The organism is Vibrio sp. TMPB1044 (assembly GCF_030442075.1).
Classification (GTDB): domain Bacteria; phylum Pseudomonadota; class Gammaproteobacteria; order Enterobacterales; family Vibrionaceae; genus Vibrio; species Vibrio satsumensis.
The window spans coordinates 79,957-137,627 of record NZ_JAUJED010000044.1 but is presented as its reverse complement, the minus strand read 5'-3'; the positions used below and the strand labels follow the sequence as shown (position 1 = coordinate 137,627).

The window sequence follows — 57,671 nt, the reverse complement described above, 5'->3', positions numbered from 1 at the left end:
CTTGAGTCAGCTTGCTGCCTGAATCATCACTTGGTAGCGCTTGATCTTCACTTAGGCAGTAGTTCTGCTGGCAGTACTCAATCAACTCTGAAACCAATACCGACGGCACTCGCTCAGTATTATCTTGAATCGAACGGCCGACATAACTGATGTACAAACATTCTTGGGCCGACAACATCGCCTCTAAAAATAGGTATCGGTCATCATCTCGACGAGAACGGTCACCAGGACGGGTGCGTCCATTCATCAAATCAAACCCTTCTGGTGGCATTGAGCGAGGGTAAACACCGTCATTCATGCCTAATAGACAAACGGTTTTGAACGGGATAGAACGCATCGGCATCAGGGTACAGAAGTTAACTTGCCCCGCTAAGAAACGCTGACTGATACGCGCGCCCGACAGTTTATTATTTAAATACTGATAAATGATGCTTGGCGATAACTCTTGTTCGTACAAGGCATCATCAAGCTGTTCATTCAATTGAGAAAGCGCATCGCGAATCGACTTAAGTACCACCTCGCCTTCTAGCTCAACGGCGAAGAAATCGTCAATCATTTGCAGCAAGGTTTCACGCCACATATCGATGGATTGCGTCTCAGTAAGGCGTTGACGGTAATGGGCAATACGGTCAATAAAGTGCGCTAACTTACCTGCAAGTTCAGCGTTAATGCCCTGAACTTCGTTATAAGCTGCAATTGGAGAGTGTTCGGTTTCAAACAGGCCCGCAGAATCCGACATCGCATAACCCAATAACATTCGCTGGATACCAAATAGCCAGGTATTTTGCTCAGTAGCAGGTAAGTCGAACTCGGTTGCAGTAGACGAGTCAACGCCCCAACGGATCCCCGCTTCTTCAACCCACTGCTTAGCTTGCTCAAATTGAAATTCATCAATACCAAAGCGTGCCATCATCGCTGGGATTTCTAGTAGCTCTAGCAGCTCAGACGCTAAACAACGCGTGTTCGGTAGCGCTACCAGCTGCATGAACGCGGTCAGAATTGGGCTCTCTTGGTCTGCCGTTCGATCCGAGATCGAGTAAGGGATATAACGTTCCCCCGGAGCATTACCGAATACCGCCTGAATCGCAGGGCTGTAGGCATTGATGTCTGCCACCATCACGATGATGTCGCGTGGCTTTAATGTCGGGTCAGCGTCAAACATTGCTAACAACTGATCATGAAGAACTTCAACCTCACGCATAGGGCTGTGACAAGCGTGTACCGTCAACGAGCGATCGCCCAGCTCAACCACCTGTTTGTGGTTGCTGGAGTCTAAAATTTCATCATTGCGATGCTCTTCCAACTCAAGGATATCTCTTTGAATTTGATGCAGTAAGCCATTTCGCTCTACATCAATAAAAAATTGATACTCCTCAGTATCTCCCTCAGAAAGCAAAAGTAAGTTGTCGCGACCTAATTTTCCCATCGAAGCTAACAAGTTATTTCCAATGGCATTATCAATATGTAGTTCATCATGCACTTCATATTTTCCCCCTTCCATAAGGGAAGAAGAGCCAGCTGATGAGAGCATATTGTTAGACAAAGCGAGCTTTTTACGTTGCTTAGCCTCAAACCTTGCTAAGTCTTTAAGGCTTTTGATGTCTCCCCAATAAGGCTTACTTGGATTGGTAAACATCAGGTGAACATCAATCTGCTCACCCAGCGCTTTCAAGGCATCCATGTAACGAGGAGGCAGCGACGATATACCAAACACAAACAGACGTTTCGGCAAGCGTTGTAGCTGACCTTGTTGGTTGGCTAGCGCTTCAATGAAGTCGTGGTACAGGTTACCACGGTGATATTTCGATTGGCCTTGAGACAGGGTTTGCTCGTAGAGTGCCTTCCACAAAATTGGCTGCCAAGGGTGTTCTTGCTGCCCTTCACCATCAATCAATTCTGTAACGGGCTCGCCCGCTTCCCACATCGCCATCCACTCAGGACGATATACCAAGTATCCATCGAAGATATCGGCAATCTTCTCAGCCAATTGATACAGCTTCGAATCATCTTCGTCGTTTTCAAGATAGCGTTGTAAGGGTAAGAAATCAGGGTGGTCAAGCTTAGCGGGTAGCAAACTCATCAGCTTCCACGTCATCGCTTCTTTGTTAAAAGCACTGCGCTTAGGCACATCAGGAAGCACTTGGGTAAACATATCCCAAATGAAGGTTGCTGGGAGTGGGAAATCGATATTTGCTGCTACGCCAAATTCTTTGGCGAGTTCCATCTTAAGCCACTGAGACATACCCGGGCTCTGAACCAGAATCTGCTCTTTTTCGAAGGGATTGGCTAAAGGGTCACTTTTGATTAAGTGAACGAGAAGAATTTTTAAAGTATCAACTTTATTGGAATGGTAAACAGTAAACAAAGTGCACTCACGCTAATCTTGCCACAATATAAAGCCAGATTAGCATAAGTGCTAAGTTTGGATGAGCAATATAAGCTTATGAAATACGGAAAACTTAAGCTTCGTTTATCTTTTGAACTATCGCCTCTTACAATCTACCCGCTACCGCGCCTAAAACACGATGAGGTTTGTAGTTCATGTAGTAACGAACAGCGACATAACCCACTACCAATGTAGCCACAATCAATTCAAGATACGCTAGGCCAAACACTTGATTGATGTAATGCGCTTCAATACCTTGTGCTTGCATCCACGCAGCCAGTTTAAACAAGGCTGTTGCACCAATCACGATTGGGAAGGTAAACGCTGCATAACCAGGGCTGAATGGCAGACGAAGTAGTTTGAAAAACGCCATATAGATAATGAACGTCATCAACACTGCAATACCAAATAGCAAACCAATAATCACTGGTGAAGGGCTTGCTGTCACTGTTAGATAACCCGCCAAAGATAGGCTTGCCGGTGCTGCCATAATCGCAATCGTTGGTTTTGCCGCATCTGGCACTTCGTGAGAGAAGATCAAGCGGTAAACCATTATTGGTAGCATTACTGCGTAAACCAATAAGCCGAATACCAAAGTCGCGTTAGCTACTGGCTCTAAAACTGGATTACCAGAGAAAGAAACGTCAGCGACGATAATACCGATCGGTGGCACAAACCAGCTTGGTACCATGTGGTGAATCTCAAAGTTTTTAGCTCTGTGGTACAAAAAGCTCATTAGAAACACAACGTGCAAAGCCACAGAAGCCAACCACATAGCTTCTTGTAAGAATTGAGAGATTGGCGCCAAAGACGCTGACACCACCATGCACCCCATCGCAAATGTTGGTACCACACTGCCGACAACAGGATGAGCAAGATCTTCACGCAATAGGTGGCCATGAATCAAAAATTTCACAGCTAAAACAAGAAGCAATACCGCTGCAATACCTGCACTGATCCACTGGACTAAGCCTGGAGTGTGCAAAATACCTTGTGCGACTAAAACTCCATCCCAGCACCAGCCTAAGCTTGCGATTGCTAGTGCTAACCCTGCCATGGGTGTTGGAGCTCCTGTTAATCTATATTTAATACGTTGAATCATGTCAGCCTCTCTTAAACTTAATTCACTAAACTTGTGAACTCATCAGCTTGTTGAAGCCATAATACGCTTGCGCTTCGTTAAACAATATCCAATTATATATAACAAGTGTTCATCAATACTGAACATAACCCATTTTCACCAGCAGAGTAAAACTAGGGATCTGATGGCTAATATTTCAATTAAACAACTCAAAGTGTTTGTCACCATTACCCAGCATTCGACGCTTACCGCCGCATCAGAAGCGCTGTTTTTGTCTAAAGCTGCGGTCAGCATGGCACTAGGCGAAATGGAGAAACAACTCGGTCACTCTCTATTTGACCGGGTCAACAACCGATTAATTCTCAACCAAGAAGGGCATAAGTTGCTCCCATTGGCCGATGAGATATTACATCGTGCTGCTGGTATTGATGTTTTGTTCCGTGACGACCAGCCCTTAAGTGGCAATCTAAAGGTAGGCGCGAGTGACACAATAGGTAATCAGGTTGCGCCATTTATTCTATCTGGCTTTCGTGAACGAACTCAGCATCAGGATCAAAGCTTGTTCATTTCAAACAGTGCCCTGATCTGCCAAAAGTTGGTGGATTATGAACTTGATATCGCGCTAATTGAAGGAAAAACATTACACCCTGAACTCATTTCGAGTCAGTTTAGCAGCGATGAAATGTGTATTATTGTTAGTAATCAACATCCTCTCGTTTCAAAAGAAAAAGTGACTTTAAGCGATTTGGAAGATAGTCACTGGATTCTACGTGAATCAGGCTCAGGGACCCGCGAGTTTTTCCTTCGTGCCGTTGCGCCTCGCATCGAACATTGGTATGAATCCTTTGAACTCAACACCACTGAAGCGATCATCAATTCAGTTTCAGCCAATCTTGGATTCGCTTGTTTATCACGATTGGCGGCGCAACGAGCGATTGATTCAGGCCGAGTGAAAGCGCTCGATGTGCCACTCGACATGAAACGACGTTTCTGGATGCTGGTACACAAGGACAAATACCAGAGCCCACTACTGAAATCTTTCATGAGTTATTGTGAAGACTGGGCTACACATCAAGATTGAGGCCGCATTGTTAGGGCTCCAACTGGACTTTTAACATCAGAAACTGTATAAAAAGCCAGTAAAATTTATCAAACTTAGAGGATTAACCATGGCTGTTATCGTCAAGTACGTGGTGGAACGCAACGGAGAAGAGAAAATGACTTTTACCTCTAAAGCCGAAGCCGACGCATACGACAAAATGCTGGATATGGCTGATGAGCTTTTTGAACTTTTAGGCAAAAGCGATTTAGTTGAAGATGAAGGCAAGCAAGAAGAACTTGCAATGTACCTAGCAAAGAACAAAGAAGAAGTTCTTTACGCATTAGGTGCTAAGCGTAAGCCAGCTCCGAAAAAAGCTAAGAAGCTTGAAGCTGTTGAAGACGCAGAAGAAGATGCAGCGTAACTAGCTGGAGTTCTCTAAAAAACGTCAATGACACCTCTAATCAGAGTCCGTTATTGGCGTTTTTTTATGCTTATCGAAATATAATGAACTCTGTTTATAGTCGAAATCGCTCTAAACATTCGCTTACACAAAAGTGTGATGAAGATCTAATCTATAGCCATCAGGTGATGGGGTTCCACCTAAGCTTTTGCTTCAACCGCCCGTTCTTTTGAACCGTGCTAATGACTCCTACAGAATCGAAAACAGGTAATACTGTTGGGTGTATCGCTATTCCTCCATTTTGAAATGGACTTAGTCTATTAAGACCGAGCTTCATGAGCCTTTGGATTATCGATACTCAAGATCTGTAGTGAATTAGCCGCACCTCTTCCAACACGTCCTGTTTTCTCAACGCCCTAGGTCATTACGACTTTATTAGTGAGAAAACATTATGCATTACTCTTCAGAAATTCAATCCATGTGCCCTATTCAAAGGGGTGATCTGCACAATTCAGCGCCAATTCCAGTTGAAGGCGCAATGGTTAGCCCAAAAGATGTCATCGCTATTTCTGGCTTAAGCCATGGCGTGGGCACTTGTGCACCACAACAAGGTGCAGCCAAACTGACACTTAACGTAAAAAGCGGCATCATCGAAGAAGCGCTAATCGAAACGATTGGTTGTTCAGGCATGACTCAATCAGCCGCGATGGCAGCCGAAATCCTCACTGGAAAAACCATTCTCGAAGCACTCAATACAGACTTGGTGTGCGATGCGATCAACGTAGCGATGCGCGAAATCTTCCTGCAGTTTGTTTACGGTCGAACTCAGTCTGCATTCTCTGAAGGCGGCCTAGAAATTGGCGCCGCATTAGAAGACCTAGGTCAAACACAGCGCAGCCAAGTAGGTACTAGCTACTCAACCTCAGCGAAAGGCGTTCGTTACCTAGAGCTTGCAGAAGGTTACGTGACCAAGCTTGCACTTGATGATCACAGCGAAGTGATTGGCTACGAGTATCTCAACCTCGGAAAAATGATGAAGGCGATTAATCAAGGTGTACCAGCCAATGAAGCTGCTGACCTTGCGACGGGGACTTACGGTCGCTTCGATGAAGCTGTAACCACCATTAATCCACGCCAACAATAATTTTTGCCAATTTAGAGGAAAGATATGATGAACACTCAATTTAATGAATCAGTAACTCGCGTATTGGCAGAGATGAACTTCGACTCTTTGGAGCAAGCGAACCAATATTGTAAAGCCCACAACGTTGATCCAAAAGCCATGGTGATGGACACCCAACCTATTGCTTTTGAAAGTGCTGCCGATGCTTATATCCTTGGTTCAGCACTAGCTCTATTCCGCAAAGCAAGCAACGCTGAGCAAGCTGCGAATATCATTGGTGAAGGCCTTCAAGCATTCACCAAACCTGGCAGTGTTGCTGAGCAACGCCAAGTTGGTATTGGGCATGGCGCGCTAGCAGCTCGTCTTCTAAATGAAGAAAGTCACTGTTTTGCTTTCCTTGCGGGCCATGAATCTTTTGCTGCTGCAGAAGGTGCGATTAAAATTGCACTCAACGTCAACAAATCACGTCAAAACCCATTGAAAGTGATCTTAAATGGTCTAGGTAAAGATGCGGCTTACTTAATCTCTCGCATCAATGGTTTTACCTATGTTCGCACTCAATACGATTACCAAACAGGCGAGCTTGTTGAAACAGAACGTCGCCGCTTCTCACAAGGCCCTCGCGGAGAGATCTTGTGTTACGGCGCTGATGATGTACGAGAAGGCGTGGCAATTATGCACAGAGAAGAAGTGGATGTAAGTATTACGGGTAACTCAACTAACCCAACTCGCTTCCAACACCCTGTTGCAGGTATCTACAAAGCAGAACGTACTCGCCAAGGTTTACCTTACTTCTCAGTTGCTTCAGGCGGCGGTACCGGCCGTACATTGCACCCAGATAACGTAGCAGCAGGCCCAGCGTCTTACGGCATGACAGATACCATGGGCAGAATGCACGCTGATGCTCAGTTCGCCGGTAGCTCTTCTGTTCCGTCTCACGTGGCAATGATGGGCTTCATCGGTATGGGTAACAACCCAATGGTCGGTGCGACAGTTGCATTAGCTGTGGCAGTAAGCGAATCTCAAAACGCATAACGGCAACATCAAGCACCACGATCTATTCATAGAATAGAATCCGTTAACTGAGAAACAAGCAGTAACAGACGACCAAAACTCTACACCTATCACTAAAACCAAACAGCCAGCCTTATGCTGGCTGTTTTTTATTCACACTTCATCTACTATCTATTTCTAATAATTATTTGTATCTAAGATTAAAGACATTCAGCTGTCGCATTTAACTGCATATTTTCAAAGGATTAATATGAAAGAGCTCATCATTCATACCATTACCGTGTTCATGGGCTTTTTTGCCATAATGAACCCTATCGCCAACACTCCGATCTTTCTTGGATTAACCGGTGACAATGACAGAGAAACGGTCAAATCCATCGCCTTCCGTTCAGTGTTTATCGCATTCATCATCGTCAGTACTTTTGCGCTCTCTGGCAAACTGATCTTTGATCTCTTTGGTATCACACTGTATGCACTGCGCATCACAGGCGGTATTCTGGTCTTTTTGATTGGCTTCCACATGCTGCAAGGTGACTCAACACACGCCAAAGCGAAGGAGAAAGTCAACTCAGACGCCCAACGAGACGCGGCGCTAAGCATCGCAGTATCACCTTTAGCCATGCCAATTCTGGCAGGCCCCGGCACCATTGCCACTGCGATGAACTTTGCCAGCACAGAGGGGATTTACGAGACCATCATTACCATTGTGGCATTTGGCCTCCTCTGCACCCTAACCTATGTCTTATTTGTATTCGGCGAGCGCTTCGTTAAAGCAGTTGGACCAAGCGCATTGAATGTAATTACACGAATGATGGGGTTGATACTCGCCGTTATCGGTATGCAGATGCTGATTGAGGGGATAGAACAGGCTTACAAGGCGCTGTTTGTTTAAGCTCAAACTACGAAAATCTAATACAAAAATAGCCAACTATTTGCTGGCTATTTTCTTTGTCGTTTTTGTTTATGAGTTATAAATTAGTTCGCAGGGCAGCCTTTTACTTCTGAACCATTACTCATGTAGATTAGATCACCATCCACTGGTGCATAATTCGCTGCAGTGACATCGGGGTTCTTAACAAAGAACTCGCGTAGCACTGAGGCATCCGTTAACTGCGTCGATTCAACATCAATTACTGGGTAGTCATCACCACCAGCAGCACTGAAACTTATCACGGAGAACGTGTAGGTGTCCGCTAAGTCAAAGCCTTTGCCGTTGATGTCACGAATGGTCACATCACCCAAATCACAGTCTACAGTTAAACTAATATTATCCAATTGAGCGTAAGCGCCTGAGCCTGCAGTCATAGTCGCAACAACATCTAAGTACGCTTTCACCTCAGCCCCAGTCATCGTTGCTTTAGTCACGAAATTTCCGAAAGGTTGCACAGTCAGCACGTCACGATATGTAACATCTCCCGCCTGAATAGAATCACGAACACCACCAGAATTCATAACACCGAAGTCAGCATTCACTAAGTCGTAAGTACGGTATGCTTCACCTAACAAATGACCAAGATTGGTTTGCTCAGATCGAACAACATTACGATCACCTTCAAGCTTCGCATCGGTGTTTGAAATAATTTCATCAAGCAACTCTTGGCCTTGTTGCTGATACGCGGAAAGGGTAGCAATAACTGTTGCGTTGGGTTCAATTTCAGCTTGGATAAACTGATAATCACCATTTTCGTCTTTCTCTTTCAAGTTCACCGGCACTAAGTCGTACTTCGCTAAATGCAGTTTACCGTCATAAAACTCAAAGTCAGCTCTGCCTACATACTTACCCCATTCATGAGCTTGCATGATGTAAGTACCATTTTGCTGATCTGGCTTACAATCATCTCCCGGATTAAAGTCTGCGTATTCATTGCCTTCCATACAGACAGGGTTTTGGGAGTGCCCGCCAATAATGGCATCCAATTGCCCTTCCTTCAGTGAACGAGCAAGTAACACATCACCAGGAGCTTCACTACCATGTTGACCATCGGCGTAATGCCCCATATGCGTGGTAGCAAAAATCAGGTCAACCGTTTCATTGGCCTCGATTTCTTTTATGGCTTTTTTAATTTCAACTTGTGGGTCGGCAAAGTGAATTGTCGCGACGTTGTCAGGATTAACTAATTTAGCCGTATCTTTAGTTGTCAGGCCAATAACCGCAACCTTTAACCCATTAATAGTGAATACTTTGTATGGAGAGAAAAGGCGTTCATCAGTAACTGTGTCTCCATCTTTGATATAAATATTCGCCGCTAGCATTGGGAAATCAGCCAGTTCAGCCTGCATCTCTAGCACATCTAAGCTATTGTCGAACTCATGATTACCTAATGCCATTGCGTCGTAACCAAGAAGGTTCATACCAACAAAATCTGGTACCGCGTCCTGCATATCAGACTCAGGCACACCGGTATTAATATCACCACCAGACAATAGAATGGTTTCACCACCGTTTTGAGTGACTTCTGCACGAATGCTATCGATCAAAGTCTTGCGAGCAGCCATTCCGTACTCACCCTTACTATTCTCCCAAAAACGACCGTGGTTATCATTGGTATGTAAAACGGTAAACTTGGTACAAGAAGCCGCAGTATCACATGTCACTGCCGTATCATCATTGTCCGAGCCACAGCCAACCATCGCTACGCCGATAGAGAGCACCAGTAAAGACTTAGTAAAATTCATAGAAGATCCTTTATTAATCGTTTTAATGTCGTTATGGCTGGAAATATACTTAATTAATATAGGGTTATAGTGATCTTCATCTTAATTACGCAGCTGAAAATTTGAGTATTTACTCGGACTGTAGGCACAAGCGATTAATCAACAGAAGTCGAATAATTCTGATAATTAACATAAATTTATAAAGAAAGTGTGACTCAGCCTATTGATACTGCTAACAACAAGGTGAGTTGAATATGAGTGACGGATATAGAAATGAAAGCATACTGAGTGGTTGAATAAAACGCCGTAGCATTAAGAACATGGTGCAGTATCCGGATAATGAAAACTATCGCCAGAAAGACAAGCAATATCATTTTACAGACTTTATCCCAATGCGCCCTTTCATAACGAGGGCGCTCTCTTTATGATGAACGCAATTAAATTAACTTTGCTAGCGGCAGCGCTTGTTATTCGAGCCGTTGTTTTGGAATAGCAAAATCAAGACTCAACACATGGAGATTCAACATGGCTTACTTTTCACTAGCCTTCGGTACGGCAACCAAAAATCGCGACAATAAAATCATTGAAGCGTTCTTCCCTAACCCACTTCTAAACCCAAGCGATGCTCTTGTAGCCGCTGTGGCAGAAGTATCAGGTTACTCTGAAGGCAACCAAGCTATCGAAATCTCTGCAGCACAAAGCGCAGAACTCGCGAAAGCATTCGCAGCAAACGATGATGCAGCTAACGCATCTTTCGCAGAAAAAGCAGCAGCATCTGAACAGCCACTTGTTCTTGTTGTTCTTGCGACAGACGAGAAGCCAACATCTATTGCTGAAGGCTTCCTAAAACTGCAACTCATCTCTAACCGCCTAGTTCAACCACACGGTACAGTACTAGACGGCATCTTCGGTCTACTGCACAACATCGCATGGACAAACGAGGGTCCAATCGACCTTCCTGAGCTGGCTGAGCGTCAAATCGAAGCTCGCCTTGCTGGTCGTGCCCTATCTGTAGATTGTGTCGACAAGTTCCCTAAAATGGTTGATTACGTGGTACCTACAGGTATTCGTATTGCTGATACTTCTCGTGTTCGTCTAGGCGCACATGTGGGTGAAGGCACAACAGTAATGCATGAAGGTTTCATCAACTTCAATGCAGGTACAACTGGCGTAAGCATGGTTGAAGGTCGTATCTCTGCAGGTGTTGTTGTAGGTAACGGTTCAGACATCGGCGGCGGCGCTTCTATCATGGGTACTTTGTCTGGTGGCGGTACTATGGTTATCTCTATCGGCGAAAACTGCCTACTAGGCGCAAACGCGGGTCTTGGCTTCCCAATGGGCGACCGCTGTACTGTTGAGTCTGGCCTATATGTGACTGCTGGTACGAAAGTTCGCATGCTAGATAAAGAAGGCAACGAAGTAGAAATCATTAAAGCTCGCGACCTAGCTGGCGTTTCTGACCTTCTGTTCCGTCGCAACTCGATCACTGGTCAAATTGAATGTCTAGCGAACAAGTCTGCTGTTGAACTGAACAGCGAGCTACACAGCAACAACTAATCTAAGCGCTAGATGCTAGATGCTAGATGCTAGAAAATACGAAGCCGCTGGAGTTGAATCCAGCGGCTTTTATTTTATTGGTATATTACTAGAAGGATTACGCTTTCTCTGCGGCTAGCTGTTCAAGCGCTTGAATAGAGGTTTCTGATACTAGCGTACCATCCATGTAGTAGCTGACCTTGTCGCCATCACGAACACCAGTCAGAACGGCTTTCTGACCATCGTTATAAGTGATGTCCATACGAATCGTGTTCTCATCAATTTGCTGCATCTCACCCCATTCGATCTGACGATTATTGAAACCAAGTGGGGCTTCTTTTAGTGAATCATCAAGGCTGTCATTCACATCAATCATGGTATCGACTTTGCTATCAAAGATGTGAGGTGCGCCTGTGAGTGGGTTTTTACCCGCCCAGAATTCGATTGAGTTAAAGACAATGTAATCGGCTGCGGTGGTGAGTGCGTAAACCGGAGCAAGCAAGAAGTTGACACCCGCACGAGCGTAGCGGTTGTCTACAACCTCAACGTTGAACTTCATTAATTTACCAGTAACGGCGTTGCTACCGACACATCCAGCTAACGACATGACAATCGCTGCCACTGCTACTGCTTTTGTGATTGTTGTTTTCATAGTTCCCTCTTATGCCACGATGATTGATTCAATTTTTTGCATAGCCAAACGATACTCTCTGCATAAATGCAGAATTTGATGGCCTAACAAATTGATTCCATAACATTTAGCGTAGTGGAGATTTTTAGAACAGCAAACTGCAACCATTAATTTCTTCGCTCTGGTTCCTAAATTTTGAGAAATAAAAAAGCGCAGACCTTTCGATCTGCGCTTTTCATTTTTGCTTAACCTAGCCTAGATTAATGCGGCCTGTAAGAGAGTGGTTAACCCACATTCTTACGTGCGTTTTGGAACATACGCATCCAAGCGCCATTCTCGCCCCAACCTTCCGGAGACCAAGAGTTTGCAACCGTACGGAATACACGCTCTGGGTGCGGCATCATGATAGTCACACGGCCGTCTGTAGTCGTTAAACCAGTGATAGCGTTTGGCGAACCATTCGGGTTGTTCGGGTATTGCTGCGTTTGGTTACCGTTGTTATCAACGTAACGTAGTGCAACCGTACCTGAGTTCTCAATCGCGTTTAGGTGGTCGTTGTCACGCACTTCTACGCGGCCCTCACCGTGAGAAACTGCGATTGGCATACGAGAACCTTCCATGCCGTTGAAGAATACAGAATCTGACTTCTGAACTTCAACGAGGCTGAAACGTGCTTCAAAACGCTCAGACTCATTGCGAACGAAACGTGGCCAGTATTCAGCTCCAGGGATAAGTTCACGCAGGTTAGACAACATCTGACAACCGTTACATACACCTAGAGAGAAAGTATCTTCACGTTTGAAGAAGTTTTCAAATTGGTCACGAGTAGAATCGTTAAACAGAACTGATTTAGCCCAACCTTCACCAGCGCCCAGTACATCACCGTAAGAGAAACCACCACAAGCCACAAGGCCGTTGTACTCTTCGAGTACCGTTTGACCCGTTAGGATGTCGCTCATGTGAATATCAGTTGCTTCGAAGCCTGCACGGTCGAATGCTGCTGCCATTTCAACGTGAGAGTTAACACCCTGCTCACGTAGAATTGCCATCTTAGGTTTAGCACCTGTGTTGATGAACGGTGCTGCGATATCTTCGTTTACGTCAAAGCTTAGTTTCACGTTCAGACCAGGGTCTGAATTGTCTTTCTTCGCTTCGTGCTCTTGGTCAGCACATATTGGGTTATCACGTAGACCTTGCATCTTGTGCGTGGTTTCAGCCCAGATAGTACGTAGCTCCGTACGGTTACGTTCAACTACTACAGACTCGCCAGACTTAATCACTAGCTCATCAGATGCTTCAACAGAGCCGATTACGTGTGAACACGCTTCTAGACCGTTTGCTGCAAGAGTAGAAAGAACAGCGTCTAGGTCGTCGTTACGAACCTGGATTACCGCACCTAGCTCTTCATTGAATAGTGCTGCTAGTGTGTCTTCACTGTTCTCTGATGCAGATAAAAGCGCTTCGATGTTTACATTAACACCACAGTGACCTGCGAACGCCATCTCAGCCAGTGTTACGAACAGACCACCATCGCCTTTATCGTGGTAAGCCACAACTTGGTCGTTCGCAACTAGAGCTTGAACGCCTTCGTAGAAACCTTTTAGCTGTGCTGCGTTGTCTACGTCAGCTGGCTTATCACCAAGCTGCTTGTAAACCTGTGCTAGTGCCGTTGCACCTAAACGGTTTTTGCCATTACCTAGGTCGATAAGAACTAGTGAAGTATCACCTTTGTCAGTGCGCAGTTGAGGCGTAATCGTCTTACGAACATCTTCAACACGTGCAAACGCAGTGATAACAAGAGATAGCGGAGACGTTACTTCTTTCTGCTCGCCATTCTCTTCCCACTTCGTCTTCATCGACATTGAGTCTTTACCCACAGGGATAGTTAGACCCAGTGCTGGACATAGTTCTTCACCCACTGCTTTCACCGCTTCGTAAAGACCTGCATCTTCACCTGGGTGACCCGCAGGTGACATCCAGTTAGCCGACAGTTTAATGTGTTTGATATCGCCGATGTTAGTCGCTGCAATGTTTGTGATTGCTTCACCAACGGCTAGACGAGCCGATGCGCCGAAGTCTAGTAGAGCTACTGGCGTACGCTCACCAAGAGACATCGCTTCACCGTGGTAAGAGTCGTAACTTGCTGCCGTTACCGCACAGTTAGCAACAGGAACCTGCCATGGGCCAACCATTTGGTCACGAGCAACAAGGCCAGTTACCGAGCGGTCACCGATCGTGATTAGGAATGTTTTCTCTGCGACAGTTGGTAGGCGAAGAACACGGTCAACCGCTTCGTTCATTTCGATACCAGAGCGGTCAATCGCTGGGTTGTTCGCTTTTAGCGTTTTCGCGTCACGGTGCATCTTAGGTGTTTTACCTAATAGGATGTCCATCGGCATATCGATTGGCGTGTTGTCGAAGTGTGAATCTTCTAGTTTAAGTTCACGCTCTTCCGTTGCTTTACCAACCACAGCGTAAGGTGCACGCTCACGCTTACAAATAGCGTCGAACGTTGCCATGTCTTTGTCAGCAACCGCCATTACGTAACGCTCTTGAGATTCGTTACACCAGATCTCAAGTGGGCTCATGCCCGGCTCATCGTTTGGCACGTCACGTAGGTTGAAGATACCGCCACGCTCGCCATCGTCTACTAGCTCAGGAAGTGCATTTGAGATACCGCCCGCGCCCACATCGTGGATGAATGCGATTGGGTTCGCATCACCTAGCTGCCAACAACGGTCGATCACTTCCTGACAACGACGTTCCATCTCTGGGTTTTCACGTTGAACAGAAGCGAAATCAAGATCTTCAGAAGAAGAACCAGAGTCCATTGAAGATGCCGCACCGCCACCAAGGCCGATGTTCATTGCAGGGCCACCCAGAACAATTAGGCTTGCACCTACTGGGATCTCTTTCTTCTGAACGTGCTCATCACGGATGTTACCTAGGCCACCAGCTAGCATGATCGGCTTGTGGTAACCGCGTACTTCTTCACCTGCGTGAGAGTTTACTTTCTCTTCGTAAGTACGGAAGTAACCTAGTAGGTTTGGACGACCAAATTCGTTGTTGAATGCCGCGCCACCAAGAGGACCTTCAAGCATGATATCCAAAGCAGTAACGATACGGCTTGGCTTGCCAAAGTCAGTTTCCCAAGGTTGAACGAAGTTCGGGATCTTAAGGTTAGATACAGAGAACGCCACAAGACCAGCTTTTGGTTTACCACCAATACCTGTTGCGCCTTCATCACGGATTTCACCGCCTGAACCTGTAGATGCGCCCGGCCATGGAGAGATTGCCGTTGGGTGGTTGTGCGTTTCAACTTTCATCAAGATGTGTGTTTTCTCTTGGTGGTAGTTGTACTGACGAGTTTCTGGATCTGGGAAGAAACGACCGACTTCAGAGCCAGTCATAACTGCTGCGTTATCTTTATATGCAGAAAGTACGTTATCAGGAGTAACTTCAAACGTATTTTTGATCATTTTAAACAGTGATTTTTCTTGCTTAACGCCGTCGATAGTCCAGTCAGCGTTAAAGATCTTGTGACGACAGTGCTCTGAGTTCGCTTGTGCAAACATCATTAGCTCGATGTCAGTCGGGTTACGACCTAGCTTCTCAGTGAAGCTTTCAAGAAGGTAATCAATCTCATCTTCTGCAAGAGCAAGACCTAGGGTAACGTTTGCTTTTTCAAGCGCTTTACGTCCGCCAGCTAATAGGTCAACTTCCGCATAAGGAGCAGGCTCAGCAACAGTGAAAAGCGCCGCCGCTGATTCGAAGTCAGTGAAAACGACTTCCATCATACGGTCGTGCAGGATTGCTTTCAGCTCAACAAGTTGAAGCTCAGAAAGTTCAGCAGAGGTTTCAATGTAGAAAGCAGTACCGCGCTCTAGACGTGACACTTTAGCCAGTCCACAGTTATGTGCGATATCTGTTGATTTTGAAGACCAAGGCGAGATAGTGCCCGGGCGTGGCGTTGCAAGCAGCAGTAAACCTTCAGGTTCATGCTCTTCAATCGTTGGACCGTAAGTCAGTAGCTTTTCTAGCTTCTCAACTTCAGACTCATCTAGGTCTGCCGTTAGATCAGCAAAGTGGGCAAACTCAGCGTAAATACCTGTTACAGGTAAGCTTAATTCACGACAAAGCTCTAAAAGCTTGTTAACACGAAACTCAGATAGAGCTGGGGAGCCACGCAAAATTCTCATGTGCTTACGTCTCTTATGCAGTTGATTAAGGTAGTATTGGAATAAATTCAGTGGCTTATAGGAACAACCTAACTGTTTTCTTCGAAGCTATTCCCGAAGGTTGCCAAACCTATGCCGATTCCACCTCTTCAATGCGAGCGCATTATAAAGCATTTCTTTTTGTGACGTAACACCAAAAGCAACCGTTTGCGTGATTTTTTTTATCTTTCTCCGTAAATGGTACTTTTGCTGCATTTATCACCACTTTTACAACTGTTTAATTAAACCTGCTTTGCCAGCCTTGCGGGGTTTGGTATAAAGGGGCTTCCACTTTTCGAGATTTCATTTTGATGCCTAAATTTACGCTCATCTTTTCGTCTAAGTTCCTTCTGCTCACCATCGCCCTATTTGGGTTGGCTGGATGTCAGATTGAATCTGAACCTAAAAGTGTCCTTGAGCAGATACGAGATCGTGGCGTTCTTCGTGTCGGCACCCTAAATAACCAACTCTCTTATTACATCGGTCCTGATGGCCCAGCCGGCTTAGATTACGAATTAGCTCGTGAGTTTGCGCAGGAGCTTGGTGTAAAGCTTGAGGTTAAACCCGCTTACCGTTTGTCTGGCTTGTTCCCTGCACTGCAGAAAGGTGAGATCGATCTTATCGCGACTGGCTTAACGCAAAATAACAACCTGACACGCGCTTATCGCGCCGCACCTGCTTATTACTATGTAAGCCAACAAGTCGTGTACAAGAAAGGTCAATGGCGACCAAGAAACCTCGATCAACTGATCAAGTTTGAGAACGAGCGTCAGGCCGAATTTGTAAAAGAACAATCTGAATCAGAAGAAACGGCATCAAATGAAACACTGACGCCATCTTTAGTTGTGGTGAAAGACTCACACTTTGAACCAACACTAAAACAGCTTCAGAACATACACGATGACTTTATCTACGATGCGGTAGGTAATGCGGACATCAATGACCTGCTAAAAGAAGTATCAACCGGAGAGCGACTGTTTACCGTTGCAGACTCCATTGAGCTCTCGTTGGCGCAGCGTTTATACCCTGATGTAGCTTTGGCTTTTGAACTAACAGAAGACCAACCTATCTCTTGGTACTTAGAGCGTTCAGAAGATGAGAGTCTGTATGCATTGCTGATTGAGTTCTTCGGTAACCTTAAACAGTCTGGTGAACTGGCTTCACTGGAAGAGAAATACATCGGCCACATTGGTACCTTTGACTACGTTGATACTCGTGCCTTTATCCGCGCATTGGATAGCAAGCTACCTAAATGGTCACCACTATTTCAGCAATACTCGCAAGAATTTGATTGGCGCTTGATTGCTGCTTTGGCATACCAAGAGTCACACTGGAACCCAGTCGCGCGTTCTCCTACTGGTGTTCGAGGCATGATGATGTTGACGCTGCCAACCGCGAAGAGCGTAGGTGTTACCAATCGTCTTGACCCGAAACAGTCAGTACAAGGCGGTGTCGAGTACCTGCGCCGTATCGTTAACCGAGTTCCAGACTCTATTACTCAACATGAAAAGATCTGGTTTGCCCTCGCGTCATATAACGTAGGTTACGGTCACATGATGGATGCTCGCCGCTTAACCAAAGCACAAGGCGGCAACCCTGACGCTTGGGGTGATGTAAAAGATCGACTTCCTCTGTTGAGACAGAAGAAGTACTACAGCCAAACTCGATACGGCTATGCGCGTGGTGATGAAGCAAGGAATTACGTTGAGAACATTCGCCGCTATTACCAGAGCATTATTGGCCATGTAAATCAGCGTAATAAAGAACAAGAAGCAAGCCTTGAAGGTTTGGTGGTGATCCCACCTTTAGAAACCTCAGGTGCTGAATCAAGTATCAGCGCAGCTCAATCGACAGTAAGCAGTTCTGAGCCTTCGCAGTAAAACCAAAAGAGCAATGCCATCTAGCATTGCTCTTTTTTATTACTTTTTTCGACTCTTCTTTCGTCGCTACGGGATAAGGGACGCAAGCAGGAAAATAATGGTGAGATCTCGAGTGTCATATTGCAGTAACAATCGAACCTTATAACGGCACACCACAATCAAGATTATGCTCTGCTGCACTGCGATGCTGGCTTACTTAGAACAGCTATTCTAAGTAAGCCAAGTGTGCGACAGGCCAAACAAACGAATAACACTATAATTAAATCGTTAGTCCAAACTAAAAAGTCAGACGACACATAGGAAATCATTGAAATGATGAAGAAACTGAAATCGAAACGCCTTGATAAGACCGTTGCTGCAAACCGTCGTAAGCGTATGCTTTCAAATAATAAGAAGAAGATCATTTGGCGCAATCGCGCTTTCATGCAGATGATTGCTGAGTAAATGTAATTACCAAGTCAGTTTGCTTGGCACTCGTGCGATTGAGAGTGCCGATAGCTCGCTGCTACTTCTTGTTACCAGCCTTCATATCTGCTTCTACACGCTGCTCTTCCAGCAGACGTTCTTGCTTGCGCTTCTCTTTTATCTCTTTTCTACGACGCTTGAAAAACGATTGCAATTGCTCACGGCACTCTTCCTCTAACAAGCCATGTTCAACGTCGGCATAGTGGTATGAGGCCTGACTTTCAAACAAATTCAACACTGTACCTGCAGCGCCCGCTTTTAAGTCTGGAGCGCCAAACACAATGCGCTTTACTCGGCTGTGTAACAAGGCACCAGCACACATTGGGCAAGGCTCGAGCGTGACGTATAAAGTGGTATCAAGCAGCCGATAGTTTTCTAAGGTTTGACCAGCTTTACGCAAAGTTTCAATTTCTGCGTGTGCCGTTGCATCGTGGCTGCCAATCGAACGGTTCCACCCTTCAGAGATAATCTTCCCATCTTTCACTAATATAGCACCCACAGGAACCTCTCCCTCACTCTCTGCTTGCTTAGCTACCTCGATGGCGCGTCGCATGAAGATTTCATCTTGAGGGGTGAATTGATGGTCTGACAAAGGGAACTCCAGAAAACAAAGGATTAAAACGAAATTAGGTATGCGGTGAAGCATACCTAATCTTCGTGATAATGAACAATAAAGAGATAATAGACAACAAGAGACAATGAACGATTGCCGCTTGCTAGTTGGTCGAACTGTTAGCTATTAACGTCTTCTATGCTATCGGCTATTGGCGTCGCTTTGATGCTCACAATGCGATTGTTCTCAACAGAGATAATTTCAAACTGCCACTGTTGGTATTGAACAACCTCGCCTGCATCAGGTAATCGTCCTATTAGCCAAGTCACAAGGCCATTCAACGTTTGGAAGCTCTCGCTTTCACCCTCAGAATCCGACAGCTCTAAACGGTTTTTCAGTTCACTGATCGGAATCAATCCATCCACCAGCAAACCGTCTTCCACTTGCTCAGTCCAAAGATCGTTCGGGTTATTCGATAGTTCGCCAGCAATCGCCTCAAGAATATCGTAATGAGTCACAAGACCTTGAACATCGCCATACTCGTCGACAATGAATGCCATCTCAGTACCCGACTCTTTAAAGTAGCCAAGTAAACGCAGAGCTTTCATCGATTCTGGAACATAGATCGGTGAGCGAGACAGCCCCATGATCACTTGAATGCTTAGATTGCCTGCCTGATTCAGCAAGGCTTTGGCTGACACCGTACCCACCACTTTATTGAGGTGATCTTGGCACAATGGAAACACACTGTGCTTTGATGAACGTAGTTTCTTTAAGATTTGCTCTACTGGTTGGTCGACATCCAAAAAGTCGATGTCTCGACGCGGAGTCATTAAAGAGCTCACAAGGCGATCATCAAGCTGCAAGATATTACGAATCATCTCTTGTTCGCCGCGTTCAATCACACCCGATTCAGAACCCTCTTTCACAAGTGCATGGATATCATCTTCAGTTACGCTATCTTCGTCACCACCTCGCCCCATCAACTTGAGAATGCCTTCCGTAGAAGCCGACAGCGCAAACACAAACGGCGTCGCGATTTTAGATAACCAGAAGATTGGCAGCGCGACTAACACAGCAATGTTTTCAGCTTGAGATTGAGCAAAACGCTTTGGTACCAACTCACCGACAACGATGGCGAAATAAGTAATACCGACCACCACAACCGCAGTAGACAAGATATTCGCTTGTGTTGGATCGAGTCCCCATAGTTCAAGTTGAACGGCCAGGGGAGCCGATAGCGTTGCCTCACCCACAATACCGCTGAGCAGGCCAATTACTGTGATACCGATTTGAATAGTCGAGAGGAAGCGGGTTGGGTTTTCTTTGAGCTCAAGAGCAATCTGAGCGGAACGGTGTTTTTCGGCTAAGCGTTTCAGCCGACTATTTTTTGCTGCTACCAATGCAATCTCTGACATGGCAAACAGACCATTTAAAACAATTAACCCTACTAAAAGCAGAATTTTCATGTGGCTTGGATTTCCTAAATTTACCGGCCAACAATTAGCCGTAATCCGGATTATAAGCTGAGTGCGTTTATTTTGAATATAAAAAGTTTTTGATATAAAAAGTCTTGGATATAAAAAAATAGAAAAAGATAGCGAAAAAAAAGCCCGCACATTTCGGTGCGGGCTTAGCAATGAATAAAGCTTAATATCGCTTAGTTCAATCTTACATAGTGTAAGTATAAGGTGCTTGGATACCTAGTGGGATACCAAGAGCCCAGTAAGCTAGCAAGAACAAAGACCAACCGATTAGCATGGCAATCGAGAATGGCATCATTAGAGAAGCTAGAGTACCGATACCTGTCGACTTAACGTAGCGCTGACAGTAAACAACAACCAGTGGGAAGAACACCATTAGTGGAGAGATGATGTTAGACACTGAGTCACCTACACGGTAAGCCGCTTGAGATAGCTCAGGAGAGATACCCACAACCATTAGCATTGGAACTAGGATTGGACCGATAAGCGCCCACTTAGCCGAAGCCGAACCTACAAGCAGGTTAACTGAAGCCGTTAGTAGAATCATACCAACAACCGTTGCTTCACCAGGAAGGTCCATCGCTTTCAGACCTTCAGCACCGTAAAGCGCAAGCATTGTACCGATGTTTGATTGACCGAATGCAGATAGGAACTGTGCACAGAAGAACGACATTACAATGTATGCGCCCATCGTAGCCATTGTCTCTGACATTGCTTTGATTACGTCATTGCTGTTCTTGAAAGTACCTGCTACACGGCCGTAGACGATACCTGGAATGATGAACAGGATGAAGATCAGAGGAACGATAGACTTCATAACTGGAGCAGAGAACGCTGTTAGCTCACCTTCAGGTGAACGAAGCGCTGAGTTTTCAGGAACTAGAGCCGCGATAAGCAGACCAATACCCGCAACCATTGCCCAACCAGCGTAACGGAATGCTTTAGATTCGATTGCAGTGAACGTACCAAGATCAGGTGCCGCTTCTGCATCTTCATCAACTGGCGTATTAGCAAGACGAGGCTCGATAATTTTCTCAGTTACGTACCAACCGATAGCAACAATAAGAACTGAAGATAGGCCAGTAAAGAAGATGTTCGCTAGAGGGTTAATCACGTATTCAGGGTCAAGAACGTTTGCCGCTGTTTGAGTGAAACCAGCTAGTAACGGGTCAATACCTGAAGGGATGAAGTTCGCAGAGAAACCACCTGATACACCAGCAAACGCTGCTGCAATACCCGCTAGAGGGTGACGACCCGCAGCGTGGAAGATGATACCGCCAAGAGGGATGACTAGAACGTAACCTGCATCTGCTGCTGTGTGAGACACGATAGCAACAAGGATTAGCATTGGCGTTAGTAGCTTAGCTGGCGTGAAGTTAAGCATCTTCTTAAGGCCAGTCGTAATGAAGCCTGAAGAGTCAGCAACGCCTACACCTAGCATAGCAACAAGTACGATACCTAGAGGTGCGAAGCCTGTGAACGTGGTAACCATATTCGCTAGGAAGCTAGCAAGTGCTTCACCAGTTAGTAGGTTGTTTACTTCAAGAGCAGCACCCGTTTGAGGGTTGATTAAGTCGAATGAAAGATTCGATAAAAGTGCAGATGCTACCCATACAATAACTAGAGCCCAGAAGAACAGAATTGCTGGATCTGGAATTTTGTTGCCGGCGCGTTCAATGAAGTTTAGAAAGCGGTCCATACCACTGATCTTCTCAGTCGATGGTGCTTTTTTTACGGCTTGGTTACTCATTGTAACTCCATATGTGATGTTGTTTTGTTTAGGCCTAATATAAGTTTTGACCACGGCCTATTGGTGCAGCACATATTCTATTAAAGTCGTTGTTAAAAAGCACAAGATTCCACCTAATTTTCCATAAATGGAGACATATTTTGCAAAAATACCATACAACCACAACAATATAAAAACACAAAAAACACCATTCCATATACAGAGTTTTAACTAGCACGCAAACAATGTCCGAGGAGTGAAAATTATCAGTAAAAGAAGTGGCATTAGCCTTGGCATGCAGTAAACGTTTGCTTGAAGGTCAATCAAACTCACTGTATTTGGAGAGCATAGTTTCGAGGTAAATACTTTGCGCATGGTTCATACGATCTCGCCATGCAATTGTGACAGTAATATTTTTTAACGCATCGGACAAAGCACCGCCTGCATTAGTCACTTCACAGGTCATGGCATAGGCAGAACCCGACAAACCGGATAAAGGATCTGAACTGCCTCTATTGAGACAGTGACTCGCCTGATTTAGTTCCGAAAAAGGAATTAAACCTACCGCCCCACTTGCATTAGATACCCGAGTTCGATAATACTCCATCTGCCTTTCAGCAAAATGCAGCGCCTCTACGCTGTGGAGCGCAAAATCCGATTTTTGTTCAGCGTAGACCTGCAATTTAACCAGACCTAACGAGGCAACGCCAATCAACAGAAAAGAGATAAGAACCTCTATCAAGCTAAAACCTGAGTTCTTAGAAATCATTCCATGATCCTCGCTTCCACTGATAAGTTGAAGGCAGATCAATCGGATTAGAATCCGCACGAAAATCTAAGTCCATGTCACCAACAATGGTCGTCACACCTGCAGGTGAATCAAAAATAAGGCCACCAGAAGGCAAACCAGATGCAAACTGAATCCCGACACTTTTTTTGACGACACTGGCGTTATCTATGTCTTTAATAAAAGGCGCAAATACGTTATTCGGCAAAAGGTTCTTCCAAAAGTCATCGACACGCGTTTTTACATGGCTCTTTTGATAATCGACCAAATGATAAATCACTCCGTTGTAAGCCATGGCTCCATTTAGTGCCAACACACCATCTTGCACAACCAACAGCTGTGATGGATTGATTGTGGCCGCAACCGCAGCATTAATATGGCAGTTGCCTTCAACCCACAGCCCCTTGGTTTGCCCTACCGTAAAGTGCTCCATAATCTCAGTGCCGCACTCAGTCGCATTCAATAGCTGAACATGCTTAAACAAATCCGTATCTTGTGACAGGTCGACAATATTTTGCTCGGTTTTAGCAACACCAAAAAAGGTGTAAAAGGGATTCATATTCGGATCCGGATTAAAGTCCTTCTTAAAAGGCGCTGGATTGGTTCCTTGATAATAATCAGGGGCATAGATCGAATAAGAGCTACCAGAAACGCCTTTAGGGATCGCTGTTTTATAGTCGCTATGGCAAATGCCATCGAAGCCAGAAAATGGACCATCAGCAATAGGATCGAGTACCTCTAACCCTAATGCCTGTCCTGAATTACTATGGGTTTCGTTATATTGATAGGTGAACAGATCAGCAAAAGAGACACTGACACACTCATATTCATTGCCACTTAAAGGGTCTTCTTTGGCTGTCGGCTTCAGGCTCAAAGTTCCAATAAGTTCGATAGGACCAGTAGACTGAATCGCCCCACTACCGAGCTGAGATCTTTCTCTTATTGTCTTAAAAAGTGACTGTACGTTTGAGGATGACGCTACGATGTAAGCGCTAGAAATTGCACTATCCGAGATTTCGATCTGCGGTTTATTTTCGTAAGGAGAACACCAATCAGAAAAATCTGCAGGACGAGTACTCGCGTCTTTGATATCAGCAATTGTCTTGTCTAATTCAAGTAAGTAGGAGTAGGTACACTCTAAGCCTCCTTCCGATCGCCAGTGTTCTTGTCTGCCCTGCACTTCATTCTGTGCGACTTTAATTTGATGGAATACACTGCGATACGTGCCTAATGTCACCACTAAAGCACCAATTAAAAGCACTGACGTAATCAATAACGTCACCACACCACGCTGCTTTCTAAATATCATCATTGCCAGTTCCTCTGCTTAACGGAAACCGAAACAGATTTGGAAACACCTGCGGTTGGGATTGACGCTGTAATACTGATATCAGTGAGCGTGCTCTTGATAGAATTCTGCTCCAATACTTGGGAATTAATGCTGAACTCATCAACATCAATGAGGTTGTCATCGAACAGTGAGTAACATCCAGTAACCTCATGAAATGTAGGAATTGCCTCCGATACAGTGGTGCCCTTCTCACATATTTGCAGTTTGGTTCCATTTTTTCTGTAAACGATATTTCGATGTTCTTTACTTGCGCTTGAGCCCTCTCGGAAGTAAACAAAACCAACCGCAATAGCGCCACTCACTTGGATAGCATTACTCGCACCGGATAGCTTTATGGAATCGCCGTTTGAACCATCGTAGCCTGCTCGTTGGATATCCTCTTTCATCACCTGCATGGTGCTGGTTAGATTTTGTAGCAGTAATAGCTCGATGCCTTTATCTTTGGCGATTCTCTGCCCCGTAATAAACACACTGCCAATAATAGAAATCGCGAACACACCAATCACAGAGGCCACCATCAATTCAATCAGTGATGTTCCTCGTTGCTTGTTAGGCGCTGCCACTATCGGCTTAACACGCATAATAGCCATACTGAGCGCTCGACTCGCCGCATACTTTAATTCGTCCTGGCGGGCTAGATAGCTTGATCAAAAGTCGATCAGTGGAAGTACCATTAGGGAATAGATAAATTGTCCCCCTGGAAGGCCTTCCTCTAACACTCTCAAAGCTGATTCTTGCGCCGGTGTAGTTATGGGAAAACGATAAATCTCGAAATGGTTTACCCGACAACATCAGTAACGTTTCACCAGAAAGGTCTTCAGTAGGCTTTAACCTTACAGTCCACTCTCCGGTTGATTGCACCTCATTTTTATCCATAGAGAAATGTACCCACAGATCTTGATTCCTTTTGACCGATTCAGACTTGGCCTGAATGAGAAAACCATTCAACTCTCCGGCGAGTCGCTGCATCTTGACGGTTTCAGTAACCGAACTAAAACTCGGGGCAGCCGTCGCTATCAGTATCGACAGTACCGATACCGTTATTAACAGCTCTAACAAAGTAAACCCGCGAGTCATTTCCCAAATTCCTATGTAACTCAATGCGTAACCGCATTTAATCTTGCAGCGATGCTACCACCGGAGAAGAATGGGCTGAGCTATGAAAGGAAACTACTCGCGATGATTCGAAAAAATATATGCAACAGCAACAACTTAAGCATGAGAGGGATGACATTGATCGAGTTATTGCTCGCTGTCGCTATCGTGGGGATACTCGGTGCAATTGCTTACCCAAGTTATACAAACCATGTCATCAAAGCGCATCGAGTCACAGCAATGGCCGATATGACCAAGATGCAACTGGAGATGGAGACCTTGTACACGGGGAACTATGCATCGGCAGCAGAGAGTATAATTTCAGGAGGGACATGCTTGTTTTGTGATACCGATACTAGCCGGTACACGCTAGCGATATCTGCGAGTAGCTCCACCTATTCAATTCAAGCTGAACCACTCTCACCACAAACAAACGATGATTGCTTAGATTCGACGACCGATATTTTGGAGCTACACCATTCTGGCGTTTCAGAGCCAGAAGCGTGTTGGAAGTAACAAGAGCAACCACCAAAGGGCTCTAGAATTTATCTGTGCAACCTCAATTCTTTCCTCTATGAGCTTCTTTTCTCTAACCTACAGACACAAAAAAGCCTGCTACATGAGCAGGCTTTTCTAATATTATCAACAACCTAAAGTATCAATAACCTAATACATCAATGAATTGATTACTTAGTTAGGTCATCGAAGAAGTTTTTAACGCCGCTAAAGAAACCTTCAGATTTTGGCTTATGCTTACTTGCCGCTTCGCCACAACATGTTTCTTCGAATTCACGCAGTAGTTCTTTTTGGCGAGAGCTTAGCTTAACTGGAGTCTCAACCACTAGCTTAACGATTAGGTCACCCACACCGCCGCCACGAACGCCTTTCACGCCTTTGCCACGCATACGGAACATACGGCCCGTTTGTGTTTCTTCTGGCACTTTAAGGTTTACACGACCATCCAGTGTTGGAACTTCAACTTCACCGCCTAAAGCAGCCATTGAGAAGCTTACTGGAACCTCACAGTAAAGGTTGTTGCCGTCACGCTCAAAGATGTTGTGTTCTTTTACGTGTACTTGTACGTACAGGTCGCCAGCTGGAGCGCCTTGCTCTCCCGCTTCGCCTTCGCCAGATAGACGAATACGATCGCCAGTATCAACACCAGCAGGGATCTTAACGTTAAGTGTTTTCGTCTTCTGTTTGCGACCTTGACCATGACATGAGTTACATGGGTCTTTGATGATCTTGCCTTTACCATTACAAGTAGGACAAGTCTGTTGAACCGCAAAGAAACCTTGGCGCATTTGTACTTGGCCGTGGCCATGACAAGTGCCACATGTTTGTGCAGAAGAGCCCGCTTTCGCGCCGCTACCGTCACAAGTATCACACTCGACAAGAGTTGGTACTTCGATTTCTTTAGAAACACCACGAACCGCTTCTTCTAGAGAAAGCTCCATGTTGTAACGTAGATCTGAACCGCGTTGTGCGCGCTGTTGACCGCCACCACGACGACCGCCGCCGAAGATATCGCCAAATACGTCACCGAAGATATCGCCGAAGTCACCTTGGCCACCGCCGCCGAAACCACCACCGCCGCCCATGCCACCTTGTTCAAAGGCTGCGTGACCGTATTGGTCGTAAGCTGCTTTCTTTTGAGAGTCAGTTAGGATCTCGTACGCTACTTTTACTTCTTTAAACTTATCTGCTGCGGTCTCGTCACCCTGGTTACGGTCCGGGTGGAATTTCATCGCTAAGCGTTTGTACGCTTTTTTAATATCGCGCTCTGATGCATCGCGGCTTACGCCTAATACTTCGTAAAAATCACGTTTTGACATGTTCTAGGTCACCAAAATAATTGCTACTACCGAATGATCACTTCAGTAGTCTGTGTATCAATCTAGATAAAAGTTCTGCCGGCTGAAATGCCGAATAAAGCTATTATCTAGATCGACAAGTCTAAATACAAATTTACGGGCGTGAGAGTTACCTCTGACGCCCGTATTAATAAGTCTTCGAGACAAATTTCTAAGCAGATAGCTTGAGTTCTAGGAGGAAGCGCGGAGCCTACGCTAGTAGGTGAGCACTTCCGACAACGAAATCAGGCTACTCTGCGACGAAATTATTTTTTGTCGTCTTTAACTTCTTCAAACTCTGCGTCTACCACATCGTCGTCTTGCTTAGGTTGTTCACCAGCGTCAGCACCAGCTTGTTCAGCTTGAGCTTTCTGTTGAGCAATTTCCATTAGCTTCTGAGCTGCTTGCATAAGTTCTTGAACTTTAGCGTCGATAGCTTCTTTGTCGTTACCAGACTTAACTTCTTCTAGTGCCGTGATAGCTGCTTCGATTTTAGCTTTCTCGTCTGCAGGTAGAGCTTCACCAGCTTCTTCTACTTGCTTCTTAGTGCCGTGAATCATTTGGTCAGCTTGGTTACGTGCAGTTACTAGCTCTTCGAACTTTTTGTCCGCTTCTTTGTTAGCTTCTGCTTCTTGTACCATTGCTTCGATCTCTTCCTCAGACAGGCCGCCTGATGCTTGGATAGTGATCTTCTGCTCTTTACCTGTTGCTTTATCTTTAGCAGATACGTTCAGGATACCATCAGCATCTAGGTCGAATGTTACTTCGATTTGTGGCATGCCACGTGGTGCTGGTTGGATACCTTCTAGGTTGAACTGACCAAGAGACTTGTTGTAAGTCGCTTGCTTACGCTCACCTTGAAGAACGTGGATAGTTACTGCGTTTTGGTTGTCTTCAGCTGTAGAGAACACTTGATCCGCTTTAGTAGGGATAGTTGTGTTTTTCTCGATAAGCTTAGTCATCACGCCGCCCATCGTTTCGATACCGAAAGATAGAGGAGTAACGTCTAGTAGTAGAACGTCTTTAACGTCACCAGCTAGTACACCACCTTGAACAGCAGCACCCATTGCAACAGCTTCGTCAGGGTTCACGTCTTTACGTGGCTCTTTACCGAAGAATTCAGTTACTTTAGCTTGAACCATAGGCATACGAGTTTGACCACCAACTAGGATAACGTCAGTGATTTCGCCTACAGATAGGTCAGCATCTGCTAGAGCTACTTTTAGTGGCTCAAGAGAACGTTGAACTAGGTCTTCAACTAGAGACTCAAGCTTCGCACGAGTCACTTTGATGTTCATGTGCTTAGGACCAGTCGCATCAGCAGTAACGTAAGGTAGGTTTACGTCAGTTTGAGTAGTAGAAGAAAGCTCGATTTTCGCTTTTTCTGCTGCTTCTTTAACACGCTGCATTGCTAGTGGATCAGCTTTAAGGTCGATACCTTGCTCTTTCTTGAACTCATCTACTAGGTAGTTGATCATGCGGTTATCGAAATCTTCACCACCAAGGTGAGTGTCACCGTTAGTTGAAAGAACTTCGAAAGTTTTCTCGCCTTCTACTTCATCGATTTCGATGATAGAGATATCGAATGTACCACCACCAAGATCGTATACAGCGATAGTGCGATCACCACCTTGCTTGTCTAGGCCGTAAGCTAGAGCAGCAGCAGTTGGTTCGTTGATGATACGTTTAACATCTAGACCAGCGATACGGCCAGCATCTTTAGTTGCTTGACGTTGAGCATCGTTGAAGTAAGCAGGAACAGTAACAACTGCGCCAGTTACTTCTTCGCCTAGGAAGTCTTCAGCTGTTTTCTTCATTTTCTTAAGAACTTCAGCAGATACTTGAGGAGCAGCCATTTTTTGGCCTTGCGCTTCAACCCATGCATCACCGTTATCAGCTTTAACAATGTTAAAAGGCATGATTTCGATATCGCGTTGAACTTCTTCATCTTCAAAACGACGACCGATTAGACGCTTAATTGCGTATAGCGTGTTTTGAGGGTTAGTAACTGCTTGACGTTTCGCAGGTTGACCAACTAGCGTCTCGCCGTCAGTGTATGCGATTACCGATGCTGTTGTGCGTTCGCCTTCAGCATTTTCTAGTACGCGTGGTTTGTCGCCGTCTAAAACAGCAACACAAGAGTTAGTAGTACCTAAATCAATACCAATGATTCGACCCATCAGGCTATCTCCGAAATATAATCTATATTAGTTTTTTGCTATACCCACATATGTGGGGGGCGGTAATCAGGGATTCAACCCTAATACACAAAATTTAAGTGCAAATGTAATTTGCTTTCGTATGCACCATAGATAAGGGCTCACGAAGCCTTTTCAAGGGTGAAAATGGATTTTTTTACATTTATTTTAATAAAAGGAATGATTAGGCACGAATACATATCATTACCGCCTATATAAGTCCCATAACTGGGTTTATTCACCCTCGACTATCCTTTCTTGTAGCAAAGTCTTGTTTCTGTAAACGGGCTCTCAAAGAGGCTCCCACACACAACAATTAAGGCCGCACTATCGTTTGTTGAGTAAAAGTAGATAAAGTGACCTTCTCACCCAATAAAAAACGGAGCCACTTGGGCTCCGTTTATCTACTCAGGGTTTCAGCTCAGATTAAATCTATAGCGGAAAGAGTCTCTGAATTAAGCTTCTGCTTTCTGTAGCTCAGCTTCTTCATTAGCTTCAACGCCAATTTCGTTTTCAGATTTAGCAACGATAGTGTTCACCGCTGTATCACCTACTACGTTTGAAGAAGTACAGAACATGTCACAGATACGGTCAACAGCAGCAACAATCGCTAGACCTTCTGGTGGTAGACCTAGTTGGTGCAATAGAACACCTACCATTACTACACCGCCACCTGGAACACCACCAGCACCGATAGAAAGAAGCAGGATAGTTAGACCTAGAGTGAAGATATCAGCAGTGTTGATTGGCTGACCAAATGCGTTTGCTACGAACATAGTTGCCAGTGCGATGTAGATAGATACACCAGACATGTTCATTGTTGCACCTAGTGGTACACCGAAACCTGCTACTGACTTAGATACGTTTAGTTTGTCAGTAAGAGTACGCATAGTTACTGGGATTGTTGCATTCGAACTTGCTGTAGATAGTGAGAATAGAACTTGCTCACGCGTTGCACGTAGGAACTGCTTTGGAGAAATACCAGTGAATGAACCAACCATCATTGGGTAGAAGAAGAAAATCCAGAACACTAGCATTGCAACCACAAGCGCCACATAGCCAGCAACTGACATTAGCGTGTCTGCATCCAGTGTTGCGCCCAGTTGAATCATCAGAGCAAATACACCGTAAGGCGCCAAGCTCATTACTAGGCCGATAAGCTTCATCATGATTTCGTTAGCCATCTTGAATGTCTTGATAGCTGGGCCACCACGAGAATCAAGCGCTTGAATAGCAAGACCTGTCAAAATTGCCATGAAGATGATTTGCAGCATGTCGCCGCTTGCGAACGCTTCTACAGGGTTACTAGGAACGATGTTAACAACAAGAGAGAAGATGTCTGGTGTTTCAGTTGTTGTAAGCGCAATTGTCTCAGAAACCGTACCCGCTAGATTCGCACCGGCACCTGGTTGGAAAATAAGACCAATCGTTAGCGCTGCTGAGATCGCGATGATGGTGTTAATAATGTAAAGACCAAAGGTTTTACCACCAAGACGACCAAATGAACGAATATCTTTTAGCTCAACAATACCGCAAACAATAGATACGTATACAAGAGGAACTACAAGTAACTTGATAAGTGATACGAACATACCACCAGCACCTTCTGCAGCACCAAGTAGATACGTATCAAAAATAGCAATACCGCTGAATAGGTACTGAATAGCAGTACCAATAAGTAGACCAGCAAACAAGCCTACAAAAATTTTACTTGAGAGCGATTTATCCATCGTTCTTCTCCAGTTTGTTGTGTTTGAAATTTGTACTTTTATAGTTATATATGCGATCAAAATCGCTATATGGCAGTGGATTTTACATACAAAGATAACAATTAAAAGTGTTTATTTACAAAAACATCACAAATGTGACATCAAAACATTTACTCATTCACAACAAGTTTCATAACACAAAACTCTAAATCGCTGATCTAAATGAAATAAAAAGAACGACATTCTCAATACGGTTTTGATGCTTATTTACGTGGACTCTCAAGCTATAGACATAAAAAAAGAGAGGCATATGCCTCTCTTTTCATTTCACGTAAACCAGTGATTTATTTTGCCGCCACGACTTACTCAGTCAATGCGCTAATCAATCAGCTGGCAACGTAATAAGTAATTACTTAGCAACCATAACCATCGCTGGGCGAACCACACGGCCGTTTAGTTCATAGCCTTTTTGCATTACAAACATAACCGTGTTTGATTCGTGATCTGGGCTTTCTTGGATAGACATTGCTTGGTGGAATTCAGGGTTGAACGCTTCACCTTCAGGGTTGATCTCTTTAAGACCAAACTTAGCAACTGTGTCTACGAACGTCTTGTGCGTTAGTTCAACACCTTCAAACAGTGGCTTAACCACTTCGTTTTCAGCGTCTGCCGCTTGCATTGCACGCTCTAGGTTGTCGATTACAGGAAGCAGACCTTCAGCAAACTTGTTCAAAGCGAATTTACGCGCTTTATCAATTTCTTGTTCGCTACGGCGACGCATGTTTTCAACTTCAGCTTTAGCGCGAAGAACAGAATCTTGCTGCTCTTTCACTTTAGATTCGCTAGAAAGCAGTGCAGCTTCCAGTTGAGCGATTTTTGCTTCCTGCTCATCAGCAGCGTCTTCATTCAGCTCAGCTTCTTCAACTTTCTCAGCTTCAGCGATGATCTGATCTAGCTCTTCTTCGGTTACTTTGTTTTCTTCGTTGCTCATGATATCTCCAGAATTCGTTTTCAATGCAAGTGACAGGCGTGTTTGCGCCCCAAATTGATATAAAACACTCGCATAGACGTTCAACTTGCCTTTATTATGGGGATGAAGAATTTTGATTCAAGCCTAATTCGTTTGGAAACGTTATGAAAAAGCCATTTGAAGTCATCGCCATTATCGGTAAACCTCGAGATCAGCAAGCAATTCAGACTCATAGAGAGCTCTATCAGTGGTTAAGTGCTGAGGGTTATCAAGTGTTTGTTGATGACAGACTCGCCACTATTTTAGACGACATCCCAAAAGAACATTTTTCTAGCCTGATTGAATTAGGTAAGCGCGCCGATCTCGCCATTGTGGTCGGTGGCGACGGAAATATGCTCGGTGCCGCTAGAATATTGTCACGTTTCGACATTTCAGTGATTGGGGTTAACCGAGGTAATCTTGGTTTCCTTACCGACCTCAACCCTGAAAATTTCCAGAGTGCGCTTACTGATGTTCTCAAAGGCGAGTTCATGGAAGAAGAACGCTTCCTGCTTGAAACAGAAATTCACCGTCACGGCCAAATAAAAAGCCATAATGCGGCACTCAACGAAGCGGTACTTCACCCCGGCCAAGTTGCTCACATGATCGAGTTCGAAGTATATATCGATGACAGCTTCGCCTTCTCACAGCGTTCTGATGGCTTGATCGTCTCAACACCGACAGGTTCTACCGCCTACTCGCTTTCTGGCGGCGGCCCTATCCTGTCATCAAGCCTAAATGCTATCTCACTAGTACCAATGTTCCCGCACACCCTTTCAAGTCGCCCACTTGTGGTGGATGGCAAGCGTCGTATCAAGCTTATCGTATCGCCTGATAACCGCGGAACTCAGGAAGTGAGCTGTGATGGTCAAATCTCGCTGCCTGTTTCTCCTGGCGATGAGATTCACATTTACCAAAGCCCAAATGTGCTCAAGCTGATCCACCCTAAAGACTACAATTACTACCATGTCCTACGTAACAAGCTAGGCTGGTCGAGTAAGCTGTTTTAAGTAAATAGTGAATAATTTTGAAAGGCTGACGACATTCGTCAGCCTTTTTTATTACCGATTAAAAGCCACCATCTATATCTTCACGCCAACCCATCACACAGTCATTCCCAAGAGGGAGGAACGAGTGAGTTGGGAATCTATATTGCTTTCAGTGATCTACAGACAAGTTCAATTCTGAGAGCTATCGCAAAAAATTTTCACCTGTCGACTTTACTGTATAAAGAAACAGTATATACTGAGCTTATATACAGTATTGTTCAGTTATACAGGTAAATAAAAATGCTGGCTCATTTAAGTGTTAATAATTTCGCTATTGTTAAGTCTTTACAGCTAGAACTCTCTAAAGGCATGACAACAATCACCGGGGAAACTGGTGCAGGTAAATCTATCGCTATCGACGCTTTAGGCTTATGTCTTGGAGGACGATCAGATGCAGGAATGGTTAGACAGGGTGAAGAAAAAACCGAAGTCAGTGCCGCTTTTTTACTTGAGAACAATCTGCACGCTACCCGCTGGTTAGAAGACAACGAACTACTTGATGGCAGTGAGTGCATCTTACGCAGAACTATCTCTAAAGAAGGTCGCTCTCGCGCATTCATCAACGGCAGCCCGGTTCCTCTTTCGCAATTGAAATCACTTGGCCAACTGCTGATCAACATTCATGGTCAACATGCTCATCATCAGTTAATGAAGAGCGACTACCAAATGGCCATGCTTGATCAATACGCAGGCCACTTGAACCTATTGAAGTCGACACGTAACGCTTACCAAGCATGGCGACAAGCGGATAATCACTTAAAAGAGTTACGTGAAAATAGCCAGCAAAACCAAGCTCAAAAACAACTTCTTGAATACCAAATCAAAGAGTTAAATGAGCTGTCTATTGGGGAGGAAGAATATGAAGACCTCGAACAAGAGCATAAGCGCCTCTCCAATAGCGGAGAACTGGCCACAACCTGTCAGCAAGCTATCGAGCTTATTTATGAAGGCGAAGAAGTTAATGCGCTTGGTATTCTGCAATCGGCCAATAACTCCTTAATTCAGTTAGCTGAGCTCGATGAAAGGTTGGCTGAATTACCGAATTTACTCTCTGAAGCGATTATTCAGATTGAAGAAACCAACAACGAGTTAAGAACATACCTAGACAGCATTGATGTCGATCCCGGTCGTATGGCTTATGTTGAAGAACGTTTCTCAAAAGTGATGTCGATGTCTCGTAAACACCACGTGTTGCCTGAAGAGCTTTATAAGCATCATCAAGACTTACTACAACAAGTTGAAGCGCTTGATTGCTCTGATGAAAAGTTGGAAGAATTGGCAAACGAGGTAGAAAACCAATACCAATCATTCGTTGCTAAATCAGAGAAGCTTCATAAATCTCGAACTCGTTACGCAAAAGAACTAAACAAACTGATCACGCAAAGCATGCACGAACTGAGCATGGAAAAAGCACAGTTTGCCATTGAAGTGAACAACACCAACACCCACCCTTCTCCATTGGGTATGGATAACGTGACCTTCATTGTTTCGACCAACCCAGGCCAGCCAATGCAGCCCATTGCTAAAGTAGCTTCTGGTGGCGAGTTATCACGAATCTCATTGGCGATTCAGGTAATCACAGCGCAAAAAGTAGATACACCAAGCCTGATTTTCGATGAAGTCGATGTGGGTATCAGTGGTCCAACAGCGGCTGTTGTCGGAAAAATGCTACGTAAGCTGGGCGAATCTACGCAGGTGATGTGTGTGACGCACTTACCTCAAGTGGCAGGTTGCGGGCACCAACAACTGTTCGTAGCTAAGAACACTAAATCAGGTAAAACTGAGACTCAAATGCACACCTTGGATCAACAACAGCGCATTTCAGAGCTTGCTCGACTGCTTGGTGGCAGCCAAATTACCGAATCGACGCTTGCCAACGCAAAAGAGTTATTAATCGCAGCTTAGGTTACATATTCAGCAACTTTCTGATAATTTACCGAAAAATCTTGGCAATTTTGCAACTTAATTCAAAATTGCCAGTCATAACAAGCTCAAAGCGCAAGGAGCTTTTTACTTCTTGCTGGAGCTTGTTTATTATCAGGCAGTATTTTAGCGAAGAAAGATCTCAAACTATGCGAATTAAAAAGTGGTTAGTTGCAGTTCCACTTGCACTAACAATGTTGACCGGTTGCTCTCTATTAGAGAAGTTGGTTTATCGAATTGACATCAATCAGGGTAACTATGTTGAACAAGAAGCTGTCGACCAGCTCAAGTTTGGCATGACAAAAACACAAGTTCGTTACGTTATGGGCTCACCTATGCTTATCGAAAATGGCTACCCAGATACGTGGTATTACATTTACCACCATCAAAAAGGGCACAACGACCCTATTCAGAAAAACCTTGTCGTGAACTTTGATGCCACAGGCACTCTAGTAACGATCAATGGTGATTTTGAAGCCAGTGATGAGTTCTTCGAAAGCCTTCGCTAGCTTTCAGCCAACAAAGCTCTTAGCTGATAAAGCTACCCGTAGACAACGCGATCAGTCAACAAAGCAAGAATCGCAAAAGCCTGCTCATGAGCAGGTTTTTTAATATCTGCTACAAATTAGCTGCTGTGTCTAACTAACAGCCACAAAAAAGCTCGCCAATATAGCGAGCTCTCTTCTTAGTTAAATTTGTTTTGCGTTACGATTTAGCTGCGGCCACTTTCGCTTGTTCAGCACGCTTACGACGAATCTCTTTTGGATCGGCCAACAATGCACGGTAGATTTCGATACGGTCTTTATCACGAACCGTCGCATCTAGCTTAACGTTGCGGCTGAATACACCAACCTTATTTTTCGCTAAGTCGATCTCTGGGTACAATTCCAAAACGCCAGACTGCGCAATGATCTCTTCAACGGTCGCGTGCTTGTTCACTACCAAAGTAAACACACGCTGTTCTTGAGGAAGTGCAAAGACAACCTCTACGTGGATCATATCCGATTCAATAGTCATGGCTTAGTAGACCTGTTTCGCGCGTTGAGTAAAAGCACTGACCATATTGCTCGTCAGCTCATTGAAAATCTTACCAAATGCCATTTCAATCATTCGGCTAGAGAACTCAAACTCTAGCTTAAGTTCAACCTTACAAGCTTGCTCGTCGAGCGGAGTAAAGTACCAACCACCCTGCAGCTTTTTGAACGGGCCGTCCACCAGCTCCATCAAAATCTCAGCACCATCCGCTAAGCGATTCGATGTGGTAAATGTTTTGCTGATACCCGCTTTAGAGACATCAACCGAAGCTACCATAGTTGAATCTGAAGATTCGATCACACGTGAACCAGAACACCCTGGCAAAAACTCGTGATAACGAGCAACATCATTGACCAAGCTGAACATCTGGTCGGCACTAAACGACACTAATGCTGAACGAGTAACCTTTGGCATATAGACTCCTGTTAAAGACAGCGTTACATTAACACAAACTGCAATTTTAATTGTATTGGGCCAGAGCGCAAATAAAAAGGATTCCCCAACTAGGGTGCAATCCGTATAATGAGGCCATTATGGCAAAGAATAAATCAAAATCAAAAGCCGGTAGCAATACCATTGCGCTTAATAAGAAAGCTCGCCACGAATATTTCATCGATGATGAGATAGAAGCGGGGCTTGAGCTACAAGGCTGGGAAGTAAAATCCCTACGTGAAGGCAAAACCAATATCGCAGAAAGCTACGTTTACATCCGAGATGGCGAAGCATTCATCAGTGGTATGACGATTACTCCGCTTACTCAAGCGAGTACTCATATCGTGGCGAACCCAACACGTATCCGTAAACTCCTGATGTCGAGAAAAGAACTCGACAACCTTATCGGTCGTATTAACCGTGAAGGCATGACACTTGTCGCAACCGCACTTTACTGGTCTCGCTCTTGGGCGAAGATTAAAGTTGGCGTAGCGAAAGGTAAAAAGCTGCACGATAAACGTACTGATATGAAAGAAAAAGATTGGGCGAGAGATAAAGCACGAATTATGAAGAGTAATTTGCGTTAATTTTAAGCACTTAAACGCACAGTGCTAGACAGGGTAAGCTTTTCTGGTACTATGCAAATAACACTTGGGGCTGATTTAGGATTCGACAGGAATTTTGAAGTCTGAGGTGCATGCCGTGGGGCGGTTGGCCACGTTAAAAGCCGCAAAAAAATAGTCGCAAACGACGAAAACTACGCACTAGCAGCTTAATAACCTGCTCAGAGCTCTCTTACCCTAGCTTCCGCTCGTAAGACGGGGACCAATAAGAGATCAAACCCAAACTAGCTAGCGTGGCTTCTCCCACCTGAGAGGAAAAGCGCGAATTATAATTCAGGTTAGCCTTTAACTAGCGTGTCGGTTCGCAGGTTGCTGGTGAAATTAAAGATCGACTAAGCATGTAGTACCAATGATGAATGATTTTTGGACGCGGGTTCAACTCCCGCCAGCTCCACCAAACGTTTGGAAAGGGCCAACTCGAAAGAGTTGGCCCTTTTTGTTTGTCTAAGGGTTGTGCCTTAGTAGATAAACCAATAAATAACAAACACTTAAAACCCTAACCGTCAACGTCAAAAACAATCACCCAATAAAAAGCCACACATCCCATTGCTGAAATGTGTGGCCGTTTAGAACTGTTCTATATCGCTCTTAGTAAGTTGAGGCGTTACTCCATCTCGCCTAGCACATAATCTTCATCACTACTGACTACTGCGCCGTGCTTCAGGAAGTTCTTACCTAGAATCATGCTGTATTCGAAGCGTGAACGATCTTGAAGGTTCACTCTCACCTTCTTCTCTAAGTCGCCTAGTTTAACGTTCATCTCTACTACAGGGCGAATGTTCACCTTCTCGCCTTTTTTAGCTTTAATGCGCATCACATCAATCACTGGCTTAGTGAACTCTTGCTTATCGCCTTGGTTGTTTTGATAAGTAAAGGTAACCATGTCTTGGCCATCTTTCTTGAATCGCTTGATGTTGACTGCGTTCATAGAGCTCACATCAGCACCAGTGTCTAGCTTGGCAGGGAATGTCATGCCGTTCACTTCAACCACTTCAATGTGTCCTACTTTAAACAGAGGCTCGGCTTTCAATAGATAGTCAGAACGCGTGTTTACGTAAACGCCTTCTTTTGCCATCTTCTTACCTAAAATAAAGTACGCTTCTTTCTCATTTGTGTTGAGCACGTCGATGGCAAACTCTTGCGTACGAACGTTTCCAGAGACCGCAAACTCACCACTTACCACCGGACGAGTATCATCACCGACTTTAAGTTTCTTAATAATTGGCTTGGTCACCTTCTGCTTCTCACCATTTATATCCGTAAGATAAAATTCAACGGAAGCATCTTTGCCTTTACCTGTCATTTCAAAGCTATCGACCTTCAACAGAGGTGTGTTTACCGTGAAAGAAGCCACAGCCTTTAGCGGGAAGTCATCAAGTGTGATGTCCTCTTCCGGTGAGATAATCATAGGCTCACCAGACTCAGCAACATCACTAAAGCTCTCTGAACCTTCTGATAAAATGTTTTCAGCACTGGTATCAATCATAAAGAGTTCACTTGCTGTGTTGGTACCCAACCTTAGCTGTGAGCTGCTGTCTGAACGGTCACGCAGATAAACAAGAACATCTTTAGTGGTATTCTCATCAAGTTGAACTGGCAAATAGACTAAAGGTCTCTTCTTACCGCTCACGCTTAACATGCGAACCAACGGCAATGTCATCTCTTTTTGTTTGCCGTCGTTATCGAACATATCAAACGTCACTTCTTTGTTCTTTTTGTCTATGTCGATGTCTTTTGCATGCAAAATGCTGTAGCGGTTCTTTAAAGAGAAGGTCGCATTCATCGCCATTCCAGAGATAGACACCACCTCTTTACGGCCAACAACCGTCGCATTTTCTTGCTCTTGCAAGTAGTCATAACCCGCAAACACCAAAGCGTTATCAGCAAGGAAGGTTTTACCAATCAGCACAGGCGCAGAGAAGTGGCTTCTGTCGGTAAGGTTAACGTCTGTTTTTAATTCTTGATCCGCAATGGTCAGCGACATTTTAATAGTCGGGCGAAGCAAAGGCGTGCTGCTGGTGCGACTGCGTATCATGCTGACACGCTCTAAAGGCGCTTTAATTAATACCATGTCACCCGTACGTGGGTTTTGAACCTTAAAAGAGACCACAGCTTCATATTTCGCAAAGGTGCTGCCATCCCAATCGTCGTAATCAACGTCGCTATTGTTCAACACATCTTCGGTTAATGCCGCCATTAACTCTTTGTCTTTGAGGTTCTTATAATCTGCATGTGTACTTTTTACATGGATGTCTTCAGCATGCATGGAAGTGGTTTCGGCACCGGTGTCGATTTTGCCAATGAAAGGAACGTCTTTAAGCCCTTGAACGCTAGAGAGGTACACATTCTCAGTGCGGCCTAATACCGCCTTACCATCGAGTTCATAAGTCGGATTTTGCGTGGTGTGTGAAGTGTCTGTAGCCAAAGAATATTGTGAAAAAAGTAGAGTGCTTAAAAGAGTTAGAGCCAAAGGTATCTTTTTCATTAGTTGGTCCGTTGTGATCAGTTCACTAATAATACTGGCGAATAGGCAAGAAGTTCCCCACCAGCGATGGTTCTCACATAACGTTTACGCTATGACTTTTTCAATGACAAACCGATGACTTTGCGCTGCATTCGCTTATCGATTATTGACTAATGGATACCCAATAACCTTTCAATACTCGGCTTTCTATTGAAGAAATGAATACAAAAAAGGCCAGCGACGAGCGCTGACCTTAGCTATTCAAAACACACCTGAAGCGAGTTTAACTTGCTAAAACACAAACGGTTCTAGATAAACATAGCACTAAAAAGTCCCGACTGTTTTCTTTGCACAGATAGCTCGAGCTTTTTCTGCGTCCTCACCTTTATTTTTGAGATAGCACTGTCGATAAGATTCGACGTAGCGCTCAAATAACACCTTGGCTTCAGTTTGTGGTTTAGAGAGCAGTTGGTTAACAAACTTTCTTGAGCCGACCTCAAAATGCTGAGTATCGATTGGGCTATTCCAATCCCCTCCCCAGATCATCAAACCATGATGTGCAAACAGCTCGACCACATCTTCCGCCATGCCTCTTCGTTCAATTTCGTCTCTTGCACGAAAGCGAGTACGATTCACATAGCTTGTCGCAGATTGTGAAGGCTTTACGGTGATTTGTCCGTTGCTATCGAACTCTAAGAAAGGATTTTGAACTGGGTTGATGTCTATCGCCACACCGTAAGCATGCTTCGACCAACCTCCTCCGCCAGTGATAGGCCGAGCATTAAACGCGCTGCTGTTGTTCGCGTCCATTGAGGCGTTATCGTCACCGTTAAATTCACGCATTAGGCGAGCGGAATGAAGAGGAAAATTGCGTTGTTTGAGCTCTGAAAAGATTCGTTCAACGGAAGGTGCAACAACATCAAGCACGATTATATTGCCCTGTTGCGTTTCCCCGTTGAAATTAATGAAATCGAAATCCACTTTGGATAGTCGCTCACAACCAACAGGCGCTCCACTATTCAATACCTTGTTCTTTTTCATCATGTCGCATTGCCACTGAGAGACAGGCGCAACTTGGCCGTAACTCGCCACACTGATCAAGGTTGTCAGCAAACCAACAATAAAACGTTTCATATCAGAGACTCAAAAAATAGGAGTGGAAATCAACAGGGGTTGAAAAATAACACATTAAACAAAACTAAACGCACGCTTTGTTAGCGCGTTTTGTCCCAATAGACAATCTCTCGAACTCGTCCGTTCTGATCCTTATCCGCCTTTCCGCCAATATCAGAAAATTCAGGCAAGCACGACAATGTTGGAGCGTGATACACAACCAACATCAATATGAATGCGTCATAAATATCATCTATCGCGACATCTTTACGCTTGGTGTTTGAAATGGCCAACGCCAAGCCTTCACAGCATTGCGGGATGAGTTGCTGAATAATAGAAAGCCTTTCCTCTTTGCCCTCTTGAGTCCGCTTAGAAAAGGTAAGCGGTTCCCCTTTCAAAGCTGCAAACACCACCTCAGGATGTGATTCCCTGATAGAAAGATTGGGATGAGATTCAATGAGTTCATCAAGCTCGCGGATCTTGGGAACGATACCCCAAGTTTGCTTAGAGAACTTCTTACCAAGCTGCTCCACATTGGCATTACACCCCGCAATGTAATCGGTTTGATAAACCGCCTCTCGGCACGGCACTGGAAACACCGAAGATCCACGCTTGCTGGTGAGGAAACGTCTTGCTGCTTTATCGCATAAGCGATCTGGAGTTTGTGCGTCACTAAAACCAATCGGCATATCGATAAGTGCCGTCGAACCGACAAGATCACTCGCTAGCTCATCAAGCGCCTTTACCACTTTGAACACTGGCGCCTGATTATCAGAAACAATCCAAGCGATCCATCCCGCCTTACAGCCATCAATTCCGATGTATTTCATTGTCATCTCAAATTACGTATACATGTAATCTACGTACTGTCGCTAACTATCGACTTTGGATCAACTTAACTCCGGTATATATCCCAACAATGATACTCAACACAGAAAAAACACCCGCTAGAGAGAGCACCGGCATGGCAACAAGAAGTTGAGTGTCATTCCCTCCTCCGGCCATTACGGCTCCAAATCCCATCAGTACACCGGCAATTAAATGTTTACCAAACCGACGTATCGGGCTAAACCTCAATGAAAAAGATCCTGTAAATAGTGCAGCACTGATCATTCCAACTAACAGCGAGGTCATCAATATAAAACGCTCACTACTCGGCCAGTCTTCTGTCTTCCCATGCCAAATTGAAGTACCCATAGATTTCAGCAAACCACTTGGCGTCCAATGCGGTTCATACAAGAATACGAAACCGGCCATCAACCCAATGCCCAGCATTGAAAACCACAGCTTACGATTGACCGAGTTCATAAAGTAACAACTCACCACAATTGTGAGCGAGATACTTCCAAGGAATATGTATCTGGAAAAGTCGGACAGTACTAACCTAGAGCCTTTCAACTCCGTAGGCAAAACCGGAGCAAACACCAGCCATGCAACAAACCAACCGAATATAGTCGCCAACATAACCACTTCGCCGCGAGCTAACCTGCTCACCGTAGAAACCCCGCAACCACTGTTGATTGCCGCGCCAATACCAAACAGAAAACCACCAAACAGAGAAAACAGACTCGGCCAAAAAGCGGTGGATAAAAGCCGCCCTTCTACGATAGAGCCAAGAACCATAGAGACCCAAGCTAGCGAACCACTAAACACAATCGCAATGATGAACATCGGTGATCCGTTTGTCGCCTCTTTCACTCCTCTAACCATACAAAGGCCCGTAGTTTGGGCAAGATACCCCAACAAGAAGATGCAGAGTAAAGCGAGAATAAACAACATACATAGCCTCCGAATTGCATTGATTTTACTGCTGTCGTTCGTTAAATATAGTAGCAACCTAGAACCCTAAGGACAGAATATGCACCACAAGCTTATTGATTGGCATAAGTCTAGACACCCTAATTACTGGGAGACAACAAGGTTAATAAACTTTCTGCCACTGAGCTCCAGTGTTTAGCGGTTCAAATTTTACAACCTATCGAACGCTCACTAGGAGAAGTAACGGTAACCTATGGTTATACAAGCCATCCTCTTTTAAGGTGGATATTGAAAAATAGCCCTGGAGATATGGCACCCGATATTGACCAACATGCCTCTATGGAACTCAACTCCCGGGATAGCCGTATCTGTAAGCGCAATGGGGCTGCGTGTGATATTTATGTTGAAGGGTATGAGCAACGTATGGATGAGGTCGCTCGATTTATCTGCTCGCATTTGGAGTTCGACCGCCTCTATTTTTATGGCAAAGATAAACCTCTGCATATTAGCGTTGGGGCTGATAATTCAAAATATGCCCTTATCCGACAACGCCGAAGTGACGGGCTTCGCGTAAACACAAAAAGTGCAAAAGGCAGCGCCACACAGGCATTGTTTGATGATTTATAATCTTCAAAAACACCTAAGGAATAGGAATGAACGAAGAGCTATTTGCTGAACTTACCTCTCAAATAAAAGTTGGAAAACAACTACCCGATGCCATTTATCTTCATAAAGACGCATTCGGCGCATTGCCTAAAGTATTAACACAGTTCATTCCTGCCGTAGCAAAAGCCGTTAACTTAGATGAAGAAGACTGGAACCTCGTTAAGCTGTTTAAAAAAGAGTTCCGCTTATCTCTTCTCCACTACCCTGATTTTTATACTGACTCCTATCCTGCATTAGAACAAAGCCTCAATGTCGACCTCTCTAAACTAAGCCACAAAATTACAGGTTATCGTGAATCAGAAAACCCGCCGATCTTACATAGAAAAGAAACCATGGTTTTGCCAACAAGTGAATATTACGAGCACTTCGTTTCACTCACACAAGAAGGCGAGAATGCAGGGCTTTATGAGAACAGCCGTTTGATTGGTTTTAAACGTTCTTGGGAAAACCTAATAGCACGCCATGGTTACGAGCTTGTCGATGGTCGACTATTCCGATGTTCCTCTGTGACAACGCAAGAGCAGGCAGGGATCGATAGGCACAGAACGGCCATCGTGCGTCATGAACTCTCCGCACCAATGAAGACTCTAGTTAAACATGGTTACTTAAAAGGCGAACACTCAATTTTCGATTACGGTTGCGGCCGAGGTGACGACTTACGAGAGCTTGAAGCTCATGGTTTAGATGTGCTTGGTTGGGACCCGAACTTTCAACCGGACAGCGACAAGGTTAATTCCAGCATCGTTAACTTGGGCTTTGTACTTAACGTTATTGAAGATCAAGATGAACGGTTAGAGGCACTCTTAGGAGCTTGGGAGCTAGCAGACAAGTTCTTGGTGGTGTCTGTAATGCTGGCGAACGAGAACTACATTGCGCAGTTCAAACCCTACAAAGATGGGGTGATCACCTCTCGTAACACCTTTCAAAAGTACTATGCACAATCAGAGATAAAAGCGTACATAGAAAGAAGCCTTCAAGAAGACGCCATTACCGTCGCGCCCGGTATTTTCTATATATTCAAAGATAAACTCGAAGAGCAGCAATACCTACAGAGTAAGTACAAACGACACCACAAGTGGCAGCAACTGACTTCGCCAGAACCTATCGAAGCAAAAGATAAAGCCAAACTGCTTATTACTCAACATCAAGACTTGTTTAATGACTTTTGGAATACCTGTTTAGAGCTAGGGCGTATTCCTGCCAATGATGAATTTGAACAATCAGACAAAGTAAGAGAGCTGGTTGGCTCACACAGAAAAACCTTTAACTTACTGCAAGAGATGTTTGATACCAAAGAGTTTGAACAAGCAGAAAAGAGCCGAAAAGAAGATCTTCTCCTCTACTTTGCTATGGGACTGTTTGAGAAAAGAAAACCCTATACGCAGCAACCAGAGCCGCTAAAGCGCGACATCAAAGCCTTGTTTGATGATTACAAAACCGCGATCAACCTGGCTGCAGAATTACTGTTCGCGATTGCAGACACCGACTTAATTCATCTGCAATGCGAGAAAGCACACAGCCAACTGCCAGCAAGCCTTTTGAACGAAGGACATTCATTGATTCTGCACCGAGACTTTATTGATGAGTTGCCATTACTGCTACGAGTCTACGTAGGCGCAGGGCTACAAATGTATGGTGAACTGGATGAAGAGATAGACCTTATCAAAATTCATATCACATCCGGTAAGCTCACCCTTACTGCTTATGACGACTTTGAAAAATCGGTTCCTTTCTTAGTAGAACGCATAAAAATCAAGATGGCCGAACAAGATATCGATTTCTTCGATTACGTTAATGAAGATCGCAGGCCGCCACTGCTAAACAAAAGTAAACTACTCGAAACTAGTAATAAAAACTATGAGAAACAAAAGAGTCTAGATCGAAGGTTGGCGAAACTAATGCAGCACGAAGTTGATTGTGAAGTAAATTATCAACGTTCCGTATGGCAAGGGTTACTAACCAGTAACAACAAAAAAATCAGTAGCTATAGGATTTTAAATTTAGAATAATCAATGCATTAAGCTTATACAGCATGATACACTTATAGTCTTAAAAAACGTCCACCTCTAGGAGCTTCTTTTGCTGATTAATATTCAAAATATATTTAATGCAGAGTCAAGAGATATTCAATCTCTATTCAACCCAAAACCTGGAGTTGGATTTTTTATACCTATTTATCAGCGTCAATATACTTGGGGGAAGAAGAATATTGATCGCATGATGGAAGACCTACGTTCATGTATCGAGCGTTTAAAGGAATACGAAGACTCTGTAACCTTCATTGGAACTGTTATCACAGTTGCGAATAATGAAGGAGTAGCGAAGCACGACAGTCTAATCAATGAGCTGCCAACACAAGTGCATCACGTCATAGATGGACAACAGAGACTGACGACCTACTCAGTTATCTTAATGGCGTACTATTCTCTGCTTGACGAGGTAAACTTACACTACAAAAAAGATATAATGCCTAACCTTTCAACTCCGTTGAAAAGATGGATTAACAGTAAAGTCAGTGAAATACAAAAAACAATTAAAAATAGCCTTTCAATCGAGATGGGCGACGAAAGTGATCCGGATTACAAGTTTTATCCAAAAATTACTCGGGCGGATGGAGACTCTTGGTCAAAGTATGAAGATGATGCCGCTTATCAATCGCCAATAGCTGCATTTTCCCACCATTTTATCAAACACCACATAGCACATTCGAGCAATAGTGATAAATTTACAATAGCAACTCCAGTAAATGAGCTCCACAAATCTGTGAGTGAAAACTATAAACAAATCCGAGATGAATTAGTAACACTATCCGAAAGTGAAGAGCTTATTAGTGTATCTTCGATTAATCAATCTGATAAAATTTTGTCCAGATTTTTAAACGCTAACTCAGGTTTCCCAGCAGAACTTACGGAATCTGAAGTACTGTGTGCTAGTGAAATAATTAGAACCGTGATGCTAGGTAATTTTATCTTGAAACGGGTCATAGCTACATTTGTTGAAGTATCCGATGACAATTATGCTTTTGATATGTTTGAAGCTCTTAACACAACAGGAGAGCCTCTTACTGCATTTGAAACTTTTAAACCCAAGGTTGTAGAGTATTGCAATAGTCAATACGCTAGCAGTAGCCATGTTGTTGACTATCAACAGACAGCTGAAGGTAAAGAGCTGAACAAAGCAGAAGCGCTACTTGGTAGATACAAAAAGGCAGAGGAAAAACATAAAAAGACTACAGCGTTATTTCAAGCGTTTCGTTTAGCCTACGATGCAAAATCATTGAGCGGTCATTTAAGTGAACAGCGCCGCTATATCAACAACGCTTTTGAACAGTGCACGGAGAAATTTTCGTTCATTCAACTATTGAGCTCTACAAGTGAATTTATTTTCGAAGTATGGGAAAACTCAGAACCTAGCTTAGTCCCGCAATCTTGTTTAGCAAACATGACTAATCCAGCAGAGATAAAAAACTTAATTCTAAATCCTAGACTCGAAACAGCTAACTTTTGTATTAAAGTTCTAAAATCAGCAAACCATAAGATCGTATGCGGATTATTTGCTGATTTTTACAATCAATTCAAAATCGATAATTATTCTATTGATGGGTTAGAAAAGCTGATCGATATTATTCTTGCAACTACAAGCTTCTTCGTGCGATATCGAGCGTTTAGTTCTGGTACTGATGGTATAGACAATGTTTATCGTGAAATCCTAGGAAAAAGTATATCTAACACTAAAGCACCATACCGAAATACTGCTGATATCATTGAACAAATGAATAAAATGCTAATTGAAAAAGGCCGTGGTGATGAAGAAAGGTGGGTTAAAGAAGTAAAATCACAAGACCTATACAAAAACCGCAAAGACCTTTCTAAACTAATGCTTTTGATGGCTTTTGAAAACAGTACTTATGATGAATCGAATATTGGTCACCTTTGTAATGGAACAGACTCATTAGATAGCTATTTACGATTAAAAGTTTGGTCTGAGTTCAACAGCGTAGAGCATGTATGGCCTCAAACACCAGACACCTCTTGGCCTGAGAGCTTGGATACAACTCTCCACTTAAACACTTTAGGCAACTTATCAATCCTACCTATTTCTGAAAATAGTATTCTTGGAAATAAACCTTGGCCTGACAAAAAATCAATTTATGAAATTCTTGCAGAAAAAAACAGTGAATCAAAGAGCACGTTAATTTCAGAAGCCGTAGCAAGGAATGTTTTGACGCAAAATCAGGGGCGAATCTTAAAAGATCTATCCGTACTTCACCCTCATATCATCGCTATATCTCGATGTGAGTTGTGGGATGATATTTATGTCAGTCAACGCGCTGAAAACCTTCTAAAGCGAGTATGGTCAGCAACTGAGAAATGGTTGTAGTACTTTATAGTCGAGAGGCTATAACAAAGCCTCTCGACTTTACCTTTATCGCCTTGTTTTGAATAGCTTCCTTCAGTCGCTGTTAAACGATTTAGCCAAATTCATTTCCCTCAAAAAACCACTTGCAGCATAACGTCATCAATTATACTGTTTCCTCTACGGAACTGACTCAAGTAAATACTATGTACCTAGACTATCTCGCAAGCACACCACTTCACCCAGAAGCTCTACAGGCCATGACTACTGCATTTCGGGACGTTTATGCAAACCCGTCATCTGATCACACGTGTGGTAAGCACTCTCAAGATTTACTTAAAGATTGCCAAAGAACTATTGCAGATAAAATTGGCGCAGAAGCTAGCGAGATCATATTTACTTCAGGTGCAACTGAAAGTAACAACCTTGCTATAAAAGGTTTAGCTGAGTTAAATTCGCACCGTGGAAAACACTTAATAACAAGCCAAATAGAACATAGTTGTGTTCTGAGCATATTTTCTTTTCTTGAAAAGCAAGGCTTTGAAGTCACTTACTTGGAACCTAACCACATGGGTATCCATACTGCTCAGCAGGTCGAAGAGGCAATAAAAGAAGATACGATCCTTGTTAGTATCATGCATGTTAATAATGAGCTCGGTACGATTAATCCGATTAGAGATATAGGAGCTCTCTGTTTTAGAAAGGGGGTAACCTTTCATTCTGATGCAGCCCAATCAATTGCCAAATTAGATGTTGATGTTGTAGACGATTATATCGATGCTCTATCTGCATCTGCCCACAAGTTTGGCGGCCCAAAAGGTATTGGTTTCTTATACCTAAGAGAAGCAAGAAAACTTAATATAGAGCCAGTCATTCACGGTTCAGGACAACAAATAGGACTGCGTGGCGGAACGATACCTACTCCATTAATTGTCGGCATGGCTGCTGCTATAGAGTCTTTCACGTTTGAACATTCATACCTAAAAAGTCTTCGACATAAATTTTTAGCGGAACTAGATAGCCAAAATATTAAATACAAAATTAACGGGATTAGTACGCTTGTCAATGTAATTAACCTTACATTTAAGTGCGATGAAGATTACGCAAAGTACACTTCTCAAAAAGGAATTTGCGTGTCACAAGGCTCTGCGTGTAATTCACAACACGTAGAGCCATCACATGTTCTTACAGCAATGAACGTAAGTGCGGAGGACTCATTTAATACTGTAAGGATTTCGTTCTACGACGATAAACTGCTAACATCAACCGAGGTTTTTAAAATAAATAACGATATTTAACTCAACCAGAAACCTTCGCTATAAAGATTTACACTACTTTTCTTGGAGCAAGCGAATAAAATACATGTCATCTTCAAGTAACTCAGGATCCTGATCTATCTCTGATTTAATATATGACAAACCACCATTTGCGTATGACTCTATTTCCGTTTTAAGCAATTTGATTTGCTCAGTGACAAACTTATCGTCACCGTCTTCGATAGCATTCATATTAAAATCGGAAACAGCAATAGCACAAGTGATAACGCTATCGGTTAGCTCTTTAGGTTTCCAGTTTTTCATCTCCCAAAAGCCTTGCGTTTTATCATCTTGAGTTATGTCAATTTTTTTATCCTTGTATAGACCAATGAAAAAAGCGTAAATATACAACTCATAAGCATTAGAAAAACTCTTAGCTTTTAAGTACTTATCACCCTCAGCTCCCCCTCCAAATTGGGTAACTTGTTCAAAGAAATCTTTAAATCTAGGTAAATAGCCGGGTTTTAGATTCCCCAGTTTAGTTGTTAGTATGCTCATAATTCAACTTCCTTAATATTTACACTTAAATCCGATCTATTATCTGAATTTCCATTGAGGTAATGAGACTCGATTTGATGAACCTTCCCTAACTTAAAGCCACTTAAAGATGATTTAGCTTCATCATCTAAAAAGTCAAAAGTTGTAACTATACTTTGCGTAAAACGCTCACTTAGAGCTTTATAAAACCCAAACGTATAATTACCAGCCATCTTAGATGTAGGAGCATCTGAGATTAAAGTATAATTATCACTCCATTTTGCTCTAGCAGTCAGTATAGCCATGATCAAAGATAGCTTAACAAGAACTATATTTGAATCATTAGGTGAATTAATAATATAACCCTCACTATCCACGATTTCTGGGATATAACTGCCACTCCGAAGTTTCTTGAATTTAATCTCACCTTTTATAGAATTATTCTTTGAAGTCATGTCTTTAAATATTTCATTAGAGGACATCTCCAGACTACGTATAATATCTTCAAAAACATTATTCTTAGTAGTTTTAGCTAATGACAACAGTTGTGAGAAAATCAAATCAGAGCAAGTTGTAATTTTATCTATACTTCCCGTAACCAACTTATCAATCTCAGACTGAAGTTCAGCCTTCCTCTCTTTCTCCTTAACAAGGCACTCAACAGCACGGATTTTATTCTGTTCAAACAAATCTCTAGATTTACAGTGCTGCTTATATGAAGATAATATATTCTCGGAATTGTCTTCTTCAATCAAGATATCAAAATGACTTTCTATCTCCCTAATTTCTCTTCCAATAGAGTTTAGATCTGAATTTAAAGTCGCTATTTCTTTAAAATCTTCTTTGATCGAATCATCGATCCCATCGATAGACATGCCATAGCGGAGACTATTTTTATAATAGTCTTCAAACTCATTCATAAAATCATTTACGAATATATTTTTAGGCGTTTTTCGTTTTATCAAGCTAGAAATATGCTCATACTCATCAGTCCCTTTCGATGCAGACCGTCCACAAACAAAGCATTGCTCTTCGTCTAGCATTTTTTCAACATGTATTGGCTGGGGCATATTAATAGGTAACTTAATTTTAACTTCCTGCTCTAGCCTCTCTCTCATACTATGAGCATCTGAATAATTTTTAAATTTAGTTTCATATTTTTTAAAGAAAGGCTCTACGTTTTTTAGAACCCAATGTTTAGAGAAAATCTTCTTAGAAAAACCATTATTTTTTAAATTTAATTGTGATTCAATTTTTCTATATGATTCCTCAAGAGCCGACTTATTTGATTTATGCTTAGCTTTTGACTCGGCATCTCCGACCTTACTGATGAGTTCCTCTACACGAATCTTAGCTGTTTCAATATTTTCATCACATTTCTCAATTGTAGCTTCTTGTTTAGCGATTTCTTTGAGGCAGCTATCCATCTCTAAGTTTAAAGAATTACTTTTACCTTCATCTCGACTTAGTTTGTTTTTAGCTCTCTTTAATTCATTTTCAGCCTTATTTGAGCCATTGTCACTAAGTGCAATAATATCATCATAATCTTTAATGTCTGATAGAAGGTTTACTACTTGAGCAAGTGCTGAACTATCGGTTAAATCCATTAAGCTATCAACTTGCTCACCTTGAAACCACATATAAGGTTTGATGTGGCCAGGGATAACGCGATTAATTATACTATTATGGTTTTTCTCTGGAACCAGATTCCACTTAGCGCTAGAAAATTCGTGTATCAATAAATGAGAATCTGGAGATGACTCCCATTCTCGATCTGCAACTTTCTTAGCATCATATATTCTAACCAACCGGTATTGCTTTCCAACAGAGCTCGTTACATCAAGGGACACCTCTGCAGAAACTCGCTCTCCTAGCTGACATTGATGTTTAGCTTTGTCAGAAATTAAATTCTCTTTATATATTTTAGTACTGATCATTCTCCTCTGATCAGACTGAAAAATTTGGTTATGGATAACCCAATAAAATGCATCAAATAGCTTAGATTTACCTCCGCCATTATCCCCAATAATAAGATTTAAACCTTCTGAAAATTCTAAACGATTAGAATCATGCTCTCCATAATAACATTGAAAATTTTTCATCGAAATTGAGCTAATAATCATCAGTTCTTCACCTCATTGGCAATATAAGCATTTATTTTTTTCAACGTTTGGTTGGAGCTATCTTCCATGCTATAGCTGATTATCATCTTTTTTATTACTTCTACCAGTAAAAAATCTGATTTATTTGAGAATGACTCGTTCGTAAAGTCAATATCCTCAGAACCCAAAATCTCTTTCAAGTGTGGATTTTTTAAAAATTGCTTAAGCAATTCATTTCTATCTCTAGCCATTAATGCTCTCCTAATTCATATTGCATTGCATACAGATCAAAATCATAAAAGTCAGCTAGTTCTTCAAATGTGCTCATAGCGGTATAGTAATTTTCAGCTAATGAGGCAAAATAAATAACTCTTACCAGCTCTTCGCGTATCAAATTTTTCTCATATGAGAATGTTGAGGAATTACTATCTAAACTTGGTATTACAACCAAGTCATAAATAGTTGCGTGATTCTTTTCTGAATGTTTTCTTAATACTCTACCACGGCGTTGAATAAACTGTCTTGGGTTGCCAGTACTAGAGCAGAATATAGCCATCTCAGCTCTTGGAATGTCCACACCTTCATCTAAGCACTTCATGGAAAATAAAGATTCGATCAAGCCAGATTCAAAAGCAGCCATAACCTCGTCTTTACTTTGCGTATTACTTGTATAAGCAAGAGCTCTTGTACTTGGAGAAACGTCTTCTAATAATGATAGGTATTGAGACATAATATTAACACCGTCAGAGTCGTTCCCCTCAGGAACATAAACAAATGAATATTTTAGATTATTTTTACGTTCAAATTCTTTGACTAAAATATTCTTAAAGGCAATTTTTTTATTTGATGCTTTGTGAATTATTCGTTTTCTTTCTAAGAGTAATTTCTCTACAATATCGCTTAGCTTTAACTGTCCAGAATCACCATCAAAGAATTTTGATAACTTCTTAGTTATTTCAATATAACGTTCTAACTCTTCATCAGTAAGCTGAACAATTATAGGGTAGTAATTATAATTACATAGAATCCCATCTCTGATAGCCTTCTCCATTGAAAAAACAAAGGTATAAGGGTCTGTAGAATTGAAAAATGCTTCTATTGCTGCATTTCCTTCTTCGTCAAACTTTCTTTTAGGTGTTGCAGATAAGGCAATCCTACGTTGAAAATTAAGCTTAGGCAGCAGTGCTTTCATCTTTGCACCACCTATATTGTGCGCCTCATCAGCAATTAATATTGTTTCTTTAGGAAACTTAGAACGATATTTATCAAATCGAGCATCTGAAAATGTTGCGTAAGTACATATTAAAACAAACGATACATCACTATCAAACATCAAATTTGTGGTAAGAGTATTCAAACTATCTTTCCACTTATATTCTGAAGACACTCTATAAATATTTTTAAAATTAAATAGTGAAACTTCTTCAAACCATTGATTAAGTAATATTTTAGATGGGACTAGTATAATCGATTGATACTTTTCATCTTTTTTATACTCATTCAACAAACAATTGAGAGATGTGATAGTCTTACCAGTTCCCGTAGCCATGGCAAAGATGCCCTTTTTATCATTTTCAAGCCAATTTTTATATGCATCAATTTGGTAACTACGCGGCTTTGATTTAAATGGGAATTTTGGTTTTAGTTCTTCTTCACGAATGAGATTTTCTAAATCTTTTTTATATTTCTCAATTAGGTAATTATTTTCATTTACAATAATATCACCAACCAAAGTAAATTCATCACTAAGCAGCTCGTTAATGGACTTATCTTCCCCTAACTCCAATATACTACTTACAATTTGCTCTTCTCTTAAGTATTTATACTTGTTGCTTTTTCGTTCACAAATTGTTTTTATGTCTACTTTTTTATTACTAACTTTTTTATGTTCAAACTTATCACCCCATGAGCGGTAAATAGATATGTTCTCTCCATTCTCTAGAATACCATTAGCTGTAAAGTTACAACTTCCATCAATAAAGATGTCGTTATTGTGATGGTCTGTAAATATTCCTTGCTTGTAATGCGCCATTCTATTAGGTATAAGCATAACAGGGATAATTTCAAGCCTTCCTTTGCCAACCAAATATTTAAGGCAATTATAGAACTGTTCTGATTCACTAGTTAAATGTTCTTTCAGGGATTCAAGACTTTCATAAAAGCATTCCTGAACATCTTCCTCAGTTCTCCCTTGAGGCTCAAGTAGTTCTTTGTCTGAATTATATAAAAAATGATTTGTAACTATTTTTATACTACCGCCGTTATATATAAACTGAGCAAACCCATATGCTAATACTCTAAGGGCCGAAGAACTAAAGTATCCTAATTTCAAATATACAGTCTTTGACTTAGGAAAAACTTGAAGATAGAACTCCAATGGTAAATGATCGCTGTCAGAGCTGTACTCTGAGTTATCAGGAAATGTAATATCAACAAAACTCATTTAACGCTCAACTCCATATTACAGTTAAATTTTCAAACAGCTTTAAATCACTTATAACACGTTACACACGCACCGCCGCCTTCCTGCTCATCGTAAATTTCATCCATAAAATCTCGGTCCACATCACTTACATCTACTTGTAGAACATTGATTCGTTTACGCTTCAGAAAGCGCTCTCGCTTCTTATCATGCTCAGCCTTTATACGAGCAATTCGCTTCGGATCCTCGAGCGTAGATAAAGGAGTATCTTTACCTAGCCAATAGAATGTGCCATTACCCTCGTCATCTTCAGCTCTTTTCTCGTAACTTTTCGCCTCTTCGAATGCCTCTGGATGACGCTCTCGCAAGCGAACCCATTCGATTTTTCTTTGATAGAAACAGAATGTGCAGCCACTACGTGACCTCCAATCATAATATCCAGGCAATCCTTGAGCTTGGGCACTCTTGGGGTTATTTCGAGCTTCTTCCGTATCAGCGAATAAGTCTGCTTGCTGTAAAATTTCTTTGACGCCCGCCAAATCAATACCATCATCCCGAAACGGCATTACTGTAACAATGTCACGATTACTTGTTGCCTGGTACCCTTCGCGATAAGGCTCATCGGCTCTGATGCCAACATATGTAATCACTTGATAACCTTCATCTAAATACTGTTGAATCCACTTCTCAAATGGAACGAGCTTCATTTGTATAGTGCACCAACGAGCTTGTGGTGAAGGCAGATAGTCATTGTGCTCTTTCAACCAGTAATCAAAGTCCTTTTTCTCTCGGTTTGACGTGCAAATCTCCTCGTAGGGATCTATTATTTTCTTACCTATATAGCCCTCTAGTCGATTTACAAACTCAATCACCTCAGGTAATTCCTTACCGGTATCAGTAAAGTAATAAGTCAAATCAACTTCTGGGTGTTTGTCACGCATATAAATAGCTAACGCTGCGCTATCTTTACCGCCTGATAACCCGAGTACATGGAGTTGTTTCTTATTGGGGTCTATCATTTTGTTTTTTCTCCTAGCAACGCTTCAAGAGACTTCATTAGAATAATTTTCTGCTCTTGTACTGACACACCAGATAGCATTTTGTCTATTTCATTGAGAGTATCTTGATGGTCTTTATCTTCTAACGATTTATCAACATTGCCGATATTGCTAGCGAAATACTCAGCTAATTTAAAGCGCTCTACAAATACAACCAACTCTGAGTTAGCCTTCTCTATCGCTAAATCATTCCAATTCCGCTCTGCTTTAGCTGATAAAAAGGAGATCATATTAGATGTCCAGTCATCTGTATCTTTACTAGTAAACTCACCAAGACGTCTGGAAAACGTCTTCAAGCCTGAATCAGCAGTATAATTTTCAACACTAGTTGCCCGCTCAAGAAACGCAGCGTTTACAGGCCCATTGAATAATGTATTAATACGTCCTCTAAACTCACTCAACATTTTTCTATGAGCAGACTTCAACTCGTCACAAACCTCAGTTATAACGCTAACTAACTCTTCATCATCTTTGGTATGTAGAACCGCAGGTAGATCTTCAAGTAAAAACTTATTAGGGTCATCTGCCTTTAAAGCCACTAGCCTAAATGCTCTTGCGTTATTCGATAATTGTTGAGTGCTCTTGACCCACCCCGATAGGCTTGCAACAAATGAAACAAAACCTTGAGCTGCATACAGTGTACTTTTCGTTGCGTCTGATTTATTTATTATTCTACATAAAGATTCAATATAACTTTTCTTTACGCCATCATCTTCAAAGTACCTTACACCTACGCTCTGTGGCTCTTTAATTAGTTTGTTTACAAACTCTTCATCAGCACCGGTTATGTAGATAAACTTATTAGTTACATCTTTATCATAAAAAGCTAGGTTATCTCTTTGTGCTAATACAAGAGATAAAATCCAGATTGGAATTAGGCCATTTGTTAAACCATAAGGTTCAGCCGACCAAAGGGCGACAATATCACTTAGAGGAACGACACCATCATGGCTGCGCTTCTGAATCATAGCGATTGCGTCATCCCACAACTCACAAATTTTTTCTTGATGCTTTTTCTGTACTTCACTAGCTTCAGGGTCAATTGATGGCATTATAAAATCAAAATCACCATCGCTATTTCCTGTATGTAAATTGAGATTTTGTAAACAGGACTTATACATAGCCATTTCTGGCGGAGTTCCTACAATAGCGAGATCTTTTTCAAAATACTCATCAACCATCTTAACCATCAGTTTCTTTCTAGCCGAAACAGCTGCACCCGAAGGTTTAGCTCGATTGATCAACTCGTTATAAAGTCTCGGGCACTTTGGATAAAGATCTATTGCCACATTACTTGCTACTGTTGATAAATTTACACCATCAATCTTTTTGCCTTTGTTATGCCAAGTAGCATTTTCAAACAAATCAGCATAAATATTATCAAATGCCACTTTCGCCAAATTAACACGCGACTCTAATTCTCTACGAGCTATACGGTCATGTTGAATGACTGGGTTATGTCGTGAAATATTATCTAAACAGATTAAGTCATTAATGATCGACTTTAACTGATCAACTGCCCTAGGAGCAGTCCCAAAAACGTATTCAGGGTGCTGTTTTGAAATGATATTCGCGACATCGGAATCACCTGATGTCAACAGAATAAAAACAGAGAACTCAGTTGAATTAAGACTATTTTTTTTCTTAAATTTCTTTGCATCAAAACTGCCGGTTTCAAAAACCATTTTCATCCAGCGTAAAACACCGATTTCATGATAATGGCTTTTAGCAACAACATGATCTGACTTAGTCTCTAAAAACTTTTTCCATTCATCACTATTGCTCTGTTTAACTCTTTCATTTGCAAGCTCTTCGTCAATATCAACATCACTTCCCTCAAATACAGCATATGACTGCAAGTGATTACGATAAACGATTAGATTTTGCTGTTTTAACTTTTTAAGAGATAAGTCGATTTCATCAGCATTGTATTCATCTAATGCCGCATGTAGGACACTCTTCGTAGAATAAAGTCCTAGTTTACGACCGAACATGTTCAAAATCGCGATAGTCTTAATTAGCTCTTCAACAAACCCTTTTTCTCTTGCCTGTGTACGCTCAACTGCATCTTTTGCTTCCGACCACGCTCTTGCATCAGGTGAAGAAAGTATTAAATGATCTAAATTTGTCTCGATGTAATCATATAAATCTGAAAGACGATACAGTACTTCTGCTTTATTATTTCCAATAAATGACTGAAAACCATGATTTTCTACCGAGCCTAGAAAACCAAATGTACTCCGCTCATTCTGGCTAAATCGACGCTTAGACAATGGCCCGAGTAACAAAGTAGTTAATGGATGCAGAGGTAATGCTGATTCTAGTTTAGCCTTAATGTTTATTGACTTAGAGATCCGTGTATCTTCTAGTGCTTTGAGAGTACTTTCGACAACCGAACTATTAACCCTATAAGAAGGCTCTTGTACAATGCTATTACCAATCAACGTTACAGTCTCATCTTCAGAGACATTGAATAATAGATCAGTATAACGGCCTTGTACTTTAGCCCAGCCTTCCTTCACAGATTGTGATTGTCCACGAGCATACTCAGCAAATGCCTGATGTAAGAAACCTACAAACAAAACAGGGAAAGCTTTACGTGTCATTTTTTCAGCAAAATCTTGAAAAAATTGAAGGTCTAGTTGTTTCGAGTTAAGGAACTCTAACGACTTGCCCATT

Annotated in this window: 45 protein-coding genes, 1 other RNA gene and 1 riboswitch (1 of these 47 running past the window's edge); of the genes, 18 read left to right on the top strand and 28 right to left on the bottom strand. The window is 42.8% G+C overall.

What is annotated here, in order from left to right:
• Positions 1-2,365, bottom strand: partial view of an exodeoxyribonuclease V subunit gamma gene (gene recC, locus QQ041_RS21610; protein WP_285955023.1) — the 5' portion only. Its footprint begins 1,109 nt before the window's first position; only the first 2,365 of its 3,474 coding nucleotides appear in the window; the start codon lies at positions 2,363-2,365; the stop codon falls past the left edge of the window.
• A 127-nt stretch (positions 2,366-2,492) separates the two neighbouring features.
• Positions 2,493-3,443, bottom strand: coding sequence for a TDT family transporter (locus tag QQ041_RS21605; protein WP_123322672.1), 951 nt, complete (start codon positions 3,441-3,443; stop codon positions 2,493-2,495).
• A 208-nt stretch (positions 3,444-3,651) separates the two neighbouring features.
• On the opposite strand from QQ041_RS21605, the gene QQ041_RS21600 reads away from it, so the two are divergent.
• The 5 genes from QQ041_RS21600 to QQ041_RS21580 all read left to right on the top strand — a co-directional run bounded on the left by QQ041_RS21600 (position 3,652) and on the right by QQ041_RS21580 (position 7,938).
• Complete coding sequence (locus tag QQ041_RS21600) at positions 3,652-4,548, top strand: LysR family transcriptional regulator (RefSeq protein ID WP_048608012.1); 897 nt, start codon at positions 3,652-3,654, stop codon at positions 4,546-4,548.
• 88 nt (positions 4,549-4,636) lie between these two features.
• Positions 4,637-4,930: a YebG family protein gene (locus QQ041_RS21595; protein WP_008223840.1), complete on the top strand. Its 294-nt coding sequence runs from the start codon at positions 4,637-4,639 to the stop codon at positions 4,928-4,930.
• Between the two features lie 154 nt (positions 4,931-5,084).
• A riboswitch (Fluoride riboswitch) is annotated at positions 5,085-5,168 on the top strand.
• A 192-nt stretch (positions 5,169-5,360) separates the two neighbouring features.
• Positions 5,361-6,053, top strand: coding sequence for an iron-sulfur cluster assembly scaffold protein (locus QQ041_RS21590; RefSeq protein ID WP_285955022.1), 693 nt, complete (start codon positions 5,361-5,363; stop codon positions 6,051-6,053).
• A 24-nt stretch (positions 6,054-6,077) separates the two neighbouring features.
• The gene (locus QQ041_RS21585) at positions 6,078-7,067 is read left to right on the top strand and encodes a GGGtGRT protein (RefSeq protein ID WP_285955021.1); all 990 of its coding nucleotides are present in this window, start codon (positions 6,078-6,080) and stop codon (positions 7,065-7,067) included.
• Between the two features lie 229 nt (positions 7,068-7,296).
• A complete protein-coding gene (locus tag QQ041_RS21580) occupies positions 7,297-7,938 on the top strand; it encodes a MarC family protein (RefSeq protein ID WP_285955020.1) in 642 nt (213 codons plus the stop codon).
• A gap of 83 nt (positions 7,939-8,021) precedes the next feature.
• On the opposite strand, the gene ushA is transcribed toward QQ041_RS21580, so the two are convergent.
• Positions 8,022-9,722: a bifunctional UDP-sugar hydrolase/5'-nucleotidase UshA gene (ushA, locus tag QQ041_RS21575; RefSeq protein WP_285955019.1), complete on the bottom strand. Its 1,701-nt coding sequence runs from the start codon at positions 9,720-9,722 to the stop codon at positions 8,022-8,024.
• A gap of 504 nt (positions 9,723-10,226) precedes the next feature.
• On the opposite strand from ushA, the gene dapD reads away from it, so the two are divergent.
• Complete coding sequence (dapD, locus tag QQ041_RS21570) at positions 10,227-11,258, top strand: 2,3,4,5-tetrahydropyridine-2,6-dicarboxylate N-succinyltransferase (RefSeq protein ID WP_285955018.1); 1,032 nt, start codon at positions 10,227-10,229, stop codon at positions 11,256-11,258.
• Positions 11,259-11,355: 97 nt separating this feature from the next.
• On the opposite strand, the gene QQ041_RS21565 is transcribed toward dapD, so the two are convergent.
• Positions 11,356-11,889, bottom strand: a complete 534-nt coding sequence (locus tag QQ041_RS21565) for a DUF3332 domain-containing protein (protein WP_008223831.1) — start codon at positions 11,887-11,889, stop codon at positions 11,356-11,358.
• 263 nt (positions 11,890-12,152) lie between these two features.
• Positions 12,153-16,067, bottom strand: a complete 3,915-nt coding sequence (purL, locus tag QQ041_RS21560) for a phosphoribosylformylglycinamidine synthase (protein WP_285955017.1) — start codon at positions 16,065-16,067, stop codon at positions 12,153-12,155.
• 329 nt (positions 16,068-16,396) lie between these two features.
• Between purL and mltF the strand changes: the two genes are divergently transcribed.
• Together mltF and QQ041_RS21550 are read left to right on the top strand one after the other, a co-directional pair.
• On the top strand, positions 16,397-17,965 hold the full coding sequence (gene mltF, locus QQ041_RS21555) for a membrane-bound lytic murein transglycosylase MltF (protein ID WP_285955016.1): 1,569 nt from the start codon (positions 16,397-16,399) through the stop codon (positions 17,963-17,965).
• Between the two features lie 312 nt (positions 17,966-18,277).
• Positions 18,278-18,409: a hypothetical protein gene (locus tag QQ041_RS21550; protein WP_017059878.1), complete on the top strand. Its 132-nt coding sequence runs from the start codon at positions 18,278-18,280 to the stop codon at positions 18,407-18,409.
• Positions 18,410-18,470: 61 nt separating this feature from the next.
• On the opposite strand, the gene tadA is transcribed toward QQ041_RS21550, so the two are convergent.
• The 7 genes from tadA to QQ041_RS21515 form a co-directional block, all read right to left on the bottom strand.
• A complete protein-coding gene (gene tadA, locus QQ041_RS21545; RefSeq protein ID WP_146491365.1) occupies positions 18,471-19,076 on the bottom strand; it encodes a tRNA adenosine(34) deaminase TadA in 606 nt (201 codons plus the stop codon).
• 86 nt (positions 19,077-19,162) lie between these two features.
• Positions 19,163-20,452, bottom strand: coding sequence for a hemolysin family protein (locus QQ041_RS21540; protein WP_285955015.1), 1,290 nt, complete (start codon positions 20,450-20,452; stop codon positions 19,163-19,165).
• A gap of 202 nt (positions 20,453-20,654) precedes the next feature.
• A complete protein-coding gene (locus QQ041_RS21535) occupies positions 20,655-22,217 on the bottom strand; it encodes an AbgT family transporter (protein ID WP_060983336.1) in 1,563 nt (520 codons plus the stop codon).
• Between the two features lie 298 nt (positions 22,218-22,515).
• Positions 22,516-22,965 carry a prepilin-type N-terminal cleavage/methylation domain-containing protein gene (locus tag QQ041_RS21530; protein WP_146491364.1) on the bottom strand — a complete coding sequence of 150 codons (450 nt, stop codon included), beginning with the start codon at positions 22,963-22,965 and terminating at the stop codon, positions 22,516-22,518.
• Positions 22,955-24,295 carry a hypothetical protein gene (locus QQ041_RS21525; RefSeq protein WP_285955014.1) on the bottom strand — a complete coding sequence of 447 codons (1,341 nt, stop codon included), beginning with the start codon at positions 24,293-24,295 and terminating at the stop codon, positions 22,955-22,957. Before QQ041_RS21525 ends, QQ041_RS21530 begins: the two co-directional genes overlap by 11 nt.
• Positions 24,292-24,924, bottom strand: coding sequence for a PilW family protein (locus QQ041_RS21520; protein ID WP_285955013.1), 633 nt, complete (start codon positions 24,922-24,924; stop codon positions 24,292-24,294). Before QQ041_RS21520 ends, QQ041_RS21525 begins: the two co-directional genes overlap by 4 nt.
• On the bottom strand, positions 24,905-25,411 hold the full coding sequence (locus tag QQ041_RS21515) for a GspH/FimT family pseudopilin (protein ID WP_017067642.1): 507 nt from the start codon (positions 25,409-25,411) through the stop codon (positions 24,905-24,907). The genes QQ041_RS21520 and QQ041_RS21515 overlap by 20 nt, the downstream gene beginning before the upstream one ends.
• A gap of 102 nt (positions 25,412-25,513) precedes the next feature.
• Between QQ041_RS21515 and QQ041_RS21510 the strand changes: the two genes are divergently transcribed.
• Positions 25,514-25,945: a type IV pilin protein gene (locus QQ041_RS21510; RefSeq protein WP_146491361.1), complete on the top strand. Its 432-nt coding sequence runs from the start codon at positions 25,514-25,516 to the stop codon at positions 25,943-25,945.
• 170 nt (positions 25,946-26,115) lie between these two features.
• Here the strand turns inward: QQ041_RS21510 and dnaJ are convergent, their stop codons facing one another.
• From dnaJ to grpE, 4 genes are all read right to left on the bottom strand, one after another.
• The gene (gene dnaJ / locus QQ041_RS21505) at positions 26,116-27,264 is read right to left on the bottom strand and encodes a molecular chaperone DnaJ (protein ID WP_048608049.1); all 1,149 of its coding nucleotides are present in this window, start codon (positions 27,262-27,264) and stop codon (positions 26,116-26,118) included.
• A gap of 284 nt (positions 27,265-27,548) precedes the next feature.
• Positions 27,549-29,462: a molecular chaperone DnaK gene (gene dnaK / locus QQ041_RS21500; RefSeq protein ID WP_019823919.1), complete on the bottom strand. Its 1,914-nt coding sequence runs from the start codon at positions 29,460-29,462 to the stop codon at positions 27,549-27,551.
• A gap of 473 nt (positions 29,463-29,935) precedes the next feature.
• Positions 29,936-31,210 (bottom strand): dicarboxylate/amino acid:cation symporter, encoded by a 1,275-nt coding sequence (locus QQ041_RS21495; protein ID WP_019823920.1) that lies wholly within the window; start codon positions 31,208-31,210, stop codon positions 29,936-29,938.
• Positions 31,211-31,598: 388 nt separating this feature from the next.
• On the bottom strand, positions 31,599-32,180 hold the full coding sequence (gene grpE, locus QQ041_RS21490) for a nucleotide exchange factor GrpE (RefSeq protein WP_019823922.1): 582 nt from the start codon (positions 32,178-32,180) through the stop codon (positions 31,599-31,601).
• A gap of 143 nt (positions 32,181-32,323) precedes the next feature.
• Between grpE and nadK the strand changes: the two genes are divergently transcribed.
• The 3 genes from nadK to bamE all read left to right on the top strand — a co-directional run bounded on the left by nadK (position 32,324) and on the right by bamE (position 35,679).
• Positions 32,324-33,208 carry an NAD(+) kinase gene (gene nadK / locus QQ041_RS21485; RefSeq protein WP_017066747.1) on the top strand — a complete coding sequence of 295 codons (885 nt, stop codon included), beginning with the start codon at positions 32,324-32,326 and terminating at the stop codon, positions 33,206-33,208.
• A gap of 279 nt (positions 33,209-33,487) precedes the next feature.
• A complete protein-coding gene (recN, locus tag QQ041_RS21480) occupies positions 33,488-35,152 on the top strand; it encodes a DNA repair protein RecN (RefSeq protein ID WP_285955012.1) in 1,665 nt (554 codons plus the stop codon).
• 167 nt (positions 35,153-35,319) lie between these two features.
• Complete coding sequence (gene bamE / locus QQ041_RS21475; protein WP_009848326.1) at positions 35,320-35,679, top strand: outer membrane protein assembly factor BamE; 360 nt, start codon at positions 35,320-35,322, stop codon at positions 35,677-35,679.
• Positions 35,680-35,875: 196 nt separating this feature from the next.
• Here bamE and QQ041_RS21470 read toward each other — a convergent pair whose 3' ends face one another.
• Entirely contained in the window at positions 35,876-36,187 is a 312-nt protein-coding gene (locus QQ041_RS21470; RefSeq protein WP_285955011.1) for an RnfH family protein, read from the bottom strand.
• A 3-nt stretch (positions 36,188-36,190) separates the two neighbouring features.
• Positions 36,191-36,619, bottom strand: a complete 429-nt coding sequence (locus QQ041_RS21465) for an SRPBCC family protein (protein ID WP_017106599.1) — start codon at positions 36,617-36,619, stop codon at positions 36,191-36,193.
• 119 nt (positions 36,620-36,738) lie between these two features.
• On the opposite strand from QQ041_RS21465, the gene smpB reads away from it, so the two are divergent.
• Together smpB and ssrA are read left to right on the top strand one after the other, a co-directional pair.
• The gene (gene smpB, locus QQ041_RS21460; RefSeq protein ID WP_004735156.1) at positions 36,739-37,224 is read left to right on the top strand and encodes an SsrA-binding protein SmpB; all 486 of its coding nucleotides are present in this window, start codon (positions 36,739-36,741) and stop codon (positions 37,222-37,224) included.
• Positions 37,225-37,290: 66 nt separating this feature from the next.
• Positions 37,291-37,657: a transfer-messenger RNA gene (gene ssrA, locus QQ041_RS21455) on the top strand.
• A 207-nt stretch (positions 37,658-37,864) separates the two neighbouring features.
• Here the strand turns inward: ssrA and QQ041_RS21450 are convergent.
• The 4 genes from QQ041_RS21450 to QQ041_RS21435 all read right to left on the bottom strand — a co-directional run bounded on the left by QQ041_RS21450 (position 37,865) and on the right by QQ041_RS21435 (position 42,508).
• Positions 37,865-39,745 (bottom strand): RimK/LysX family protein, encoded by a 1,881-nt coding sequence (locus QQ041_RS21450; RefSeq protein ID WP_285955010.1) that lies wholly within the window; start codon positions 39,743-39,745, stop codon positions 37,865-37,867.
• 303 nt (positions 39,746-40,048) lie between these two features.
• Complete coding sequence (locus QQ041_RS21445) at positions 40,049-40,858, bottom strand: M15 family metallopeptidase (RefSeq protein ID WP_285955009.1); 810 nt, start codon at positions 40,856-40,858, stop codon at positions 40,049-40,051.
• 80 nt (positions 40,859-40,938) lie between these two features.
• Positions 40,939-41,667 (bottom strand): DUF429 domain-containing protein, encoded by a 729-nt coding sequence (locus QQ041_RS21440; RefSeq protein ID WP_285955008.1) that lies wholly within the window; start codon positions 41,665-41,667, stop codon positions 40,939-40,941.
• A 46-nt stretch (positions 41,668-41,713) separates the two neighbouring features.
• A complete protein-coding gene (locus QQ041_RS21435) occupies positions 41,714-42,508 on the bottom strand; it encodes a YeeE/YedE thiosulfate transporter family protein (protein WP_285955027.1) in 795 nt (264 codons plus the stop codon).
• Between the two features lie 375 nt (positions 42,509-42,883).
• Here QQ041_RS21435 and QQ041_RS21430 point away from each other — a divergent pair, with 375 nt between their 5' ends.
• The 4 genes from QQ041_RS21430 (at position 42,884) to QQ041_RS21415 (ending at position 48,915) form a co-directional block, all read left to right on the top strand.
• Positions 42,884-43,222, top strand: a complete 339-nt coding sequence (locus tag QQ041_RS21430; protein WP_285955007.1) for a hypothetical protein — start codon at positions 42,884-42,886, stop codon at positions 43,220-43,222.
• A 26-nt stretch (positions 43,223-43,248) separates the two neighbouring features.
• A complete protein-coding gene (locus QQ041_RS21425; RefSeq protein WP_285955006.1) occupies positions 43,249-45,270 on the top strand; it encodes a DNA phosphorothioation-associated putative methyltransferase in 2,022 nt (673 codons plus the stop codon).
• Positions 45,271-45,340: 70 nt separating this feature from the next.
• Positions 45,341-47,641 carry a DUF262 domain-containing HNH endonuclease family protein gene (locus QQ041_RS21420; protein ID WP_285955005.1) on the top strand — a complete coding sequence of 767 codons (2,301 nt, stop codon included), beginning with the start codon at positions 45,341-45,343 and terminating at the stop codon, positions 47,639-47,641.
• A 182-nt stretch (positions 47,642-47,823) separates the two neighbouring features.
• Positions 47,824-48,915 carry a cysteine desulfurase family protein gene (locus QQ041_RS21415; protein ID WP_285955004.1) on the top strand — a complete coding sequence of 364 codons (1,092 nt, stop codon included), beginning with the start codon at positions 47,824-47,826 and terminating at the stop codon, positions 48,913-48,915.
• 33 nt (positions 48,916-48,948) lie between these two features.
• On the opposite strand, the gene QQ041_RS21410 is transcribed toward QQ041_RS21415, so the two are convergent.
• The 6 genes from QQ041_RS21410 to QQ041_RS21385 all read right to left on the bottom strand — a co-directional run.
• Positions 48,949-49,431 carry a hypothetical protein gene (locus tag QQ041_RS21410; protein WP_285955003.1) on the bottom strand — a complete coding sequence of 161 codons (483 nt, stop codon included), beginning with the start codon at positions 49,429-49,431 and terminating at the stop codon, positions 48,949-48,951.
• A complete protein-coding gene (locus tag QQ041_RS21405; protein WP_285955002.1) occupies positions 49,428-51,533 on the bottom strand; it encodes an AAA family ATPase in 2,106 nt (701 codons plus the stop codon). The genes QQ041_RS21410 and QQ041_RS21405 overlap by 4 nt, the downstream gene beginning before the upstream one ends.
• Positions 51,533-51,763, bottom strand: coding sequence for a hypothetical protein (locus QQ041_RS21400; RefSeq protein ID WP_285955001.1), 231 nt, complete (start codon positions 51,761-51,763; stop codon positions 51,533-51,535). The genes QQ041_RS21405 and QQ041_RS21400 overlap by 1 nt, the downstream gene beginning before the upstream one ends.
• Positions 51,763-53,955, bottom strand: a complete 2,193-nt coding sequence (locus QQ041_RS21395) for a DEAD/DEAH box helicase family protein (RefSeq protein ID WP_285955000.1) — start codon at positions 53,953-53,955, stop codon at positions 51,763-51,765. Before QQ041_RS21395 ends, QQ041_RS21400 begins: the two co-directional genes overlap by 1 nt.
• A 47-nt stretch (positions 53,956-54,002) precedes the next feature.
• Positions 54,003-54,953, bottom strand: coding sequence for a phosphoadenosine phosphosulfate reductase family protein (locus tag QQ041_RS21390; protein WP_285954999.1), 951 nt, complete (start codon positions 54,951-54,953; stop codon positions 54,003-54,005).
• On the bottom strand, positions 54,950-57,671 hold a 2,722-nt coding region (locus QQ041_RS21385), incomplete at its 5' end, for a hypothetical protein (protein WP_285954998.1). The genes QQ041_RS21390 and QQ041_RS21385, both read right to left, overlap by 4 nt.

Coding starts and splice junctions, on each gene's coding strand:
- QQ041_RS21605 (WP_123322672.1), bottom strand. CDS start 3,443: ATGGCAGGGTTAGCACTAGCAATCGCAAGCTTAGGCTGGTGCTGGGAT.
- QQ041_RS21600 (WP_048608012.1), top strand. CDS start 3,652: ATGGCTAATATTTCAATTAAACAACTCAAAGTGTTTGTCACCATTACC.
- QQ041_RS21595 (WP_008223840.1), top strand. CDS start 4,637: ATGGCTGTTATCGTCAAGTACGTGGTGGAACGCAACGGAGAAGAGAAA.
- QQ041_RS21590 (WP_285955022.1), top strand. CDS start 5,361: ATGCATTACTCTTCAGAAATTCAATCCATGTGCCCTATTCAAAGGGGT.
- QQ041_RS21585 (WP_285955021.1), top strand. CDS start 6,078: ATGATGAACACTCAATTTAATGAATCAGTAACTCGCGTATTGGCAGAG.
- QQ041_RS21580 (WP_285955020.1), top strand. CDS start 7,297: ATGAAAGAGCTCATCATTCATACCATTACCGTGTTCATGGGCTTTTTT.
- ushA (WP_285955019.1), bottom strand. CDS start 9,722: ATGAATTTTACTAAGTCTTTACTGGTGCTCTCTATCGGCGTAGCGATG.
- dapD (WP_285955018.1), top strand. CDS start 10,227: ATGGCTTACTTTTCACTAGCCTTCGGTACGGCAACCAAAAATCGCGAC.
- QQ041_RS21565 (WP_008223831.1), bottom strand. CDS start 11,889: ATGAAAACAACAATCACAAAAGCAGTAGCAGTGGCAGCGATTGTCATG.
- purL (WP_285955017.1), bottom strand. CDS start 16,067: ATGAGAATTTTGCGTGGCTCCCCAGCTCTATCTGAGTTTCGTGTTAAC.
- mltF (WP_285955016.1), top strand. CDS start 16,397: ATGCCTAAATTTACGCTCATCTTTTCGTCTAAGTTCCTTCTGCTCACC.
- QQ041_RS21550 (WP_017059878.1), top strand. CDS start 18,278: ATGATGAAGAAACTGAAATCGAAACGCCTTGATAAGACCGTTGCTGCA.
- tadA (WP_146491365.1), bottom strand. CDS start 19,076: ATGCTTCACCGCATACCTAATTTCGTTTTAATCCTTTGTTTTCTGGAG.
- QQ041_RS21540 (WP_285955015.1), bottom strand. CDS start 20,452: ATGAAAATTCTGCTTTTAGTAGGGTTAATTGTTTTAAATGGTCTGTTT.
- QQ041_RS21535 (WP_060983336.1), bottom strand. CDS start 22,217: ATGAGTAACCAAGCCGTAAAAAAAGCACCATCGACTGAGAAGATCAGT.
- QQ041_RS21530 (WP_146491364.1), bottom strand. CDS start 22,965: ATGATTTCTAAGAACTCAGGTTTTAGCTTGATAGAGGTTCTTATCTCT.
- QQ041_RS21525 (WP_285955014.1), bottom strand. CDS start 24,295: ATGATGATATTTAGAAAGCAGCGTGGTGTGGTGACGTTATTGATTACG.
- QQ041_RS21520 (WP_285955013.1), bottom strand. CDS start 24,924: ATGGCTATTATGCGTGTTAAGCCGATAGTGGCAGCGCCTAACAAGCAA.
- QQ041_RS21515 (WP_017067642.1), bottom strand. CDS start 25,411: ATGACTCGCGGGTTTACTTTGTTAGAGCTGTTAATAACGGTATCGGTA.
- QQ041_RS21510 (WP_146491361.1), top strand. CDS start 25,514: ATGATTCGAAAAAATATATGCAACAGCAACAACTTAAGCATGAGAGGG.
- dnaJ (WP_048608049.1), bottom strand. CDS start 27,264: ATGTCAAAACGTGATTTTTACGAAGTATTAGGCGTAAGCCGCGATGCA.
- dnaK (WP_019823919.1), bottom strand. CDS start 29,462: ATGGGTCGAATCATTGGTATTGATTTAGGTACTACTAACTCTTGTGTT.
- QQ041_RS21495 (WP_019823920.1), bottom strand. CDS start 31,210: ATGGATAAATCGCTCTCAAGTAAAATTTTTGTAGGCTTGTTTGCTGGT.
- grpE (WP_019823922.1), bottom strand. CDS start 32,180: ATGAGCAACGAAGAAAACAAAGTAACCGAAGAAGAGCTAGATCAGATC.
- nadK (WP_017066747.1), top strand. CDS start 32,324: ATGAAAAAGCCATTTGAAGTCATCGCCATTATCGGTAAACCTCGAGAT.
- recN (WP_285955012.1), top strand. CDS start 33,488: ATGCTGGCTCATTTAAGTGTTAATAATTTCGCTATTGTTAAGTCTTTA.
- bamE (WP_009848326.1), top strand. CDS start 35,320: ATGCGAATTAAAAAGTGGTTAGTTGCAGTTCCACTTGCACTAACAATG.
- QQ041_RS21470 (WP_285955011.1), bottom strand. CDS start 36,187: ATGACTATTGAATCGGATATGATCCACGTAGAGGTTGTCTTTGCACTT.
- QQ041_RS21465 (WP_017106599.1), bottom strand. CDS start 36,619: ATGCCAAAGGTTACTCGTTCAGCATTAGTGTCGTTTAGTGCCGACCAG.
- smpB (WP_004735156.1), top strand. CDS start 36,739: ATGGCAAAGAATAAATCAAAATCAAAAGCCGGTAGCAATACCATTGCG.
- QQ041_RS21450 (WP_285955010.1), bottom strand. CDS start 39,745: ATGAAAAAGATACCTTTGGCTCTAACTCTTTTAAGCACTCTACTTTTT.
- QQ041_RS21445 (WP_285955009.1), bottom strand. CDS start 40,858: ATGAAACGTTTTATTGTTGGTTTGCTGACAACCTTGATCAGTGTGGCG.
- QQ041_RS21440 (WP_285955008.1), bottom strand. CDS start 41,667: ATGAAATACATCGGAATTGATGGCTGTAAGGCGGGATGGATCGCTTGG.
- QQ041_RS21435 (WP_285955027.1), bottom strand. CDS start 42,508: ATGTTCATCATTGCGATTGTGTTTAGTGGTTCGCTAGCTTGGGTCTCT.
- QQ041_RS21425 (WP_285955006.1), top strand. CDS start 43,249: ATGAACGAAGAGCTATTTGCTGAACTTACCTCTCAAATAAAAGTTGGA.
- QQ041_RS21415 (WP_285955004.1), top strand. CDS start 47,824: ATGTACCTAGACTATCTCGCAAGCACACCACTTCACCCAGAAGCTCTA.
- QQ041_RS21410 (WP_285955003.1), bottom strand. CDS start 49,431: ATGAGCATACTAACAACTAAACTGGGGAATCTAAAACCCGGCTATTTA.
- QQ041_RS21405 (WP_285955002.1), bottom strand. CDS start 51,533: ATGATTATTAGCTCAATTTCGATGAAAAATTTTCAATGTTATTATGGA.
- QQ041_RS21400 (WP_285955001.1), bottom strand. CDS start 51,763: ATGGCTAGAGATAGAAATGAATTGCTTAAGCAATTTTTAAAAAATCCA.
- QQ041_RS21395 (WP_285955000.1), bottom strand. CDS start 53,955: ATGAGTTTTGTTGATATTACATTTCCTGATAACTCAGAGTACAGCTCT.
- QQ041_RS21390 (WP_285954999.1), bottom strand. CDS start 54,953: ATGATAGACCCCAATAAGAAACAACTCCATGTACTCGGGTTATCAGGC.